Origin of the sequence: Paenibacillus sp. TC-CSREp1, assembly GCF_050171015.1 — a bacterium.
Classification (GTDB): domain Bacteria; phylum Bacillota; class Bacilli; order Paenibacillales; family Paenibacillaceae; genus Paenibacillus; species Paenibacillus silvae.
Window position 1 is genome coordinate 1 of the sequence record NZ_JBNOKM010000022.1, and the last position, 57,671, is coordinate 57,671.

A 57,671-nucleotide genomic window follows, 5' to 3' on the forward strand; every position below is an offset into this window, starting at 1 on the left:
ATTCTTTATTTCACTGTTAAAGAGAATTGCTAAAAATATTAATTTATAATGTTAGGTTATTTGCATGGCTAGTGCTCCTGGAATCGTTAGATTTCAGTACAACTCCAAAAGTGGGAAATAAGGCTCCCTGAAATCGTTAGAATTTTGCAGCTGTAGAGTGCGCGATGTTATTCATCTATTCAAACAAATCGAGACGAAGGCGCTTCAGGCTGGTATGCTTGATGCACCATTGCCCGTCAATTTTGACAAATGTCTCGTGATAATGTCCAAATCCATGGAAGGATTTATTCTCATTGCCTTCCGGAAATGTCACCCAGTCCTCCATCGGAGAGATGACCTTCGCTTCTGTGTCCGATACAAACTCCACCTCTGCACTATGCACATGATGTACCGTTACCGCCGGGTTTACAAGGTCACGAAACACTTGTACAATCGTATCACGACCAGTCAAAACCGGAATTGGATTACCCTCCGTACTGAAGTCCGCAACAGCATCCGGTGCAAAAACCTGACCCAGTTCATCCCAGGCTTTCGTATCAATATAGCGGCAGTAGCGTGCCTTCGTATTTCGAATTTGCTCCAGAGCCAGCAATTGCTCCAGTTCGGTCATCGTTGTTGTTAGACTCATAAATATTTCCCTCCAAAGATGTTAAGAATGCGATCAAGTATGTAGATAAAGTATCTTCCTTATTGTAGCATTCTGTATTCATAAAAAACTAGAGACTTGCCGCTCCTGTCTGTTCTGCTCTTTACCCGGGGGAATCAGATATAATCCTAATGGGAGAAGTAGCAACATCATCACTGCAAATACAATATAAGGCACGTTGGGACCAAATGAATCAAATAGATATCCTCCCAATGCCGCACCGGCCATGCCTCCCAGATTGTTGCTGATCGAGAATTTACCAAATGCATCTCCTACATGAGCTTGCAGTGTGCCCTTAATAAATACCCCATCCAGTGCGTAAGCTTGAATTGAAGAAAACAGGTCCCTTACTGTGCAGATGATCGCAAACAGAAGCAAACTCGGTGAGAAGGCCAGACCAAGTGCACCCATGCTGCATACAGCCATGGCCATTAGAATGGTTTTTCGATATCCTCTTTGATCCCCTACCCTTCCCAATTTCGAACTTACAAGTGGAAAAATAAGCATCGGAACAAGGAATACAATCGTTATCAGTTCGATGCTGGCCCCGTACACCTTCTGCATATACGGGATAAAAATAACTCCCGACATGGCAGATACCACACTAATACTTACGTTAAAACACCAGATTTTACGCTGACTAATAGATAATCGGGTTTTCTCCTTCTTATGATTTGTCATCTCTTTTGGGCGAATTTCAGGCGATTTCAACGTGTAGATACATGCCAGCAGAGAACCTGCCCCACAGATCAGAAACAACACACTCCAGCCTTGGACAAATTCGAAGCTGCTTAATACGAGATAACATATGCCTACTCCCGCCAGACGACCCAATTGTTGCTTGCTGTCGAAGGCTCCCATTTGCTGGCCTAACTTTTGATTACTATCCGAGATTAGCCCGATTAACGCCATCGTAAGCAGAATACCAGCTGCTCCATGAACGACGATCGCAGAAACTAAAATAGATAGCGTGTTGGCTGCAGCATAAATAAAATAAGCCGCTGTATAACATATCAATGCACACAGAATTATACGATGACGGCTGTAGCGATCAGATACTCTACCCAGTACAAGCTTCAATATAATTTGTGTAAAAGATAGAATCGATACGGTTAATGAATATTGAAACGTGCTATAACCAAGCTCTCTGATATAAATCGGGAGTAAAACCCATAGAAATATCCCTGGCAGGGATATCAGCATTAACGGGATTGAAAGCTGTTTGTATTTCATAAGGCACCTCTATACTCATTCATCATTTCAAAACAAGGCCATTCATGTGGAATATAAATACAAATAAAACTCATTATACCACAACCGTTTCCTGCACGTGAATTAGCGTACTGCGTTAACTGTATGGTCTAAGTGTCAGCACGCTGTTTCACGTATGAAAAATCCCCCTCATCTCTGGCGAGAATTGGGGGATTTCAAATCATAATTTGAATACAGAAGACTGATTATCCATCTGTTATAACTGGCTGGCGCTGTCTTGAGGCTTTACAGCGAATGAGCTTTTCTCATCTGAGATGCCAGCTCGGACATCTTTTTATGATGCAGGAAACTCTCCATCTCTTCCTCCGCCTGAACCATCACCTGCTGGATCAAACATTCGGCATTATGATTTTGCGAGCATTCAAACAAGGAGGCCCGGCCTTCGATCGCATGAATAATTTCCAGAAAAGACGGATCAGGATTCTTCCGGCTGAGACGATAACCGCCATTGGCACCAGAAGTGGATTCAATCATCCCTGCCTTTACCAGCTTGGTAAGAATTTTGGATAGGTACGTTGGAGACACTTTCTGAAAATCAGCCAGTTGATGCACGCTGACCAGCTGCTCAGGCGCTGTGCTGACGAGATACAGCATCGTATGCAGCGCATAGTTTGTCGCTTTGGAATATTTCATGAGAGTACACCTCATTATATACGGATTTAATTTATCCATAATAGACCTGATTGGACGCCCTGTCAAACAAACGGCTAAGCAATATACAAACGATATAAGTTGAACTAAAGATTTTACACACGTTCAGTTGTCAGGTTGATTAATACGAATGGGCTAGTGGTGATACAGTCCCCGGTAATCGGTGGGCGTCATGCCCTCATGGGCCATAAACTGGCGGTTAAAGTAGCTGGCATTCGGGTACCCCGCTTCCTCCGCAATCTGCCCGATGTTGTCCGAGGGACGTTCGAGCAGCCACTGCTTCGCCATCTGCAGCCGGGAGCGCGTAATGAACTCCAGTGGAGTCATCTCCACAGCATTTTTAAATATTTTGCAAAAATAATACGTGCTCACCCCTGCTCGATCTGCCCAGTCCTGTAACAAAAACGGTTCACACGCCTCCTGCTGCATCTGCGGCAATAACGCCAGCACCCGGCTTTCCGTTTTGCTTGTTGCCCGTGTATTTTTGAGCGGAACGGCATGCTGAACAAATTCTGCAAGTAAAGCATACGTCAGTGTCGACAGCTGCGCTGGACGAAGCATCTTGTTCTGCTCGGCCTCTTCCAGCAGCGCCAGGTGAGCCTCCTCCCAGGACGCACGCTGCCTTAGCGTCCATAACAGATTGCGATGCAGCCCGCGCTCCAGCATATAATCATGCAGACGTTCTCCGTAAAAATGCACCCAGCGCACGTCCCAAGGCTCGTCTTTACTACTATAATAATGCTGCCGCTGATGCGGAAAATAGAGTACCGCCTGACCCGCCCTAAGCTCATGCACGACACCGTCTGCTTCCACATATCCTTTGCCGGCTGCAACATAATGAATATTGAAATTGTTCAGCACACCTGCCTCTCGCAATACGGAATGCTGTTCATGATCGGTATAATGTCCGACAGACTCCGGGTAACAGAAGTAGGGAATATCCTGCAGGGTCAGCAGCACCGTCTGTCTCATCATAGTGCTTCACTCCATTAAACAATATTGTGTTAACTAACTTCAATATATTATCATTTTAATTCATTCATCTATTCATTATAATCACAATATACATTCAATTACAGGAGGAAACAAGTTATGAATTCTGTTCAAAAGTTACGCTGGGGTATTCTTGGCAGCGCCAACATTGCGATAGGTTCTGTCATTCCTGGCTTACAGCAATCGGAGTTGAACGAGGTTACTGCCATCGCAAGCCGGGACCTTGATAAAGCACAGCAAACTGCTGATAAACTTGGTATTGAAAAGGCTTACGGGAGTTATGAAGCTATTTTAGAGGATGACTCTATTGATGCCGTTTACATTCCGCTACCGAATCATTTGCACCGGGAATGGACGATCCGCGCAGCGCAGGCTGGCAAACATATTTTATGTGAAAAACCACTGGCTCTGACCGAAAAGGAAGCTCTCGAAATGGTTGAAGCTTGTGCAGATGCAGGCGTGCATCTGGCTGAAGCGTTTATGTACCGCCATCACCCGCGTTATGACCAGATTCGTGAAATTATTGCCAGCGGCGAGATCGGTGAGATCCGCGGTATTCACAGTACGTTTTCATTTAACAATTCCGGTTCATCGGGCAACGTGCGTTTCCGTAAAGAATGGGGCGGCGGCGCGCTGTACGATATCGGATGTTATTCCATCAGTGCAGCCCGGCTTCTGTTAGGGCAGGAACCCAAGGCAGTAACGGTCATCGGCATGTTCTCGCCGGAGCATGATCAGGTCGATATGATGGCGTCCGGTCTGCTTGAATTCGATAATCATGTCGGCGTTACCTTTGACAGCAGCATGTGGGCGGCCTTCCGCAATACGCTGGAGGTGCTTGGCTCCGACGGAATTATTGAAGTGCCTTCTGCTTATATTGCTCGCCAGGACAGCAGCTCTAACTTCTTCGTTACATCAGGTGGGGAGCGTCGCGAGGTTGAAGTGCAGCAGGTCAATCACTACGCTTTGCAGGGAGATGATATGGCGCGTGCTGTGCTGCAAGGGAAAGAGCTTCGTTTCGCCCCTTCCGATGCGGCAGCCAATATGAAAGTGCTCGAAGCTTGTCTTCGCTCAGCGGAGGAACGTACACGAATCACGCTGTGAGGCAGCAATCTAATGATGAGTTAACCCATTAAGACAAATTTGTCTTTGATCAGAGAGGATGGATGAATCAATGGAATATATTGAAATCGCTGGTGCAGGCAAACCTGTCTCCCGATTAATCAAAGGAACAGACTATTTTGTGCATGACGCCTATGAGAAAGCCGCGACAAACCTGGATGCATTCCTGGCGATCGGTGGTAACACGGTGGATACAGCACATATCTATTGCGGTGGACAGAGCGAAGAGGTTCTTGGTCGTTATATGAAGGAACGCGGCAATCGCGACCAGATGGTCATTCTGACTAAAGGAGCCCATCACAATCAGCATGGCCCTCGTGTGAATGCAGATGCCATTCGCAGTGACCTGACGGATAGCCTGGAGCGGCTGCAAACGGATCATGTCGAGCTGTATGCGCTCCATCGGGACGATCCCAACATCCCTGTCGCTGTAATCCTGGAAGCACTGAACGAGCATATCGAATCTGGCAAAATCGGCGCCATCGGCGCCTCCAACTGGACCTGGCAGCGGCTGGAGGAAGCTAACGCTTATGCCGCATCCCATGGTCTCAAGGGATTCACGTTCAGCAGCCCGAACCTCAGTCTCGCCAAGGCTAACGAGCCATTCTGGGCAGGCTGTGTATCCGCAGATGCCGAGACGCTCGCATGGCATGAGCAGACACAATTGCCGCTCCTGTCCTGGTCTTCTCAGGCACGCGGTTTCTTCACTGGCCGATTTACGCCTGAAGTACGAGATAATGCTGACCTGGTGCGTGTATTCTACAGCGATGGCAACTGGGAGCGGCTGCGCCGTGCCGGAGAATTGGCTGAATCGAAGAACACAACAGCTATTCAGATTGCTCTGGCATACGTATTGAATCAGTCCTTCCCGACCTGCGCATTGATCGGGGCACAGAATCAGGCAGAGCTGCTCTCCTGCGACGAAGGCTCACGCATTACGCTCACTTCAGAAGAGATTGCCTGGATTGATCTGGCGAGTGAGGTTAAACCGGCAGGCCTGTAAGTTACCGCCTGAAGTTTTAAACTCGCTAAACGTAAAAAACACAAGACGTTAAAAAAGCTGATGCGACCAAACAATAAAGGGATCAAGGCAAAGAACTCTTCGCCTTGATCCCTTTATTGGGATAGCTCGATAATATGTGTTGTCTGTGGAGTAACGCACACTCACACTCACACTCACACTCACACTCACACTCACACTCACACTCACACTCACACTCACACTCACAAAGTATACTTTTTATCGCTCCACTGTAAATCCCTCATTTGTACCTATCTGGAACCATCGGCTGCAGCCCAACAAGCTACGCCAGAACTCTAACGATTCCAGATGACACTATTTACCTCATTTTGGCCCACCCTCACCTGTAACGATTCGTAGAAGCGCTATTTCCACATTTCACACTCAAATCTGCTCATTTTGAGCTATTTCGGAGGAAATAGCGTCTCTGGAGATCGTTACATTTCTCAGGCTGCCAAAATTATGCAAGTAAGCTCATCTGAGATCGTTAGCCTAACCTAACGTTTCGCGCACCTTCGCTCATTTGGTTCTCCTCCACTCACTCACATAAAAAAAGACATCCACCAGCATACTGCACACTGGAGAATGTCCTTTAGTTGAATTCATATTCATTCTACACCATAGGCACACAAGGAATCATCGCTTCATTCGCTTACGGTGGCACACCTAAGAATTACGAACCAAAAGCGGATTCTAGCCTATCCGGCCTACTACAGCTTGATGATTTGACCTGTTTTCTGGGATTCAAATGCAGCCAGGATCACTTGCAGAGAACGCAGGCCCTCTTCACCAGAGATGGTTGGTGGCGTTTTGGTCACAATAGACTCAACAAATGCATCGATCACACCGCTTGGTACTTGCTTTTCATTTGTCGCCATAGCGCCCACTTTGTACGTCTCAACCGTACCGTTGGTAAGCTCAACGATAACCTCGTCGCCATCCACAGTACCAATTTTCATTACGCCGTTCTCACACCATAGCACGGTGCTGTTGTCTCCGCCTCTGTATTGTGTCCAGCTGGCTACGAGTGTGCCAATTGCACCGCTCTTCATGCGAAGCAGACATGTAGCATTGTCATCTACATCCGTGCCTTCTTTGTGCAGCGTGCTGATGAAACCAGCCACTTCGGATACTTCATCGTTCAGCAAATAACGGATAAAGTCAGATTTGTGCACGCCCAGGTCGCCCATTGCGCCCATAATCGCTTCTTCTTTGCGGAAAAACCAGCTGCCTGCTCCATCCAGGCTCCAGCCTTCCGGGCCCGGGTGACCAAAGGATGTGCGGAAATTCAGCACTTTGCCCAGACGGCCGGAATCGAGAATTTCTTTTGCTTTCACGTGCGGCGGCATCAAACGTTGGTTGTGACCTACCATCAGATATACGCCATTTTTCTTAGCCGCCTCAATCATTTGCTCGCCTTCTTCAGTAGAAACCGCCATCGGTTTCTCAACCAGCACATGCTTGCCCGCATTGGCAGCAGCAATCGCCATAGGTGCATGCAGATAGTTCGGTGTACATACGCTCACTGCATCTACTGTTGTTTCATTGGCAAGCAATTCCTCATAGCTGGAATACGCTTTACCGCCGTACAATTCAGCCATTTCCTGCGCACGCTCCACAACCGGATCAGCAAATGCAACAAGTTCTACGTTCTCATTGGCAGCGTACTCTGGAATATGTCTGCGCTGGGCAATCGCTCCGCAGCCGAATACAGCAACTTTAATTTTACTCATGTACAAAATTCTCCTTTGACAATTAGATTCATGTTTGACACGGTCAAATGTTACTTCCTAAACGAATGCAGGTTAACGCTCTTCAAATATGGAACCGCTTAAAACTGGTTCAAATAGTTTTGCTTCAGCCAGTTGTGGCTGTTCTCTACGCTCTCGAGCGGCGGATTCTGGCATACGTCCTGTTCCACGATAAGCCACTCTACACCTGCATTTGTTGCGCTTTCAATTACAGCCGGCAGATCTACTTCGCCTTGTCCAAGCTCCAGTGTTTTCATCTGACCCTGCTCGTCTTTGCTGAAATCTTTCAAGTGAAGCAACGGCAAACGGCCCGCATATTTATTAATATACTCGATCGGATTTTGTCCGGCAAACTGCACCCAGCATACGTCCATTTCTACTTGCACCGCTTCCGGTGTCGTTTGAGCGAACATGGCATCAAACGCATTGGCATCTCCAACCTGACCATGGAATTCAAAGTCATGATTGTGGTAACCAAAGATCAGGCCTTGTTTCGCCGCTTCGGCTCCATACTGCTGTAATTCTTCAAACAGCTTAGTCCAGCCCTCCGCATTGTCCGGGCGATCCTCCGGCATCAGATAAGGGCAGATCATATATTGTGCACCGATCGTTTTCAGGTAATCGATTTGTTTTTGCAAATCCTCGCGCATGGCATGCAATGATACGTGACTGCTGAATCCTTTCAGACCTAGCTCGTCTAGTAGCGCTTTCATTTCCTCTGCTGGAATGTCGCCATATCCGGCAAACTCGACCCCTTCATAACCAAGGGCGGCTACTTTGCGCAGTGTACCACGAAAGTCTGCTGCAGTTTCATCACGAAGTGTAAAAAGTTGCAAACCAATGTTAAGTTTTTTCATGACAGATACTCCTCTGCTCTCGAAATTTGCTTGCATTGCTCTATCTGGTATCATCCTAACGCAAAACAGGCTAGAATGAACATATACAATATAGTCAGAACATGAACTATCTGCTCAAATTTTATTTCCATCCTGAAGTAGTCCAATCCCTTTGGCTATATAACTTCACTCGAACATCACCAGACTCATGGACACAGCAGGATCGAATCAGGGGAGGCGTACATCTTGGACACATTGCACACATCGGACACATCCACATCCGTACTGATCTGTGACTACTCCTATCATTACAAGGCATTCAGTCATAATATGAAAGGCGAGCTATCCACCTATCTGTTCCGTTTGCAGACGGAAGGCTCGTGTAAAGTATACGTGCAGGAGCAGGAATATCGCATGACAAGCGGTGATTTGCTTTTACTCAAACCGGGAGATGATTACCGCCTTGTGGTGGATGAACCGCATAAGGAAGGGCGTTTGTCCAGCGGCGATTACTACCTGTTCTGTGAAGGCAGCTGGATTGAGAAGTGGTGGAAACGCCAGTCCCGCCCTACCGTAAGCCGCATCGGCCTGGATGACAAGCTGATCAGTCTATGGCGCAACATGCTGCTGGAGAAACGGCGCGGGCCGCTGGAGGAAAATGCCGAGCTCAAGGATGCATTGCTGCGGGGACTATGCTTGTACATTGACCGGGCAATTACGGAAAATATTCAGACGGATCGGGCCGTTTCCTCGGCTCTCAAGCTCAAGCGTTTTATTGAAGAACATGCTACCGTGACGTTCAAGCTGGATGAAGCTGCACGTTACGCCGGACTCAGCCTTTCTCGCGCCGTTCGTTTATTCAAGGAACATTACAACCAGACCATGATTCAGTATGCCATCGAAATCCGTCTGAATGCCGCCCTGGAGCGCATGAAATACAGTGAAATGACATTAGAGCACATTGCCGAATCCTGCGGTTTTGCAAGCTATTCCTATTTTCACCGGGTATTCCGTGCACACTTCGGCGTATCTCCGGCAGAGTATCTTAAATCCAGGCAGCATGAACCGACGGATGATCTGGAACATGTGTAACACTGCTTCTCATAGCAAAATAAAAACGCTTTGGGCTTCACACATACAGCGTGTGTCTCTCCCAAAGCGTTTTATATATAACGATACGAGTCGTCAACCTCGTATGTTCGCATGTTATTCAAATCAGATTGAATGCGTTCAGTGCATAAATTTCGTGTCAGGCAAAACTTCAGGAGGAGATCATCCAACCGTACAGCTTCAGTCGCACCTTATGCCCGATGCTCGCCTTTGTTGCGGAAATAATTGTGCAAAAACTCTTTGGCACGTTCCGATTTCGGGTGGTTAAACACTTCATCGGGTGTACCTTCTTCAACAATTTTACCCTTATCCAGAAACAACACCTTGGTTGCCACTTCATAAACAAAGCTCATTTCATGCGAAACGAGAAGCATCGTTTGTCCCGAAGCAGCTGTCTTTTTGATCGTCTGCAGCACTTCACCCACCAGCTCCGGGTCAAGCGCAGAAGTTGGCTCGTCCAGCAGCAGCAGCTTGGGTTTCATCGCAAGTGCACGTGCAATACCCACACGCTGCTGCTGACCACCAGACAGATGTTTCGGATAATAATGTGCACGTTCGGACAAGCCGACCTGCTCCAGCTGCAATTTAGCCAGTTCAGTCGCTTCTTTATCATTCATTTTTTTGACAACCTTCAAGCCTTCTTTTACATTATCCAGAGCCGTACGGTGCTGGAACAGGTTGAAGTGCTGGAATACCATAGCCGTCTGCTTGCGCAGCTCAAGCCGCTGCTTGTTTGTAATAGTACTGAAATCAACTTTGAAGCCTTCCAGATCCAGCTGACCCTGATCGGCTGCTTCCAGACAGTTTAATGCCCGTAGAAAAGTAGATTTCCCTGCACCCGAAGAGCCAATCAGCGCCACGACATCTCCCTTCTGAATATCAACCGAAAGATCATTCAGAATCAGATTGTTATGGAAGGATTTTGACAGATGACTTACCTTGATCATTAAATGCCCCTCCTTCCCCATGAAAACCAGCCGCGATTCATCGTTTGCTGCACTGGATCAGGAATAGAGAAGCGTTTCTCCAGAAAACGAAGAATCTGTTCGATAATAATGGTCATCACCCAATAGATGAGGGCCAGAGCGAGATATACTTCGAAAAAGCGGAAGTTGCTGCCCGAAATAATTTTACCTTGTGCCGTCATCTCAATAACCCCTGCAACAAACGCGAGTGATGTACCTTTTAACAGACCTATAAGGGCATTGCCAAGAGGTGGAATCGCTACAACGAGTGCTTGGGGAACTATAACTCTCTTCAGCACTTGAAGATAGGTCATGCCAAGGGATTCCGCTGCTTCAATCTGCCCTTTGTTTACGGATTGCAGAGCTGCACGAATCGTCTCGGAATTGTAAGCAGCCTCATTAAATGCAAATGTCACCAGTACAAAAAGCATTGCGGGTACCGCATTAATGTTGTAATCGGTGCCGTACTGCTGGTTGATAAACTTTAATAACAGCGGTATCCCGTTATACGTCAGATAAAGCTGTACGATGATCGGTGTCCCCCGGATGAACGAAATAAACAGCGTGACAAGCTGGCTGAGTACTGGTACTTTTTTCATGCGTATCACCGCAAACAGCAAAGCAAAGACCAGACCTACAACCATTGAAATCGCCGTAATCTGCAGACTCACAGGAAGAACCTCTAACAGACGAGGGATGGCTGAAAACACCGCGTTAATATCGAAAATTTCTCCCATGGTTTACATCCTTCCACCTTCATTTTCAAAAAAAAGCAAGAGCGGAATTACTTCCACTCTTTCACAGTTAAACGTTCGCCTTGGCGTATAATTTCAGTGTTGTAGCGCTCTTTGCTCACATGATTGAGCCTTTCAACTAAAGAAGCCGTAGCCTCCTCCGAAGCAAGCACAGGCAAACCTCGTTTGGTCACGCGGGCATGAGTTAATCTGAGATCAATCGGAATCAACTCATATTCAAACTTCTGCTGATCTGCATTCAGGTCAAACGAAATCAGGAAGTTCTCCGAAAATTTCCGGTGACTATAGAAGCCCTGCCAGTTTCCATCGCTATCTTTGGTTCTGTTCTTGTGAAGCGTAGAGGGTGATTCATTTTCTGCATAACCGTAAGCTGTGAACATCTCAGGGGATATAAGGGATTCCCCCGCCTCAAATTCCATAATCAAGCTGCCAATGTTATAGAAAATCGGCTGACCCTGATACAGCTCCACACCTCTTGTAAAATGCGCACCATGTCCGAATACACAATGAGCTCCTGCATCCACAGCACTTCTTGCGAAAGTCTCAATAAATTCCGCCGGATAATCCGAATACCAGTCCTCATTCTCTCCCTCATGCGTATGCAGATTCACGAAAACAAAATCACTGCGTTCCTTGGCATCACGGATCGTTTCCAGAATCTCCTGCTGATCCTGGGCATGCGCTGTTGTTTTAACGCGAGAGTTATCGCCCTTTTCAAAGGTCAGATAACCCTCAAACAATGATCCAAACTCATAGTGATTTTCGGATTTGCTCTTGAATGTCTCAATCCGTTTACCTGTTTCCATACTTGCCGCAATGCCAATCCGTTCGCTAATGCCCTTCAAAGTCTCAAAATCCTGCTCATTAACCACATACGTACGTGACCAGCGAAGTGGATTCAGACCTGGACGGGCGGGAACACCATTCCCCGGATTGGATGCCGCAAATACTTCGCTGCGTGTTACACCAATCGTAATGATGGCAATTCGTCCATCAGCTGTATCGATAAATACCGGCTTACGAGCTTCGTGCAGACTCATTCCAACTCCCAGAGGAATCAGACCGCGCTGTTCCGCTTCAGCAAGCGTATCCGTAATTCCTTCGATGCCGTAATCCCCCGTGTGGTTGTTGGCAAAGCCGACATAGCGAATATTCAAACGTGCGAACTCGTCCAGCGTTTTGGGACGTACACTGGTCTGGTATCCCCGGCCTGCGGCCGGTACTGTATTTTTACGCGGGGTAACAAATTCAGCATTGGTGAAAACCTCATCAGCTTCCTTTAAAAGAGCCAGCAGGTTCGGGTCCATGGTTTTATCTACATGACTGCTGGAAAACAACGCGTCTCCTGTAACGATAAATTTCATATGATCCCCTTCCCTACTCCATCAATTCTTTCTTAGGCAGATAGTCGCCGCCGAGCTGCTCTTCACTGATCTTGAGCAATGTACCGTCATTGTACATTTCTTTAATTCTTTTGTTCACAGCATCCAGCAATGCACTGTCCGCCGACTTGGAGAACAGGATGTAGGAACCCGGGTCACTATTTTCAGTAGAGAATGGAACAACTTTCAGATTAGTGAAGCCATGCTCCTTGATTGCTTTTTCCGCCGAAACACGAGAAATAATCCGAACGTCATATTTTCCGGCTTCAATGCCTTCAAATTGTTTAACAAAGTTTTCTTCGGTGTACATAATATCTGCTTTGGCATCCGGATGCTCTGTATTATAGTTCTCCAGCAGCGTTGCACCTGAGTTGCCTACTTCGGTTACTGCCTTGTATCCTTTCAAATCTTCAATCGATTTAAGGGTGTTATCATCCTTGCGTACCACAAAAACGTTAGCATTTTCGATAATAGGCAAAGAGAAATTATATTTGCTGCGTCGTTCTGGATTGGAACTGAAGTTGTTGGCTCCTAATTGAAAACGTCCATTATCCAGACCTGTCAGAATGCCTTCAAACTCAATCGCTTGTACTTCAAGTTTATACTCAGGGAGCTTCTCGAAAATGGCTTTCATGACTTCGACATCATAACCAGTAAGTGTACCGTCTTTATCGTAGCTGAACGGGTTACTTACGCCGCTTGTTGCCGCAATAATCGTCTTCTGACCAGATTCCGCACCCGCACCTGAACTTGCTTCGTTTTTGTTGCCGCAACCGGCAATCATCAACCCGAGCACTAATAAAAGAATTCCCGGCACAAACTTCTTCTTCATTGTTATATCCCCCTTGTTGTGTTATCTCTCTGTTATTCTAACCATGAATTATAATTCATAGTAAATTAGTATGAAATGTATTATGTCACGGTGTACATGCTCTGTCAAGGTAATTCGACAAAGAAAACTACATATTACGACACCTTTCTACATCTTCCAAACGACACTCTTCTACATGCTCCGCAATAAACTTTCCTGTGACTCTCCTCCGGCAAAAATGTACAATATTAGAAACAGCTTCTTCAAAATCCATGTATCATCTATTCAATCTTTACTAAATTAAACTGGAGCGATCCCATGACCGGCTGGCTTCCAGAGAAATTCGTCAAATGTCACTTCGCATGCTCGCAATTGAATAAACAACAAACAGCCCTTACCTGCTCACTCGATAGGTAAGGGCTGTTTAGCCTATTTCCGTTAATTTCGCCACTTCTTCGCCAGCTCGCTAATCTGATGCGGTGTTGTGCGGCAGCAGCCGCCAATAATCTGGGCGCCCGCAGCAACCCATTGCTCCGATGCGTCCTTCATACTGCCACAGGAGCCTTGACCGCTCCATGTTTTGGTTTCCGCATCGTAAGTCTCGCCTGAATTGGGATATACGATAACCGGTTTATCACTGGCACGGCGCAAGATACCAATCGCTTCCGTAACGACTTCCATGGGAGCGCAGTTCAGACCAATCGCCGCAAGCTGCGGCTCTGAACCAAATGTCTGGGCACATACCTCGAGCGGCGTGCCTTCGCTGATGCTTGTCCCGTCTTTTAACGAGAACGAAAGCCAGGCACTTGTCTCCGGAAATTCCTTGAGCAATTCAACCAGCACCCGAGCCTCCTGCAATGAAGGGATCGTCTCAAGCGCCAGCACATCTGCTCCCGCTTCAACCAGCGCTGCCATACGCGGACGATGGAATGCTGCCAATGTCTCATCCGATACGCCATAATGCCCCACGTACTCTGAACCATCCGCCAGATAAGCACCGTATGGCCCAACGGAGCCAGCGACTATAGGGCGCGGACGCCCCAGCTTCTCGCCACCTGTGTGCTCACCTGTACGATTTTCACTCTGCTCTTTTCCCACGTTCTCGGCATGTCCCGAAGCGACTTCTGCACCTGGTCTCGTTGAACTGCCGCCTTCTACTATGACATCCTGCACTTCTGTCCACACGTCATCTCTCGCCTTTGCGGCCAGCTCTACCGTCTTGCGAATCAGCTCCAGTGCAGCCTGCTCTCCAATGCCACGCTTGCGGAAACCTTCGACAGTGGCCTGATAGCTTGAAGTAATTGCACAATCTGCTCCTGCACGGAAATAATCCGCGTGTACCTGCACAATGACATCCGGGTTCTCCAGCAGCACACGTGCAGACCAGAGCGGGTCATCCAGATTACAACCATGCTGCTCCAGCTCTGTAGCCAGTGCACCGTCCAGAATCATGAGTGGATAGTCGTTCAGAATACGTTGAATTACATTGATATCATTCGTTTGCTCCATTTTAGTCATGGGGTCAACCCTCTTTTCTTCTTCGTACGATCTGTCAGGTAATATACGATATAACACAGAATAATGAATGGAATGCCGCAGTATAAAGCAATTCGCTGTGTCGGATCAAAAGCAATGCCGATGCAGGAGGCCAGGCACAGCAAAAATGAAACGATAGGCACGATTGGATATAGCGGTGTCCGGTAAACCAGATCCTGCACTTTGTTTCCTTCACGCAGATACTGTCTGCGGAACATATATTGAGACACGCTGATGCTCATCCATACCGCCACTACAGCAAGACCCGAGATAGAGACAAGTGTAATATACACGGTTCCAGGTGCAATGATGCTGGACAGCAAAGCCAGTGCACCGCCAGCCATGCTGAGCACCAGCGCGTTGAACGGCACACCGCGTTTGGTCAAGCGGGCAAACCATGGAGAAATGGTCTTTTTATCTGCCAGTGACCATAACATCCGTGAGGAAGCATATAATCCCGAGTTAGCTGCGGACAGAATCGCTGTTAGAATAACAAAATTCATAATGTCTGCCGCATACGGAACACCGATCCGTTCCATCACGGCTACAAATGGACTCTCCAGCACGCTTGCGTCCGACATTGGCAGCAGCGCAGACAGAATGACAATTGTACCGATAAAGAAAATAATCAGACGCCATAATGTCGTATGAATGGCTTTTGGAATGTTTTTTTCCGGGTTTTCCGTCTCGCCAGCAGCAATACCAATCAGCTCTGTTCCCGAAAAGGCAAAGTTCACTGCCAGCATTGTCATTAATATGGCCGTGGCTCCATGCGGAAACCAACCTGATGCTGTAATGTTGGTAAACAGTGGCGCCGGAGACGCATCTGCCATCGGAATAATCCCAAACATGGCAGCACCGCCAATAATAATAAAGAGCACAATCGTCATCACCTTCACCAAGGAAAACCAAAATTCGGATTCGGCAAACAGTTTGACCGTGAACGCATTAAACAGAAAAATCATCAGAGCAAACAGACCGCTCCAGATCCAGACATTTATGGACGGGAACCAGCGCTGCATCAGCAGCCCGGCTGCCGTAAATTCAGAGCCCAACGCGACTGTCCAGGTCAGCCAGTATAGCCAAGCAACGGTATAACCTGTAGCTGGGCCGATATATTTGGCTGCGTAGCTGTGGAATGCACCCGTCTCTGGCATATATACTGATAATTCGCCCAGACAGAGCATAACCAGATACACAACAAGTGCCCCGATGAGATAGGATAAAATGGTACCGAGCGGTCCCGCCTGCTGAATCGTGTACCCCGAGCTGAGGAACAATCCCGTTCCGATGACGCCGCCAAGCGAAAGCATGACCACATGTCTCGTTTGCATCTTGCGCTGAAAATGACCTTTATCGCTGTTATTCTCCATATGACATACTCCCTGCTTCTTCATCCAGAACAAACAAAAAAGACCCACTCTTCCCGAAGAGTGCGCCTCTACTGACAAATAAAAACAACTGCTCCTATCTATCAGGCTTTCACCCGCTGGAATTAGCACAGTATCCTTCAGATCTGTTGCTGAGGTTTCTAAGGGCCAGTCCCTCCACCTCTCTGGATAAGAAAATGATTTTTTATAACTATATCGACTGCCACCTGATGTGTCAACATTTAAATAGAATTACACCTGAGTCGTATTCCATTACCATGCTCCCCTACATTATTCCAACAAGCTACTCTGTAGAAGACCCCGGATTCACAATTCTGGTCTTGATCTCATATGTGATGGGCACCTTCGCAAATATCTCATCCCAGTGATCCTTCACCCTCTTCCACGTCTTCGGATATTTAATTCGAATCGTGTCCCGAAAATCGGCAACATCCACCTGATACGTATGCTGGAGTTTATACAGCATCTGCTTAATCTGCTGCTCGACCAATTTTGCAAAATCCTTTTCCAGTTCATCCCGATACGCTCCCTTCTCCTCCTTCTCCGGGGATCGCCAATCCTCCATCATCCATCCCTCGGATTCGGCTTTAATGTGGAATGAAATGTTGTCACCATCCACTTTCGGAATAATCTTTGTTCTTTTCTTTTTGATCTCATAGACCACCGTAAATCCTTCTTTGCTGTAGGTCTTGATGACTCCGCCCTTTTGATTAGGTCTGAGCCAGGAAAGGGCCTCCAGATCCGTTTGACTAAGCTCACCAATAAATTTCTTGTCTTTAGCATCAAAAATGCTGCCGCCCGAGAACTTGTCCTCCCCGTTGTAGTTCAGTACATTCTGCAATAGAAAACTCGACCCGGATTGCATCTGGGCATCAAGCTTCGCGAGCGATACAGGCTCCAGAATTTTGTTGGAGACGTTAGAATTATTCGTAATCCCGGTGAGATAGAACGCCGGAATGCGTGATGGATCGTTAGAGGTTAGCACATCCACTGCCCGGTGATGGCTGATCAGTACCAGACAGTTCGGGCGAATATCGTTATCCCGCAGGATGAAATCCAGCAGCTGGTCCAACCCATACTTTTTGGCAATATCCTTGGAAATCACAATAACCTTGAGGTGATGTCCAATGAGCGGGCGATCACGGCGCAAGGCAAACTGACGGAAAATCTGCAGCAAGGAATCACCGGTAAGTCGTTCATTCAAATAGGACGTTTTACCGGATGCAGGTGAACCGGGCTGTTCACTTTTTTGGCTACTGGAGTACCCTGGGGCGATCTGAACGGTTGCTGTTACATTGTCCAGCTTGGGATAACGTCCTCCCTGCTCCGCAATTTTTTTCTCAAACTCGGTTTCTTGACCCACGTCAATACCCAGCGCAACGTACAAGCTCAAATCCTCGATCTCTCTACTGCTCCAGCAGCCTGAGAGTAGACTCAGGATGGTCACAACGCAAGCGATCCGTCCCAGCAGGCGAAAGAAAATCATGCGTGCTTGCCTCCTTTTTTACGTATCATGCTTATGATCAACAGGATCAAAGGCAAGATGGCGAACAACAGAACAGAAGCGTTACCCAGCATATCGCCAAGTGCGAAAGTTTCATCTACATTTTTCGGCATCATCGCCGCTATATATATAACAGGCAGCAGAACATACATAATCTTGCCCATTTTTTTGGTCTTGAATAAGTCACGAATGCCTACTGATGCACAATAATGGGTAATTGCAAACGTGGAAAAAATCTGCATAATCCAGATGACCAGCAGGAGCGATTCAAAGCGCTCAAAGATCAAGCCTTGTATTTCAAAGCTTCGCACCAAATCCAGCGTCGGCCATGTTCTCGTTTTGATTCCGTCAAGTGAAAGGCTTCCTACAACCATAACAACTGTAATGAGGTATATAGCAGTGGAGACAGCTATGCCCCATGTTATCGCTTTATTGCTTTTTTTCGGATTCTGCATATATGCCGTAATGACTAGCATAACCTCGTAACCTGTATAAGACAGCAGCGATGGCTTCAAGCCCTTAATGACCGGCAAGAGTCCTTCACCCAAAACAGGCCTTAAATTGCTGATCTCGAACAATTGATTGCTAAGCAGAATTTCCATAACAAAGATGACCAGTGTAATGGGCAGAATGATCTCAAATACACGCAGGATCACAGATAATCCGCCAGAGATGAGATAGATGCCAATCCACATAAACACCATCACAATCACCCACGTAGGAGTACGCTCAAGCAAATACATGCCGGTTACATCAGCCATTACTCTGATCTCGAAGGCAGCAATTATCATAAAATACAAGATCATCGCACATCCCAGAATGTACGCGATCCAGCGCCCGGTAATTTCCCTTGTGAATTGAAAAACTGTTTTTTCGGGAAATCTGCGGCATAAGGTCACAAGAATGATACCCACTCCTATGATGATCAGCCCGGACAGAATGATGGAGATCCAGACGTCAGGTGTTCCCACCGCTTTGCTCATCGTTCGTGGCAGCGTTAATATCCCTGCACCCAGCATATAATTGACGATAATCACAACCGCCTGTGTAGTACTTATTTTCCCCTGAGCGTCTTTCACTTCACTACACCTCCACGCTTACAATTGATTCAAGCGCAATGCCTGCCTACTTCTTCCGATCCTCATCCACTGTATTCATCATCTCGGGACGTCTTCTCATCATAGAAAGCGGTGCTCGCATGATGAAATCTTTCCAGTCACTCATACGATATGGGACAGCTGGTGCCACATATGGAACACCAAAGCTTGTTAACCTCGCTAGATGTGTACATATCAGCAGAAAGAACATGACTACGCCATACAATCCGAGCACTGCAGCACTGAACATGGCAGCGAACCGCAAAATCCGTAGTGTTAATCCTGCGCTGTACACCGGAATCGTAAAAGAAGAGATTGCCGTAACGGCCACCACGATGACCAGAAACTGACTGATAATGCCTGCTTGTACCGCTGCTTGACCAATAATGAGACCCCCAACGATTCCCATCGCAGGTCCAATGGGCTTAGGGAGACGAATCCCCGCTTCCCTCAGAATTTCAATAGACAGCTCCATAATTAATACTTCAATAAGGGATGGGAAAGGCACTCCTGTCCTCGTCTCAATGATAGTCAACACTAGCTTGGTGGGAATCAGACCTGGATGAAATGAGATAAACGAGATATACAGGGCGGGCGCAAGCAAAGCCAGCATGGCAGATAGAAAGCGCAGCATACGTAGAAAAGTACCAGGTATCCAGCGCTCATAATAATCCTCGGGAGATTGCAGCAGCATGCTGAAAGTCACGGGTACAACAAGTACAAATGGCGTCCCGTCCAGTAAAATCGCCACCCGTCCTTCCAGCAGGGCACCAATCACCCGGTCAGGCCTCTCCGTATTTAATATTTGCTGGAACGGACTCAGCGTATTGTCTTCAATCAATTGCTCGACATAACCCGATTCAAGGAAATTGTCCATATCCATCTCACGAATGCGCTTCTCGACTTCTGCCACCAGTTTCGGGTCAGCAATGTCCTGAATGTAAGCGATGGCGAGGTCTTTTTTAATGCGCGAGCCTACCTCAATCTTTTCAATGAACAAGCTCTGATCGCTGCCATACCGACGCAGAATGCCTGTATTGTCACTCAATTGCTCCGTAAATCCAATTCGCGGTCCCCGCAGCAATGCTTCGGATAACGGCTCATCAATGCTTCGCGTCTTGCCCTTCGACGTGCCAATCAGCATACCGCCCGGCATACCGTCCACCAGCAGCCCATTTTTCCCAACCAGTACACCGAGTGCAAACTCCTGCAGCGAACCTGTCTCCTGAATCTGGCTGACAGGCAGTAGTTGGTTCTGGAGATAGCTGGACAGCGCCTGACGATTCTCCGGATGCACAAAACCCTCCTGTTTCAGTTCAGGCACACCATCCGTCATTAACGGTGTAATCAAATGCTCATCAACTAATTCCTGATCCACCAATCCTTCGGTATACATCACAGCAGCCCTTGTGTTTGTACCTCTGATCGTAAACTCGCGAATATGTACATCTGCATTTTTGGCAAAAGTTTCTTTCACACTTGTCATATCTGTTGCATATTCGCCTGTTAATTTGATGTTTGCATAATGTCCTGTCTCTGTACCCGGTCCTGTGCCTGTCTCTGCGGGCGAAATATCTCTGGAGGAGATGGAAGGCTTGGTGGAACGAGAAAAGCTGCCTCTCTTTACAGCCGTATTCAACCATCTCCAGATCAGCGTAATAATCACGGGTACAATGAATACCAGCATAGCCTGAACCCATATCGGCCATTCAGGAATATACGATATAATTTTAGACCACATGTCCTCCGCCTCCCTCTCTGCAAAAATCAAGCTACAGGTATTCCGGAATTATTGTGTCCTGTTTACCCGCAAAAATTCCGTGTTTTTGGCATTACATCCAATAGAACGCTTTCTTTTATTTTCTTGAACAACAAAAAAAACGACCCTGCACGGAGCAGAATCGTTTTGATATTCAACTTACACTATTCGAGTCACATGCTGTGCCTTGTCATCAAGCAGGCGAGCTGCGTCTGCGATTGTTTTGAAATCCTGTAACGCAATCTCAATTCTCTCATTGCTATGCTGCACGTACTGCTCCACCTTTTTGGTGCCGTTGGTGATATTCGTAATTTCCTTGGTTATACCCATGACACTATCCCGAATCTCATTAATGGAATTTTCCACCATCGCAGACAACTTGCGCACTTCCTTCGCTACAATATCGAAGCCTCTTCCAAACTCTCCTGCATGTGCAGCTTCAATCGCTGCATTCAGTGCCAGCAGCTGTGTCTGGGATGATATTTCCCGAATCGTGCGTACCACACCTTGAATCGAGCCAGCCTGTTCCTGAAGATGAGTAAGTGTAGACTGATTTGTTGCCGACACCTCCGAGATATAAGCAACGCTGGACAACAGCTCATGGCTTCGACCGATGCCCGCATCGGCCTGCTCGTTTAATTCCTGGGAGAGTGCCTTCAGCTCCTGCACAACAGTTGTTATATTATTCTGACGATTTGTAATATTCGTTGCCATCTTGCAGACTCCAACAATTTTTTGATTATTCTCATCATATACCGGCATGTATGTAGCTTCGAGCCATACGGGCTGCCCTCCGGCATCCATTCGCTCCACCTTGTCCTGAAAACTTTTCCCGTTCAAAATACTTCTCCAAAACTCCTCATACGCCGGACTGTCTGTAAATTTGCCAAAACATAATTGACGATGATGCATGCCATACATCTCTTCCTTGGTATACCCCATCGTTGAAGCAAACACTTCATTCACGTATGTAACCTTGCGATTTACATCAAAACGGATAATGGCCAAGCTTTTCTCCAGCGCTTTGATCACCAGTGCGTCCGTAACCTCATCCTGCTCCATAGTCCCCAATAAAGTCATCTAAATCCCCCACAATCCGTCCCGTAGTCAATAACGTTATATATTGTCACTGCTTGCCTGATGCAGATGGATGACAAGTGCAAATCACTGTTTTCCCTTTAACGCACCTTCATTCCTGCATTTGACTCTAGGTATTGATACCCCGATTCGGGACTTTTGGATCACTGAATTGCATGAATCTCAAAATATATTTTTTTCACGCATATACAGCCTTCTACGAATTAAACGTTACGGGCCAGATCATATACCAAATTGTATCTGCTTTCCAGGACAAAACTCACATGCTGCACCATATATATTAAAAAAGAAGAGTAGCTGGAGATTCATATCCCCATCTACTCTTCTTTAGCATGATAAATCTGAAAACAGTTGTTAAGTGAAAATGATAATGATCAAAAATCATGCACTGTAACACACAGCTGTATGACAACACCAAACGGATCACGAACGATGCCATAGCCGGGGCTGAATTCATTCCGTTTATATGGCACAAGCACCTTTACCCCTGGATACTGCGATAATTCCTCATATAATCGGTCGATCTGCTCTTGATCTCGAGACTGAATGCACATTGAAATACTGTTCCCCGATTCCCAAGGCCTTTCCGCATCCATCGCTTCTTCCGCAATCATTAATTTGTTTACCCCAACCTGCAATACAGAATGTGTGACAAACTCATCCTGGCCTTCGGGATACGTGAACTCAGGACTCATCTCTTTCATTTCCTTGTAGCTCTTGCGAAAAAGCACCTTCGCACCTAACGTTTTCTCATAAAATGCAATGGCCTTCGCCGCATCACCGTTCATGGACAGGAATGGAATAACTTCATACTTCATCTGAATTGCCTCCTCTATTCGTTTGCCTTACACTTAGGACTATAACGAATAAAGGTGCCAATTCACGGCACCATTGAAAGGATAGGGTACAGCCTGGTGAAAAAAACAGAACGCTTACACCACATGCTTCGCTTCATTAATCAAAAACAACACTTCACCCTGCCTGAGCTGATGCAGGAGTTCCACATCTCCAAACGCACGGCTCTGCGAGATATTGCGTCTTTGGAAGAGATGGGTGCGCCCATCTATGTTGAATATGGACGTTACGGCGGCTATCGGCTGCTCCAGCAGATGCAGCTGCCTCCGATCTCTTTTAACACCGATGAGCTTCATGCCCTGTATTTTGCCATGCAGGCGCTTCGCAGCTTCTCCAGCCTGCCATTCCAGACGACATTTGATTCCGTTCATCAGAAGTTTATGGCGGCACTATCTGACAAGCAGCGGGACAATATTCACAATATGCAGCAGCGTGTCATCTTCAAACATACCGAACAAATCAAGGACAGCTCCCACCTGGAGCTTCTATTAATGGCAGCTGTGCAGCAGCAGGTCATTCAGATGACGTATTCGGATAACGGTCCCCGTATCATTCAGCCCATTGCACTGTACGCCAGTAAAGGCTACTGGTACTGTCAGGCGTATGACCTGAAAAAGAAAGCTTACCGTGTATTTCGCTGTGATCGCATTATAACGGCATTCTTAACTGATATTGAGCCTGTTAAGCAGGTTGCCGATCTACATGCAGAGCATCTTCATGCCTTATGGAAACCGTCGGACCAGGCGATTTCGTTTCAATGCAGGATTAATGAGACAGGAATGGAGTTATTTCGTCAGAACCACTTTCCATCTATGCACATTGAAGAACATCACGGTATGCAAATGCTCGTCGGGACCTATGAACCCCATGAACTGGATTTCATCGTGAGCTATCTCGCAGGTTACGGCACTTCTATTCAGATTGTTGCACCTGATTCGTTAAAGGAATCACTGAGACAGCATTATTTGCATTTGTTGAGTCATATAACTGAATGAGTCATTGTTGAATTCAAAGTGTTTAAATCTAGACCTGCGGCCTTTATTGTTAAATTCTCCTTTTCTAAACTTAAAACACCCGGCAGGATGCATACCGAGGAACATACGGTATACACCCAAACCGGGTAAAGGATTAGAACATAATATCGATCGTCTCTAACTCATCTTGCTCCTGTTCGGATGGCCCTTTCAGAGAAACATCCTTGAGCAGCATTGAAGGCTGTTCGCCAATTTGTTCAATGATCACAAGCAGGTCCTGAGCAAAATTGTCGATCAGATTGCGTGTAAACAACTTCGTGGCATATTCGAATTGCCCGTTCATGCCCTCATCCAGCATCGAAATGATCAAGGTCAGATCAAATTGGGAAACTGTATGTTTTTCCGGATAAGATTCGATCTGGATATCTCCAAAGCTTTGAACGTTATCTTCCTTCGTTTCCAGAGCAAACATGACATCAAACACTGGATTGCGGCTTTGATCGCGCGGTACTTGCAGCTTCGTCACAAGCTCCTCAAACGGATAATCCTGGTGGTCATAGGCGCCCAGCATCGTTTCTTTGACTTCGTTCAAGTAAGCAAGGAACGTCTTCTCACCTGAAGGATAATGGCGAATCGCCAATGTGTTAACAAACATTCCGATTAGCGGCTCCAGGTCGGCATGGGTGCGACCCGACACCGGCGTCCCTACAATGAAGTCTTCTTGTCCCGAATATTTGCTGAGCAGGACGGAATAGACAGCCGATAACACCATATACAGGGTAGCACCGTTCTCATCTGCAATGCGCTGCAAGCTTTCGGTCATCTGCTTGTTAATACTGAAAGGCAGCACATCTCCCTCAAAACTGCGAACAGCAGGTCTGGCAAAGTCCGTAGGCAGTTCAAGCGTTGGCAGATCACCATTCAGCATTCCCAGCCAGTAGGCTTCCTGACGTTTCAACCGATCTTTCACATGTTCAGATTGCTGCCAAGCGGCAAACTCCTTGTACTGAATCCGAAGTGGCTCCAGCGTCTCACCGTTATACAGACGCAGCAGTTCTTCGACGAAGATGCCCATTGACATGCCATCCGTGACGATATGATGAATGTCCAGCATAAGCAGATGGCGCTCCGCTTCCCATTCAACCAAGCCCACGCGCAGCAGTGGTGGCAAATGCAAATCGAAGACACGTACAAAGGCATCTGCTATGCATTTCGTTTCACTTTCTGTTGCTTTTGTATACTCTACGGCAAACTCCAAGTCCGCATAAATGCGTTGCACCGGTTCCCCGTCAACCATGTCGAAGCCGGTTCGCAAGATTTCGTGACGCGCGATTAAGCCCTTGAGCGCTGCCTCGAATCGTTCCCGTTCCAAGCCCCCGACGAGCACCGTCATGCCAGACATATTGTAACTTAGCTCGGCACCTTGCATCTGCTGCTGGATATAAAGCCGTTTTTGCACGGAGGAAAGTGGGTAGCAATCCTGCTTATCCAGCACCGGAATAGAGAGAAATTCCTGCTGCTCCAATCGACTGATTGCTTCAGCCATCGCCTCAACGGTCGAATGCCGGAACACATCGCGCAAAGGCAGATCTACGCTCAACGTTTTATGCACCTTGCTAACCAACGTTGTTGCTCGCAGGGAGTGACCGCCGAGATCGAAGAAGTTGTCGTGAACACCAATTTCCTTCGCTAGCCCCAACACGTCCTTCCAGATTGCCGCCAGCTTTGTTTCCAACTCGTTACGCGGTGCCACGTATTCACGGTCTGCACTTATTGCCTCTTCCGGCGTCGGCAGCGCCTTTCGGTCGATTTTTCCGTTTGGTGTCAGAGGTAAATGCTCCAGTTCGATAAAATAAGACGGGATCATGTAACCTGGCAGCTCGCTGGAGATCGCCCGTTTTATGTCAATCGCCAGCAGTTCGCTATCCGTTGTATAGTAAGCACACAGCGCCTTCTGCCCGTTTGCATCACTTCGAACCAGCACCACCGCTTCACGCACACCTGCCACCTGCAGCAGCTGCGACTCAATCTCACCCGTTTCGATCCGGTAGCCCCGGATTTTCGCCTGGTTGTCGATTCGACCGATGAAGTCTACATTGCCGTCCTCCATCCACCGCGCCAGATCTCCTGTGCGGTACAGCCGCTCCCCGGCGACGAATGGACTGTCCACAAACTTCTCTGCCGTCAGCTCCGCACGGTTCAAGTAACCACGTGCCACACCGATGCCGCCAATCACCAACTCGCCCGGCACGCCAACAGGTACCGGATTCAGATGTTCATCCACAATGTAGAATTTCGCATTCAGCCATGCTTTGCCAATCGGCACATGGCCCGTCTGCGGCAGCTGGGTCAGCGGCTCGTCGTAGAAGCTGGAGTCGATGGCCGCTTCCGTCACGCCGTAAGCGTTAATAATGCGGATCGATGCGCCGAACCGCTCCTGCAAGGTGCGATAATCTGCAACGCTGCAGCTATCCGAGCTTGTGATCAGCAGCTCCATCGAACGGATATCCAGCCTCTGCTCATACACGTACTGCATGAACGGTACGATCAATGCAGGCGTCGATTCGAAAATAGTCACCTGCTCCCGCTCTATCCAGTGGTGCAGACGGGATGGATCAATCCGGTCGTCCTTAGGCACAATTACCATCGTGCCGCCGTTGTACAGCGTGCGCGCAATATCGCCCACGAACACGTCAAACGAGAAGCTCGCAAGCTGCATCAGCCGCACCGGGAACTGATCCAATCGGTACTCCCGTCGGTAGCCTGCCGCTGTATTGACCAGGCTCCGATGCTCAATCATCACACCCTTCGGCTTGCCGGTTGTTCCCGACGTGTAGATCACATACGCCAAGTCCTCCGGACGAGCTTCATGGAAGTGATCCATGCCAGAGACTACGCCGGAAGCTATGCTGGAGCCTTGTTCTAAGCCCATCATCGGCGCATTCGCTTGCTGCTCGCTGTAGGCCGTTTCGTCGTCCAGGTACAGCACCTTCGCCAGTGCCAGCTGCGCTTCACCCAGCCAGGCTTCGGCACGCTCGCGCAGTGGTGTTTGCGTCAGCAATACTTTCGTACCGCTGTCTTCCAGCATAAAACGTACGCGGTCTGCCGGATAATCCGGGTCCAGTGGCACATACGCCCCGCCTGCTTTCCAGACAGCCAGCACAGCCACCAGCAGGTCTACCGAACGCTCGGCGAGAATGCCGACGATGGACTCCCGGCCGATACCGCTTGTGCGCAGTGTCGCCGCAAGACGGTTCGCCCGCACATTCAGCTCCGCATAGGTCAGGCGGTCGTGCTCATACACAACAGCTTTTGCCTCCGGCGTGCGTTCGGCCTGTTTCTCGAACAACCTGTGGAATGCTGCCACAGGGGCTGCTTCCGGCTGCGCCGGGTTAAACCCGCTGATGATTTCTTCTTTTTCCGCTCCCGTCAACATATCCAATTCGGCAATTGTTGCTGACGGGTTGCAGAGAATGGATTCAAGCACCTGCAAGTAGTGGGCAGCCAATTGCTCCACCGTTTTCGTTTTATATAGAGCCGTGGCGTATTCAAACAGAACTTCCAAGCCATCCTCAATCTCTGTGACATCCAGACTCAAGTCGAATTTGGAAACCATTTCTTCGCTGGCAAACGTCGATAAATGAAGTCCTGGAAGCTGGATTTCCACATTCTCTGTATTCTGCAAAGCAAACATCGTATCGAACAGCGGATGACGGCGTAAATCGCGAGCCACATTCACCTGTTCCACCAGTTCTTCAAACGGATAATTCTGATGTTCAAAAGCACCCAGCGTTGTCTCCTTGATCTCTTGCAAGTAGTCAAGGAACGTCTTCCCGGCAGCCGGATAACTGCGAATCGCCAAAGTATTAACGAACATCCCGATCAAAGGCTGAACATCGCTATGATTTCTGCCCGCAATCGGCGTACCCACTACCACGTCTTCTTGCCCTGAATATTTGTGTAAAAGCACGTTATATGCTGCAAGCAGCACCATATACAGCGTTGCTCCATTCTCGGCTGCAAGTCGTTTCAGGCCTTCCGTTTTTTCACGATTCATACACAGCTGCAACGAATGACCCTCGTAGCTCTGCATAGCTGGACGTGGATAATCCGTTGGCATTTCCAAAACCGGCAGCTCTCCGCTGAACGTATCGAGCCAGTAGGCCTCTTGCTTGGCAAGCTGCAATTTTTGCTCGTCCGATTGCTGCCATACGGCATAATCCTTGTACTGAATGCGGAGCGGCTCAAGCGATTGCCCACTGTATAAATGCACGAACTCCTCAATCATGACGTCCATTGAAACGCCATCAGATACGATATGATGTGTATCGAACATCAGAATGTGCCGATCCGGTGCCAGTTTGGCAAGACCTACTCGCAGAAGTGGCGGCTTCGCCAGATCAAAAGCACGAACAAATTGACGCACCGTTTCTTCTGCCTGCTCTTCACTAATCTGCACATATTCAACCTGGAAGGCAGCATCTTCATATATCCGCTGAACGGGTTCACCATGTACCATCTCAAAACCGGTTCGCAGCGTTTCATGACGCGCTACAAGCCCGCGGAACGCTTCTTCAAACCGTTGACGGTCAAGCTGTCCTTCAAGCAGCATCGCTCCCGGGATATTGTAGCTCAGCTCGCCTCCTTCCAGCTGATTCAAAATATAAAGACGCTTCTGGGCGGAAGAGAGCGGATAATATTCGCCAGGTTCCGCAACCGGAATAGAACTAAACGCGCTGGGATCCAGCCGTTCCGTCGCTGCGGCCATTTCCTCGACTGTCGAGTAGAGGAATACGTCGCGAAGCGGGAATTCAATACCCAGTTCTTTATGCATTTTGCTGACAAGGGTTGTCGCTCGCAGAGAGTGTCCCCCGAGGTCGAAGAAGTTGTCTGTTACGCCCACCAACTGCTCCCGAAGAAGCACCTCCTGCCAGATGGCAGCCAGCTTCTGCTCCAGTTCGGTGCGAGGCGCCACGTATTCGTGGCCGCCCCCTTTCGGTGCTGGCAGCGCCTTACGGTCGATTTTCCCATTCGGCGTTAGCGGTAATTTCTCCAGTTCAACGAAATACGACGGGATCATGTAACCCGGCAGTTCGCTGGAGATCATGCTTTTCAAATCTGCGGCCGACAAACCTTCTTCCACCGTATAATATGCACACAACGCCTTCTGCCCTTCCTGATCTTCCATGACAACAACGACGGCTTCCTTCACACCAGCTGCACTCAGCAGCTTCGCTTCGACTTCCCCCGTTTCAATCCGGTAGCCCCGGATTTTCGCCTGATTGTCGATTCGACCGATGAAGTCTACATTGCCGTCCTCCATCCACCGCGCTAAATCTCCTGTGCGATACAGCCGCTCCCCGGCGACGAATGGACTATCCACAAACTTCTCTGCCGTCAGCTCCGCACGGTTCAAGTAACCACGTGCCACACCGACGCCGCCAATCACCAGCTCGCCCAGCACGCCAACAGGCACCGGATTCAGATGTGCATCCACGATGTAGAATTTCGCATTCAACCACGCTTTGCCAATCGGCACATGGCCCGTCTGCGGCAGCTGGCTCAGCGGCTCGTCATAGAAGCTGGAATCAATCGCAGCTTCCGTCACGCCGTACGCATTGATGATGCGGAATGTTGAGCCGAACCGCTCCTGCAAGGTGCGATAATCTGCAACGCTGCAGCTATCCGAGCTTGTGATCAGCAGCTCCATCGAGCGGATATCCGGCTTCTGCTCGTACACGTACTGCATGAACGGCACGATCAATGCTGGTGTCGATTCGAAAATAGTTACCTGCTCCCGCTCTATCCAGTGGTGCAGACGGGATGGATCAATCCGGTCGTCCTTAGGCACGATCACCATCGTGCCGCCGTTGTACAGCGTGCGTGCAATATCGCCCACAAACACGTCAAACGAGAAGCTCGCGAGCTGCATCAGCCGCACCGGGAACTGATCCAATCGGTACTCCCGTCGGTAGCCTGCCGCTGTATTGACCAGGCTCCGATGCTCAATCATCACACCCTTCGGCTTGCCGGTTGTTCCCGACGTGTAGATCACATACGCCAAGTCCTCCGGACGAGCTTCATGGAAGTGATCCATGCCAGAGACTACGCCGGAAGCTATGCTGGAGCCTTGTTCTAAGCCCATCATCGGCGCATTCGCTTGCTGCTCGCTGTAGGCCGTTTCGTCGTCCAGGTACAGCACCTTCGCCAGTGCCAGCTGCGCTTCACCCAGCCAGGCTTCGGCACGCTCGCGCAGTGGTGTTTGCGTCAGCAATACTTTCGCACCGCTGTCTTCCAGCATAAAACGTACGCGGTCTGCCGGATAGTCCGGATCCAATGGTACATACGCCCCGCCTGCTTTCCAGACAGCCAGCACAGCCACCAGCAAGTCCACCGAACGCTCGGCGAGAATTCCAACGATGGACTCCCGGCCGATGCCGCTGGTGCGCAATGTCGCCGCCAGACGGTTCGCCCTCACGTTCAGCTCCGCATACGTCAGGCGGTCGTGCTCATACACAACAGCTTCTGCCTCCGGCGTGTATTCCGCCTGTTTCTCAAACAGCCTGTGGAATGCTGCCACATGGGCTACTTCCGGCTGCGCCGGGTTAAACCCGCTGGCCACTTCTTCTTTTTCCGCTGCTGTCAAAAGCTGCAGCTCATTTATTCGCATATTCGGGTTAACCGCAGCTTGCTCCAGTGCCCTAACAAAATGGCCACAAAGCTGTCTGATGCCATCCGCTTCAAATGTCAACGCATTGTACGTAAACCGCAGCAAAATTTGCTCTTCTGGAATGACGGTAATGTCCAGATCGTAGTTCGTTTGCTCCGGCGATTGGATGTTGGCAATTTTCAACGCGTTCTGGTCACCCCCGACGACCTGCTCGATCTGTTCTTCCATCGGATAATTTTCAAAGACCATAATATGATTGATCAAGTCGCGTTTTTGCTCGCTCAGCGACTGAATTTCGAACAGTGGATACGTCTCGTATGCTCTCGATGCCAGTGCTTGGTCCTGAGTTGTTCTCAGAATATCTGCTACTGTGTGCTCCGCTTTGCCTTGAATACGAACAGGAATCGTATTAATAAACAGACCAATCATGCTTTCGATGCCCGGAATTTCCGCTGGACGCCCTGACACAACGGAGCCAAAAACGACATCCTCGCTGTTGTTGTATATCTGCAGCACCAGTCCCCATATGGTCTGCATGAACGTATTAAGTGTCACCTGCTGCTGGCGCGCTACACGCTCAATTTGCCCAGTCAGTCCTTTACCAAGCTCTACATCCATTTCGGCCATCTCAAAAGCATGCTGTCTCAGCTGCGTTTTCTCCTGTGGCAGTCTGGTTTGCTGATCGTAACCGGCCAAATACTCAGACCAGTACTGCGAAGCTTTCGCAGCATCTTGAGCTTCCAGCCATTCGATATACCGGGAGTACGAGGTAACTGGAGGAAGCTCCGGTGCCCGCTTCTCCTGAAACGCGAAATAAGTGTCAAATACTTCCTTGATCATGAAAGACATACACCAGCCGTCCATCAAAATATGATGATGGCTCCAGATCACATGATAGGACTCTTCACCTGTACGGAGGACAGTCACACGCATCAGAGAGCCTTGGGCCAGATCGAACTTGTTCGCTTTATCCGCACTGACAAACTCGGCTATCGTCTTCTCCGGGTCTTCATGGTATGACGGGCGTATATCTTCAAAATACACTTCACACTTCCGCTCACGGAATACTACCTGAATCGGCTCGTCCCTCCAGCCCGTCACAAAATTGGTTCGCAGCGCTTCATTGCGCTGCACCAGCATGTCCAGACCTTGAGTGAAGGCCTCGATATTCAGGCTTCCGTGCAGATCGAAGGTCACCTGTTCAAAATAGGCCTCCGAATCAGCATCCAGCAGGCTGTGGAACAACATCCCTTTTTGCAGCGGCGTCAAGGTGTATACATTCTCCAGTTCGCCAAGCGCCGCTGTATGGTCCGTAAGCTGCTCGAGTTCCTCCACCGTCATATCTTGAAGCAGTACATCGCTAGGCGTAAGCTCCGGCTTCTCTTTTGAAATACAATGGTTGATGATTTCACGCAGGCTCGATTGGAGCAGGGTTCCCAAGCGCTCTACCGTTTCCCGTTTATACTGGGTTTTCCCATATCGAATGTTGAGCTCCAGCACTCCCTCTGACACCATACCGTTAATATCGAGCACAAAATCCATCACTGCATTCGGGCTCGAATCAGAACCCGGACTGAACGGAGACGGTTGTGAGCCGCTACTATCGTAATCCTGATCGAACTGACCCAGATAGTTGAAGCTGATCTCCGGCTCTAAAACAAACCTCTCGTCACCACGTGTCTCCGCCAAATAACGTAGGATGCCGTAACCGATTCCTTTGTTCGGAATGCGGCGCAGGCCTTCTTTCGCCCTTTTCACCTGATGACCAAGAGTCTCTGCGTGACCTGGCTCCAAAACAACAGGGAATTGGCTTGTAAACCAGCCTACCGTGCGTGTAATATCTACATTTGGAAAAAGTTCTTCACGACCGTGGCCTTCGAGATTCACCAGCACTCGTTCATGACCACTCCAGGCGTGTACTGCAAGGCCCAGCGCGGCAAGCAGAAGATCATTCATCTCTGTATGGTAAGCAAGGTGTGCCTGCTTCAGCAGCTGCTCCGTTTCCTCCGCCGTCCAGCGTACAGACACAATCCCGCTGTCCTTCAGCATGGAACGATCTTGTTCAAAATCTCTCGGAAGTGGCTCATAGGCCAATTGCTCGATATACTGCCAATGCTCTCTTTCACTTTCGATTGCCGAACCATTAGCATAATCAGCGAGCTGTTTCGCCCACAGCTGGAAGGAATCCGTTTTGAGCGGCAGACGGATCGGCTGCCCTTGCCGTGTCTGCTCATATCCGGTAGCCAAATCCTCAAGCAGAATTCGCCAGGACACACCGTCTACTACCAAATGATGGATCACAATGAGCAGGTGGTCACCATCGTCGCAGCGGAACAAACCAAGCTTCACCAGCGGGCCATGCTCCAGATCAATGCTTGCTTGAATCTCACTCGCCTTAGCCTCCACCGCTTTCTGTACATCCAGCGTGCCCCTGAAATCAATAATCTCCATCTCAAACAGTGCTTCGTTCTCCTCCGCGCCTCGATTCCAGGCTGCATAACCATGCTCGGTTGCACGGTAAACCGTACGGAGAGCATCGTGATGCACGATAAGCTGGCGCACGGCCTGACGCAGAGCTTCTTCATCAAACCTTTGCTTGGAAAACTGCATGAACGCCTGGTTGCTGTGATGTATATCGGCCGGATTTTGCTCAAAGAACCAGCGTTGAATCGGGGTCAAAACTACCTCACCCGCCACTTCGGCCTGGCTTGCCGTTCTCTCCACCGTTTGCAGTCGCATACTCAGGGCGGAGATCGTCGGGTAATGGAACAAATCCTTCATGACCAGCTTGTAGCCCGTTTGCAAAAGGCGAGAAGATACCTGCAAAGCTTTAATGGAATCCCCGCCAAGGGCAAAGAAATTATCCATAGTGCCAACCCGTTCCATGCCTAAAACGGACTGCCAGACCGATGCGAGTGCTTGCTCGGCAGGAGTACGCGGCGCCGTGTATGCAGCCTCGGAACGCATGCTTCCTTCCGGCACAGGCAGCGCTTTACGGTCGATCTTGCCATTTGGCGTAAGTGGCATATGATCCAGACGCATCATGCGCAAAGGCACCATATGAGAAGGCAGCGCCGCATCCAGATGAGCCACAAGCTCATCCAGATCGAAGTCCGAATTCGCTACGACATAACCGCACAAATATTTCTGTCCCCGCTCGTCCATGCGGTCGATGACAAGTGCTTGTCCTACGTCAGTAACATTTTTCATGGCTGCTTCAATCTCACCCAGCTCGATCCGATAACCGCGAATTTTCACCTGATTGTCGATTCGTCCGATGAAATCCACGTTACCGTCAGGCATCCAGCGTGCCAGATCTCCCGTCCTGTAAAGCCGCTCTCCAGCCACAAACGGGCTGTCTACGAACTTCTCCTCCGTCAAATCCGGGCGATTCAAATATCCGCGGGCGACTCCTGCTCCGCCGATAACCAGCTCGCCCAGTACCCCGATCGGCACCGGCTTCATATTTGCATCCACGATGTAGAACTTCGCATTCAGCCACGCTTTTCCGATTGGCACGCTTCCCGTTTTCGGCAGCTTATTCAGCGGCTCGTCATAAAAACTCGAATCAATCGTTGCTTCTGTGACGCCATAGCTGTTAATGATACGAAACTGCGAGCCAAAACGCTCCTGCAAGGTGCGGTAGTCCGCCACATTGCATGCATCCGAGCTTGTAATAAGCAGCTGCATTGAGCTAAGGTCCAAACCTTCTGCATATACATGCTCCATAAACGGTATGATCAACGCTGGAGTCGATTCAAACACCGTTATGGCGTAGTCGCGAATCCAGCCATAGAGACGGGTTGCATCAATCCGATCTTCCTTAGGCACGATCACCATCGTCCCTCCGTTGTACAACGTCCGTGCAATGTCGCCCACAAAAACATCGAACGAGAAGCTCGCGAGTTGTAACAGCCGGATCGGAAATTGATCCAGTCGATAGCCCCGCCGATAACCTGCTGCCGTGTTTACCAGACTGCGGTGTTCCACCGCCACGCCCTTCGGCCGGCCTGTTGTACCGGAGGTGTAGATGACGTAAGCCAAGTCATGTGGCTTGTTCACATTCGCCGGATTGCATGCAGGAACTGCCGTTAGTCTGTGGATCTTTGCTTCTGCGGTGGCAGACGTTTCCGCAGCAGATGGTTCCGCTGGTGCCAAAACCTTCTCCTCGGCGCCTGACTGGCACAGCCTTTGCAAGCCGGCAGCGGTTTCTATCGCTTCGAGGTTGTATGTCGCAGCGTCGTCAAGTGCAAGCACCGTTTGCAGTACCAGAGCTCCATTGCTTTTCCAAGCTTCTGCCTGCTCCAGCAGACAGGTCTGTGTAAGCAACACGGCTGCCCCGCTGTCTGCTAGCATATATTCGATCCGTTCCGCCGGATAATCCGGGTCGAGAGGCACATAAGCGCCACCCGCTTTCCATACAGCGAGTACGCCGATCAGCAGCTCCACCGAACGCCCGGCCAGAATGCCGACCACCTGCTCCGGTCTCACCCCGTGTGCCCGCAGTGCATACGCCAGGCTATTCGCTCTGGAATTCAGTTCTGCATATGTCAGCTTGTTGTCTTCACAGACAACGGCCAGCGCTTCTGGAGTACGCTCCGCCTGCTGCTCGAACAACTCGTGGAACGTTCTCTCTCTCCACGACTCACACAACTCATCCGCTTCCAAGCCTGCCCTCTCTGTGTTGTACTGCTTCGAAAGAGCCGGGCACGACACGTCAAACCGGACCAGTAAATCATGCATTTCGCTACTCGTTAAAATATTCAAATCCGCAATTTGTGCATCCGGCTCAGCCAGAATCGAGGACAAAAGCTGCTCGTAATGGTTTGCCAGCCGTACGATCGTCTCCGGTCTAAACAAAGAGGTAGCATACTCGATCTTGCAAAGCAGTTCGTTACCCGTTTCCACGATATCCAAGCTAAGATCAAACTTTGCCGTCTTTTCCTCAATGTCAAACAGCGACCAGTTTAATCCTTCCATGGTTAGATCCAGACTTTCGTGCTTTTGCAGAGAAAACATCGTATCAAACAGCGGGTTACGACTTAAATCCCGGCTTACCTGAAGGGCTTCCACCAGCTCCTCAAACGGATAGTCCTGGTGTTCATAGGCACCAAGTGTCGTCTCCTTCACTTCCTGCAAGTAATTCAGGAACGTCCGCTCTGCCGTTGGTTCCAAAAGAAGGGCTAGCGTATTGACGAACATGCCGATAATCGGCTGCAAGTCGGCGTGAGAACGGGCAGCAATCGGCGTGCCGACCACAATATCCTCCTGCCCCGTGTATTTATGAAGCAATATGGAGTACGCAGCCAGCAAAAGCATGTACAGCGTTGCACCTGAGTCACCTGCCAGCCGTTTGAGCGCTTCACTTTTCTCCGCATCCAGCGCAAACGTGAGAGTCTGTCCGTCAAACTGCTGTATGAACGGACGAGGGAAATCAAGCGGCAGCTCAAGAACCGGGGGCTCAGAGCTGAATACCCCGCGCCAGTATTGCTCCTGCTGCTGGATGGATTGACGTTGCTCCTCCGATTGCTGCCATACAGCATAATCCTTGTATTGAATTCGCAGCTCAGGCAAAGTCTCCCCGTTGTATAGCTGCACGAATTCGCGCAGCAGAATGTCCATGGAAAGGCCATCAGTACCAATATGATGCATATCCAGCACAAGCAGAAATTTTTCTTGTTCCAGCTCGATCAGCATAGCACGCAGTAAAGGCGGCCGAGTCAAGTCAAAAGGCTGAATGAAGCTTTCAAGCAGTGCCGCAATCTGATCTTCGCTTGCCTGAAGCTTCTCGATCTTGAACGCTACGAACGGATGAATGTGCTGAACCGGCTCTCCATTCACGATTTCAAAACCGGTGCGCAGCATATCATGCCGTGCCACTAAAGCAGCCAGCGCCGCTTCCACTCTGGTTTCGTTCAACGCCCCTTCCAGTTGCAAGGCACTTGGAAGATTGTAATTTAGCTCCAGCTCATCGAGCTGGTGCAGGACGAACAGCCTTTTTTGCGCGGAGGAAACCGGGTAGTAGACTCTCTCTTCTGCTTTTGGGATTGAACTGTGCAATGTTTCCTCCAAGCTGGAAATAGCCTCGGCCATGGATTCCACCGTTGTAAGGCGGAACACGTCACGCAAAGGAACCTCAACATTCATTTGCTTCCTGATTTTGCTGACAAGGCTTGTCGCCCGCAAGGAGTGACCACCGAGCTCAAAGAAATTATCCAGAACTCCAATGCCAGAGTAACCCAGTACATCCTCCCAGATGTTCACAAGCTTGGACTCCGTTCGATTCCGCGGCGCTACGTATTCAACGCCCGTTTGCATGCTGCCTTGCAGCTCAGGCAGCGCTTTGCGGTCCACTTTTCCATTAGACGTCAGCGGCATGCGCTCCAGCTGTACAAAGTAAGACGGAATCATATACCCCGGCATTCCCTGGGCTAGAGTGGCTCTAATATCACTAACTGTCAACGTTCGCTCCGCGACAAAGTAGGCAACAAGCGCATTTTCACCTCCGTTGTCCTGACGGGCGAGCACCACGGCTTCTTCCACACCCCGGACGTTCATCAGCTGCGTCTCGATCTCGTCCAGCTCAATTCGATATCCGCGAATTTTTACTTGGTGGTCGATTCGGCCCAGGTATTCGATATTGCCGTCCGGCAGCCACGTCGCCAGGTCACCTGAGCGGTACAGCTTCTCCCCCTCTGCAAACGGGGAATCCACAAACTTCTCCGCCGTCAGATCAGGGCGGTTCAGATATCCTCTCGCCAGCCCTTCCCCGGCTACATACATTTCTCCGGCTACGCCGATTGGCACAGGGCGACGGTTTTCATCCAGTATATACACACGCAGCGTTGGAATGGGTTTGCCGATATTACTCTTCGCTGCTTCGATCTCGGTCCATGTAATTTCCTTATATGTCACGTGAACCGTCGTCTCCGTAATGCCGTACATATTGATCAGCTTTGTTTCCGGGTACTTCGTCTTGAATCCCTTGAGCAGCAGCGGACTCAGCGCTTCCCCCCCGAAGATGACATTGCATATCCGCAAATTATACGGGTGCTCTGCCAGAACCTCACGTAATAGCTGATAGAAGTACGTTGGGGTCTGGTTCAAAATCGTGACCTGTTCCCGGCTCAGCAGCGCCAGGAAATCGGCTGGATTTTTCGCTGTGAGCGGCGGTACAATCACCAGCTTGCCTCCGTACAGCAGTGCCCCGTACATCTCCCAGACGGAGAAATCAAAACAGAACGAGTGGAACAACGTCCACGTATCGGACGGGCCGAAGTCAAACATATTTTTATCGTTAAACAGAAGACGCACGACATTTTTATGCTCAATCAACGTTCCCTTTGGTTTGCCCGTGGTTCCCGACGTATAGATCACATAGGCCAGGTTGTCCGGCCCGGAAATCGGCTCCAGATTCGAAGCATCCCTGGCATCTGCCGAGTGGTTTGTCCAGCTATCCTCCCTAACAAAATCATTTAATTCGAGACGCGGTCCTGCGAAGTTTGTTTTCCCGTGCAAATGCTTTTGGATGAGCAGCAGCGGTGCGCCCGAATCCTCGATCATGAAGCGGATACGCTCCTGCGGGTAGTCGGGATCGACAGGCACGTAGGCACCGCCCGCTTTCAGAATCGCCAGAATGCCAACAATCATATCCAGTGAGCGCTCAGCGAGAATGGCTACCAGTTGATCCGCTTGAACGCCCGTCTCCCGCAACTTTCGTGCCAGACGATTGGAACGTTCGTTCAGTTCGCGGTAGGTCAGCTGCCGCTCATTCATGACCACGGCAACGTTATTTGGATAAAGCTCCGCTTGCTCTTCAAACAAACCGTGAATCGTCTGCTGCCGCGGGTAGTCCGCCTCCAAATCGTTGAAATCATGCACCAACTCGTGGATTTCTTCCTGCGTGAGCATTCCAAGCGATGCAATATCCCCGTCCGGCGCCGTTGCGATGGTATGTAACAGTTTGTCATAATGTCTGGCAAACCGCTCAGCGGTCTCCTGTTTATACAAAGCTGTAGCATACTCCAATCGGCATTCGAGCTGACCATGCAGCTCCGAAATGTCCAGAAGCAGCTCGAACTTGGAGGTCAGGTTTTCCAACGGATAAAAGGATTGCTCCAGTCCCTCAATGACTATTTGCTCGTTCTCTGTATTTTGCAGAGAGAAGAACGTATCAAAGAGTGGATTCCGACCCGTTGCGCGAGGGATCTGCAGACTTTCCACCAAATCCTCAAACAAATAATTTTGGTGTTCAAATGCCCCTAGTGTAATGTTTTTGATTTCTTCCAAGTAAGAAAGATATGGCTTGGAACGCTCAGGACGACTGCGAATGGCCAGCGTATTGATAAACATGCCTACGATGGGCTGCACTTCCTCCTGCGTTCTTCCGGCAATCGGCGTTCCAATGATCAAATCCTCTTGGCCCGAATATTTGTGCATCAGGATGGAATAAGCCGACAAAAGCACCATGTACAGCGTTGTGCCTGTTCGTGCTGCCAGCTCTTTCAGCTTCTCTGTCCGCTCTTTCCCGATGTAAAACTTCACGGTACGTCCGTCAAAGTTCTGCACCGCTGGCCGCGGGAAATCGGCGGGCAGGTCCAGAATCGGCAGCTCGCCGGATAACTGCTCCAGCCAGTACGCCTTCTGCGGCTGAAGCAATTGATCATAAGCTTCGGAATGCTGCCAAACGGCATAATCTTTATATTGGATTTGCAGCGGAGCCAGCTGCTCTCCCCGATACAAGCGACTGAACTCGTCAAAGAGCAGTGCTGTCGAGATGCCATCCGAGACAATATGATGCATATCGAACAACAGAATGTGACGGTTTCCGGCAACTTTGATCAGACCAATCCGCAGAAGTGGTGGCTTTGTCAGATCAAACGGGCGATAATAAGCTTCTACCACTCGATGCACTTCCTGCCCACTCGCCTCATAATAATCGACTGCAAACTCCACCTCGTTATAGATACGCTGCACAAGCTCGCCTTGAACCTGCTCGATCCCGGTACGTAGCGTCTCATGACGCTGAATCAATTCCTGAAACGCGTGCTCGACACGCGTACGATCCAGCTTGCCTTCAAGATGAAGCGCAGCGGACATATTGTAGCTGCGGTCGGCTCCTTCAAGCTGGCTCAGGACATACAGACGCTTTTGCTCGGATGAAACCGGATAGTACTCAGCCTCAGCTGCCTTTGTTATCTCATACGTCTCCTGATGCTTTAAACCGCCGATTCTTAGAGCCAGCTGCTCGATCGTGGTATAGCGGAAAACATCACGGAGCGGAACCTCGACTTGCAGCTCTTTTCGAATTTTGGAAACGAGCGAAGAAGCGCGCAAGGAATGACCACCAAGGTCGAAGAAGTCATCCTGCACCCCTACCCTGGCTATACCCAGCACTTGCTGCCACATGAGAGCAAGTCTGGTTTCCAGTGTTGTGCGAGGGGCCACATACTCGCGGCCTGCTTCCATCTCTCCCGTCGGTTCAGGCAGGGCCTTGCGATCAATTTTGCCATTCGGGGTGAGAGGAAGCTGATCAAGAGATAACAGCCGGGCCGGGACCATATGTGCAGGCAGCTCTTGCTTTAATTGAAACAGCAGATCACTCAACTGCAAGGATGCATCCGCTACTACATAGCCGCACAAATACTTGTGCCCCTGATCATCCGTGCGGTCTATGACTACAGCATGTTTGACGTCCGGAAAACGCAACAGGGCCGTTTCTACTTCACCAAGTTCGATTCGGAACCCGCGAATTTTGACCTGATAGTCGATCCGGCCGATAAAATCAACGTTGCCATCCTCCAGCCAGCGGGCTACATCACCTGTCCGGTACAGACGTTCTCCAGGCACAAACGGGCTGTTCGCAAACTTCTCCGCAGTTAAGTCGGGACGATTCCAATACCCGCGTGCTACCCCGGGACCGCCGATAACAAGCTCACCCGGAACCCCTACAGGAACTGGATTCAATGCAGCATCGACAATATAAAATCGGGCGTTCAGCCAAGCCTTGCCAATCGGCACATGCCCCGATGATGGCAATCTCTCCAGCGGCTCATCGTAAAAGCTGCTATCAATCGCCGCTTCGGTAACGCCATAGCTGTTGATGATGCGGAATTGTTCGCCGAATCGTTCCTGCAGCCAACGGTAATCGGTAACACTGCAAGCATCCGAGCTGGTAATCAGCAGCTGCATCGAGCTAACGTGCAGCCCTTCTTCATCAATATGCTGCATGAACGGCAGAATGAGTGCAGGCGTCGATTCGAATACCGTAATGTTTTGCTCCCGAATCCAGCCGTATAAACGGTTCGGATCAATTCGGTCATCCTTGGGTACAATCACCATCGTACCGCCGTTATACAACGTACGCGCAATGTCCCCGACGAACACGTCAAACGAGAAACTGGCCAGCTGCAGCAGCCGTACCGGGAACTGATCCAGACGGTACTCTCGCCGGTATGCGTCTGCCGTATTCATAAGACTGCCGTGTTCAATCATAACGCCTTTCGGTTGTCCCGTTGTACCCGAGGTGTAAATGACATAAGCCAGATCTTGAGGGGCGCTATGCGCAGATTCAAACTCCACGGCCAAGGCATCCCGCTTATACATCTGTTCATCGTCCAGCGCATAGACCGCTTGAAGCTTCAACTGCTCATCAGCCAACCAGCCTTCGGCACGCTCGAGCAGATGACGCTGTGTAAGCAGCACCGATGCTTCGCTATCGCTGAGCATATATTCAATTCTCTCCGCTGGATAATCGGGGTCCAGTGGAACATAAGCTCCGCCGGCTTTCCAGACGGCAAGCACACCGACCAGCAGCTCCACCGAACGCTCCGCCCAGATGCCTGTAATTGTCTCCCTTCCCACACCCTGTTCACGAAGGAGAGAAGCCAGGCAATCGGCACGTTCATTCAATTCGCCGTAGGTCAGCTGTTGATCCATGTAAACAACTGCCGGATGATCCGGGATGTCCCTGGCCAACCTTTCAACAACCCGATGAAACACTTCTCCCTCGCTCAGCCCTGCCACCGGCGGATTAAACACGTTAAGTATACGTCGTCTCTCCTCATCGCTCAGCAGAGAAATCTCCCGTATAGGCAGCTCGGGAAACTGAAGAAACTGATCCAGGACGGTTACATACTGCTCCATGATCCGATCAATCTCGGCCTTCTCGAACAAACCGGTACGGTAGGACGCATGAAGAGTAATATAGTCATCATTCAGCATATGGTCGAAGCGCAGCAGCAAGTCGTCCATCTCATGTCTGGCAAAGTGCGCCTCCAGGCGTACCTTGATTTCTTCGTATTCCTCAATTTTCAAAGGAAGATATTCCAGCGATGTGCGGAACAGCTCCGAAAGATCATTGCGTCCATGTTGCTCGCGTAAATCCTGGATCAATTGATTATACGGATATTTCTGATACCGCAGATCGGCTGTATTTTCCTTGGAGACCGTTTGAAGCAAGGAAAGCACATGCTCGTCCGGATTCATCTGAATGCGCGTAGCTACGGTGCTGACAAACATGCCGATCGTTTCTTTTTCCTTCTTGCTGGTGCGATTGGCGAAAACTGTACCGACTGGAACATCGGTGTTATCGGTCAACTTGTATAACAAAACGTACATGGCAGACATAAATAACGTATATAAACTGACCTGATATTGTTCGCTGAAGGCCAGAATGCGTTCATAACGGGAACCCTCCAAAGTAATGAAACGTGTATTGGATTCACTGCCAATCGAGAATGGCGGAACCGATTTAATGCCGGTCGTTTCTGGCAATGTGCTGTATTTGTTCAGCCAGTATTGCCTGCCTTTTTGATAACGCGGCGACTGCTCATATTCTTGTTCTGCTGAAATATAGTCCTGATAGGAGGGGGCTTGATAACTTTCGGAAATGCCTTTTCCTTTGCGCAGTTCCAGATATTTTTCCATCACCGCATGAAGCAGCGCATTAACAGACAAGCCGTCAGCGATAATATGATTGATCGTCAAATTCAGCCATACCTGACCATTCGCAAAATGAATAATCGTAAATTGGTAGAGATGTTCATCGAACACGCTGGCCGGCTTTTCGCTTACTTCTTTAATCCAATCATAATATTGTTCAGCTGTGCCTACGACGAGACGACTTATCCTGGCTTGAACATTCTCCGGCTCCTCGAACCACTGCGTTGGATTCTGCACATCCCCGCTAATGCGGATTCGGAAAGCATCATATGTTTTGACAATTTCAGTCGCCGCACGCTCCAATAGCTGTGTGTCGATCTCGCCCGTAATCTGGTAGGTCGCGGAAAGTGTCGTGATAGACGTTCCCGGATTCATCATTTCCATGAACCATATTCGGCGCTGCGCTTGCGTCAATCCATATTGCGTATTGCTCTTCTCTCTCACATCGACACACTCCCCGTTAATAGAGATTTATATAGATCGGTTTCGTCTTCGTACATAGAGATCAGCCTGAAGCTACCCGCCGCCAAGTCAGTTTAGCCATACAACCTAGCATAGTACCCCCCAAGCGCCAGCAAATCCTGATGACGGCCACGCTCGACTACCTTGCCCTGATTCATAACAGTAATCCAATCCGCCTGTTCTACAGTGCTGAGACGGTGAGCAATCAGAATTGTGGTGCGCCCCTTCATCAATCGGTTCAGGGCCTGCTGTACCCAATGCTGGGATTCGTTATCCAATGCAGAGGTTGCTTCGTCCAGCAGCAGAATCGGAGCATCCTTGAGTATCGCCCGGGCGATGGCAATTCGCTGCCTTTGTCCCCCTGATAATGAAGCTCCCCTCTCTCCCACTGGCGTTTTATACTGTTCAGGAAGCTCCTGAATAAAATGATGAGCATACGCTGCTTTGGCCGCTTCGATCACTTCTTCATCCGTTGCTCCCGGCTTGCCGTAACGAATATTTTCCTCAATCGTACCCGTAAACAAAAATGACTCCTGCGGAACGTATGCAATCTGCCTGCGAATGTCATTCAGCGTGTAATGGCCAAACGGTTTACCTTGCAGCAGAATCTCCCCGCTTTCCACAGGATAAAAGCCGAGCAGCAGCTTGATCAGCGTACTTTTACCGCTGCCGCTGGCCCCCACAATCGCAGCAACCTGACCAGGAAACACCTGCATGGACAGGTCAACGAGCACCTTTTGATCCGCCTGATAGGAAAATTGCACCTCCCGAAACTCCACCGCAGCCTTCGACTCATGCTCGCTATGAATGGAACCCAGACGCTCGGGCTCTTCTTCCTGTTCCAGTACTTCTTGTATCCGGTGAGCGCCAGCGAGCGAATTTTGGGTCATGGACAGCACCAGGCCCAGGTTCAACAAAGCATGCGTTAGATTCACTTGCAGCACTGCCAGTGCCGCGACACTTCCCATCCCCATGAGCCCGTAAGCATATAGAAGACTGCCGATGACAATGATTCCACAAAACGTGACGTAGCTTATAAAATGGTTCACTGCGGCTTGCAGACCATTCTTCTGCGCCGTTTTCCTAAGCGTCTGCGTCATCTGTTCGTTCAACGTCTCGTACTGGCTATATATCGCGCGTATGCGGAACAGCTTCACCAATTGAATGCCACCCATAAAATCCTTGAATTTCTCGGTCATTTTACCGAGCGTTTGCAAGCCTTGTTCTGACAAGGTACGAATATCCCGCGCAAATTTCAGGCTAACCGCAGAGGACAGCAGCAAAATGAGGAAGGACACCCCTGCAAACCGCCAATCAATTAACACCATGGAAACAATGGAGCCGATGCAAAAGACAATTTGAAGCAGCAAAACAAAGTAGACCTGCGAAAATGTAAACTCAACGGTAGTTACATCATTGTTCACTCGCGACAATAAATCACCATGATGTGTCTGCTCCAAAAACCTCGGCCGCACCCGGCACAGCTTGTCATAAAGACGTTGACGAATGTGTAACACCGTTAGCTCGACACTGCGTTGATATAAGTAAATGAACCAGGGGGATATGATATTTTCCAGAAACAGGGCCACCCCCAAAATAACAAAGGCTTGCACCATGAGGGACGTATCACGGGATACGGCAAAATCAACCAGGTTATGTACGACCAGACTGAAGGCAATCAGGAACAAGGTCTGGGTGAGCGCCGTTACAGCCAGGCCAATGGCGTACTGGGTTTTGTGCTTGCGATTCATAAACGTCAACAAGTAGCCTAGTTCTTTCACTTGCGAAAGCCATCTGCCCTTTCTCATCTGTACGCCACCTCCCTGTGTTCGGCAGATTCGGTAAATTCCTGATAATAGGACTGGGCATACAGTCCCTTCAGTTCCAGCAATTGTTCATGCGTTCCTTGTTCCACAATATGTCCTTGTTCCATCACCCAAATTTCGTCAGCATGCTGCACTGTAGAAAGCCGATGGGCAATAACCATGGTTGTTCTCTGTCTCATCAATACGTTAAGTGCCTTCTGAACTGCACTTTCCGATTCTGGATCAAGAGCCGATGTTGGCTCGTCCAGCAGCAGAACGGCTGCATCCTTCAGAAAAGCCCGAGCCATTGCTATACGCTGACGCTGCCCGCCGGATAAGAAACCTCCACGCTCTCCGACATACGTCTGGTAGCCGTCCGCAAGCTGCATAATGAAGGAATGCGCCTGAGCTGCCTTCGCGGCTTCGATAATCTCGTTCATAGACGCTTCTTCCCGCCCATAACCGATATTTTCGGCTATCGTACCGCTAAACAAATAGGAATCCTGGGTTACGACGGAAAAGTGTGACCGCAGCTGCTCCGGATCAGCTCCTTCAATCAGGCTGCCAAACACGCGGATATTTCCCTGTCCCTTCGCAAGTGGATAAAAACCGCATACAAGCTTAAACACCGTGCTCTTTCCCCCGCCGCTGGCTCCAACAAGCGCGATGGTCTTTCCTTCCGGCACCGAGAAGCTGACATTTCGCAGGATCGGGGAGCCCTCATCGTACCCGAAGGTTACATTCTGAAACTCGATTGGCGCAGCGTTTTCTTTCAGAAGCAAACGGCCATTCTCCGTTTCAGTTGGCTGCTCCACAATTTCGGATACCCTTCTCAGAGCACCCGCCATTTCGAACGTACGTGTAATCAGTTCCGGAATATGCTCCAACGGCTCCAGACACAGATTCAGCAAATAGAGGAAGGCGACCAGTTCTCCCGCGCCCAGCTGCCCCTGGTAGATCAAATAACTCCCGTAACTAACAGCAAAAATGATCGGACTGATCATCAGCGTGGAAAGCAGCGGGTTAACCCAGGCTTCCCGTTTTTTCACAGCCAGCTTTTTTTGAGCCGTCAATTGCAGCAGCACTTGGTAGGAACGAGATAACATGCCTGATAACAGATAGCTTTTTACAATAGGCATTCCACCAAGCGTATCCTGAAGATTGACATTCATTCTGCCCATATTTGCCTGCGCTTCCTCCGTCAAACGCTCCAGCTGCTTGCCAATCCATTGCGAAACCAGCAGTGCTAACGGAAACAGCAGTAGGCTGTACAGCATCAGCTCCCACTGGAGATAGATCAAATAAGTGAAACAGCCGATAAACAATAATGGATGATAGAACCACTGGGCGAGATCCCGAATCATAAACTGCTGGATGAGCTGCAGATCGTTATTAATCCGGGACAACACGTCACCGGAGTGCTGCTTTTCCAAATAAGAGACCGGAAGCTTGCCGATGTGGCGCATGACATCGTTGCGAATATCCTGCACCGCCGAGGCACTGCTTCGCTCCACACCGAAGCTCATCAGAAACTTCGCTGGCACGCCGATCAGGATGACCACAAAAACCGTGTAAACGATTTGCTGAACAACTGGGCCCGCTCCCTTCTCGGCCTGGGTAGTCAGCTGCTCGATCAGACTTCCCGTCCATATCTCAATGATGGCCGCGGCAATTGCGGATAAAGTGCCAACGATCATCAAACCTTTGTGACGGCCTACATAGGAAATTAACCAGCGAAGCGCTTTCCAGGTAGCGTAAGCCGTTTGGCGGTTGGAGGGCGCTCCCGCCCCTTGATCTTGAACAGACAGCTGCCGATCAGCTTCCATGCAGCACCCCGATAGCCGCCTCGTTCTGCTGTTTGATTCGCTGCAAAATGTCCCGGATGACCAGAGCCGTTTCATCTACATGTGTGAGTTCAAGCAATTCCTCATGCGCACCCTCCAGCCGGTAATCGGTGTAAGCTTCTGTTGTAGCCCTCTGCCATGATGGCAGTTGGTGCTCCCGGCGGAACGCCTCACTGTCCTTTGCAATCAACTCGTAAATACGGGCTGTAATGGTCCCTGTATTTTTCAGTTGTGCTTCGTACGCCAAGGTTGCTTTGACCTTGCGGTGAACGCGTTCCCGTACAAGCGGGTTGCTCATCAATTCCTTCTCTTCTTCGTCGAAATCGGCCAGCATCTCTTCGAGCTCTTTCTTCGACGTTTCCGGAGGTGTCAGAGTATCCTTAATCCATGAATCCACCATGAGCACATCTGATACACAATACCCTCTCTCCTCCATCGTTTTGGCTACCTCAAACGTCAGGTTGCCTCCGAAGCAGTAGCCGAGCAGCACGTAGGGGCCCGCAGGCTGGATGTGAATCATCTCATCCACATAACGGTTCAGCATTGCCGTGTAATCGGTGGTATCGTCCATAAAATCAATGCCATAGAGCAAGAACTGTCCGTCAAGTCTGCTGGCGAGTTCTCGGTAACCGATACCAAAACCGCTGCCCGGAGGGAAACAGAACACGTTCAGATCCCCTGTTTTATTCAGCTTCATAAAAGAATCTCCACCCTTGTTCAGACCGAGGTCCCCCTTTCCGTAGGCCATAGCTTCAACAGTTACATGATGGAGATGACGGTTAAGCGGTATCTCGATGCCGGTTTCATCGTAAACGGCTTGAACAAGCCTCATCAGACTTAATGAATTGCCACCTAGCTCAAAAAAGTTATCCTTTACGCCGACCTGGGGGACGCCAAGGGTATCCTGCCAGACTCGGGCAATCTTCATTTCGAGCAGTGTTCTCGGTGCAACATGTTCTGTTCCTCCAGTCGCGGCTTCCTCAGGCGCAGGCAATGCTTGGCGGTCGATTTTCCCATTCGGGGTCAGCGGCATTTCCAAAAGCTGAACAAGGTGGGAAGGAATCATATATCCGGGAAGCTGCCTGGTAAGCTGCTCCTTGAGTTCATGCGCCATCAGCCTTGTCTCCGCCACATAATAAGCAACAAGTTGTTTATTCCCGTTCGCATCGTCACGATCGAGCACCTTCGCTTCCTGTACATTCGCAATTTTGAGCAGCTGCGTCTCAATTTCATCCAGCTCAATTCGATATCCGCGAATTTTCACCTGATGGTCGATTCGGCCCAGGTATTCGATATTGCCATCCGGTAGCCATGCCGCCAGGTCACCTGAGCGGTACAGCTTCTCCCCCTCCACAAACGGGGAATCCACAAACTTCTCCGCCGTCAGATCCTGTCGGTTCAGATATCCTCTCGCCAGCCCTTCCCCGGCTACGTACATTTCTCCGGCTACGCCGATCGGCACAGGGCGGCGCTTTTCGTCCAGCACATACACACGCAGTGTTGGAATGGGCTTGCCGATATTACTCTTCGCTGCTTCGATCTCGGTCCATGTAATTTCCTTATACGTTACGTGAACCGTCGTCTCCGTAATACCATACATATTGATCAGCTTTGTTTCCGGATACTTCGTCTTGAATCCCTTGAGCAGCAGCGGACTGAGTGCTTCACCCCCGAAGATGACGTTCCGAATTGTCAGATTGTGCGGATGGTCCACCAGGAGCTTACGGAGCAACTGATAGAAGTATGTTGGGGTCTGGTTCAAAATCGTGACCTGTTCCCGACTCAGCAGCGCCAGGAAATCGGCTGGATTTTTCGCTGTGAGCGGCGGTACGATCACCAGCTTGCCTCCGTACAGCAGTGCCCCGTACATCTCCCAGACGGAGAAATCAAAACAGAACGAGTGGAACAACGTCCACGTATCGGACGGGCCGAAGTCAAACATATTTTTATCGTTAAACAGAAGACGCACGACATTTTTATGCTCAATCAACGTTCCCTTTGGTTTGCCCGTGGTTCCCGACGTATAGATCACATAGGCCAGGTTGTCCGGCCCGGAAATCGGCTCCAGATTCGAAGCATCCCTGGCATCTTCCGAGTGATTCGTCCAGCTATCCTCCCGAACAAAATCATTTAATTCGAGACGCGGTCCTGCGAAGTCTGTTTTCTCGTGCAAATGCTTTTGGATGAGCAGCAGCGGTGCGCCCGAATCCTCGATCATGAAGCGGATACGCTCCTGCGGGTAATCAGGATCGACAGGCACGTAGGCACCGCCCGCTTTCAGAATCGCCAGAATGCCAACAATCATATCCAGTGAGCGCTCAGCGAGAATGGCTACCAGTTGATCCGCTTGAACGCCCGTCTCCCGCAGCTTTCGTGCCAGACGATTGGAACGTTCGTTCAGTTCGCGGTAGGTCAGCTGCCGCTCATTCATGACCACGGCGACGCTGTTTGGATAAAGCTCCGCTTGCTCTTCGAACAAACCGTGAATGGTTTGGCCCCGATCAAACCCGGTTTCGGTATCATTAAAAATGTTGAGCAATGTCTGCATCTCTTGAGGGGAAAGTACATCGACTTGTCCAAGCTCCAGATCCGGCTGAGATAGAAGCCTGGACAGGAGCCGAACAAAATGAGCTGCCACCTGTTCTACAAATGCCCGTTCATAACGTTGCTCATTGAAGCTTATTTCCAACTCAATGGAGTCGTTTTGTCGGTTGAAGCGAAAAACCGTGTCAGCCGACACCCATTGATGGAACGACTCGGAATGGATCGGGGCGAAGGATACAAGCGTGTTAATCATTGGAAGACCTGCTTCGGTGTAATCCAGATGGAGCGGCTCCACCATTTTTCGAAAGGGCAGATGCTGATACTCCAGCGCCTCACCGATGGAGGCCTTGATGTCACCCAGCAGCATTTTCAGCGTCGTCTGGTTGTTTACGGACGTTTTGATGATCAGGATATCATGCGACGGTGCAGTCCCGTCGGAGTCCGGGCTATAAGATGGCATGCCGACTAACAGCTGCTTCTGCCCGGTATATTTAAACAGCAGACCTTTAACTCCTGCCAAAACAATCATGTACATCGCCATATCCGAATCGTTACCGAGGCGAATGATTCTCTCTGAGAGCTCACCCGGCAGAGTAAGGTGAAGCAAGGCTGGTTCAGTTGCTGCTTCAGCACCTGCGGATATATTGGAGGCGGGACTGAAGGGAAGAAAGCTCAGGCTGTCCTCAGTATCAAATTTGCGGCTCCAGTACTGCTCTTCCTTTTCAAATAAAGATTTCATTCGTACCTCCCCTAAAAATGAAGTGACCGCATGCCCTGACGCAGGTCCGAAGAAGATTACCTTCGGCCTGCGCGTTTACGGGCTGGATTTACGGGCTTGCACGTGGTTTTCCGTTTTCCTTGGAAGACGCGTCGCCTTTGCTTGACGCAGCAGAGCGCGCTTCCGCTGGAAGCATTAGAAAGCGAATTCGATCGTGTCGACGACACGCTTTGCGCCTTCTGACGGTTTGTGGCATTCGATGCGGTTCAGCTCAAGTTGCGGATTCTCCGCAATTTGAGTCAGAATTCGCAGGTAATCCTCGGTCAGGGTGCGGATCATCGTTTCTTTGAACAGCTTGGTGGCGTAGAAGAATCCCCCGCTTAATGACCCGTTATTTTCATAAATAAAGAGAGTCAGATCAAACTTCGCTTCTTCCAATTGGTCAAGCTCGTAATTTTTCAGACGGATTCCTTCCAGTTCGGCGTCTCGTTCTTCAATATTTTGCATGTCAAAAACAGCATCAAACAACGGGAAACGGCCAGGCTCTCGCTTCACATTCAAACGCTCCACAAGTTCCTCGAATGGATAATCCTGATTTTCGAAGGCTCCAAGTGCCGTTTCCTTGACTTCATCCAGGTAGGACAAGAACGTTTTGTTACCTGACGGACGATTGCGAAGTGCCAGCGTATTTACAAACATACCGATGATCGGCTCCAAGTCAGTATTGGTTCTTGCTGCCACCGGCGTGCCTACAATTAAGTCCTCATGACCGCTATATTTGGACAGCAGCACCGTATAAGCCGCAAGCAATACCATGAACAGCGTGCTTTCGCGCTGGGCCGCCAGTTCGCGCAGCCGTGCAGAGAGAGAAGCTTCGACGTCGAAATCCAGATGCGCGCCTTGGTAGCTACGAACTGCAGACCGTTCATAATCCGTCGGCAGGTCCGCCGTTGGCAGCTCACCTTCGAAGGTTTGCAGCCAGTACGCTTCCTGCTGCCCGATTCGCTCCAGATGAGCTTTTGACTGTTGCCAAACAGCATAGTCCTTGTATTGAATGCGCAGTGGTGGCAGCTCTTCTCCTGCATAAAAACTTGAGAATTCATGCATTACAATTGCCATGGATACTCCGTCGGACACGATATGGTGCATGTCGAAAAGGAGAATATGCAGGTCCGGCCCCAGTTCGATGACTCCGGTTCGCAGCAGTGGCGGCTTGTCGAGCTCAAACGGACGAACGAAGCTGCGAATGATCTGCTCAATCTGAGCCGCATCCTCTGGATCTGCCTGATGATGCTCGACAGCAAAATCCACCTGTGAATAAATCCGCTGAACCGCTTCACCCTTCACGATCTCAAAACCGGTGCGCAGCGACTCATGCCTTATGATCAATTTCCGCATCGCGGCTTCAAAGCGCTCTACATCAAAATGACCTTCCATCTGCACCAGCTCCGGCATGTTGTACAGCTGATCCGCTCCATCCAGCGTATGTTGAATGAACAGGCGTTTCTGCGCAGAAGACAGAGGGTAGCATTCTCTCTCCTCCGCTTGAGGTATGACCTCATGCTCCTGCCGCTCCATCCGGGCCATCACCTCCGCCATCGACGCAATCGTCGAATGACGGAATACATCACGCAGCGGCAGATTGACGTTGAATTCCTTAAATACCTTGCCTGCCAGCGTCGTCGCCCGCAGCGAATGCCCGCCGATGTCGAAGAAGTTGTCGTACACGCCGATCTGCTTCGCATGCCCCAGCACATCCTGCCAGATCGCAGCCAGCTTCGCTTCCAGCTTATTGCGCGGTGCAACGTACTCCGTTCCACTTCCTGCTTCTCCTTCCGTCGCTGGCAGTGCCTTTCGATCCACCTTTCCGTTTGGTGTCAAAGGCAGATGCTCCAGCTCCACGAAGTAGGACGGGATCATGTAACCTGGAAGCTCCTGTGCTAGCGCACTGCGCAGATCGTTCACTGCCAGTTCCGTTTCGGCATCCGGCGTATAATACGCGCACAGCGCCTTCTGCCCGTTCGCATCACTTCGAACCAGCACCACCGCTTCACGAACACCTGCCACCTGCAGCAGCTGCGACTCGATCTCACCCGTCTCAATCCGGTAGCCCCGGATTTTCGCCTGGTTGTCGATTCGACCGATGAAGTCCACATTGCCGTCCTCCATCCACCGCGCTAAATCTCCTGTGCGATACAGCCGCTCCCCGGCGACGTGTGGACTATCCACAAACTTCTCTGCCGTCGGCTCCGCACGGTTCAAGTAACCACGTGCCACACCGGCGCCGCCAATCACCAGCTCGCCCAGCACCCCAACGGGCACTGGATTCAGATGTGCATCCACAATGTAGAATTTCGCATTCAACCACGCTTTGCCAATCGGCACATGGCCCGTCTGCGGCAGCTGGGTCAGCGGCTCGTCATAGAAGCTGGAATCAATCGCGGCTTCCGTCACGCCGTACGCATTGATGATACGGAATGTTGAGCCGAACCGCTCCTGCAAGGTGCGATAATCTGCAACGCTGCAGCTATCCGAGCTTGTGATCAGTAGCTCCATCGAGCAGATATCCAGCTTCTGCTCGTACACGTACTGCATGAACGGCACAATCAATGCAGGTGTCGATTCGAAAATAGTCACCTGCTCCCGCTCTATCCAGTGGTGCAGACGGGATGGATCAATCCGGTCGTCCTTAGGCACAATTACCATCGTGCCGCCGTTGTACAGCGTGCGCGCAATATCGCCCACGAACACGTCAAACGAGAAGCTCGCAAGCTGCATCAGCCGCACCGGGAACTGATCCAATCGGTACTCCCGTCGGTAGCCTGCCGCTGTATTGACCAGGCTCCGATGCTCGATCATCACACCTTTCGGCTTGCCGGTGGTTCCCGATGTGTAGATCACATACGCCAAGTCCTCTGGACGAGCTTCATGGAAGTGATCCATGCCAGAGACCAAGCTGGAGCCTTGGTCAAAGCCCAGCATCGGCGCATTCGTTTGCTGCTCGCTGTACGCTGCTTCATCGTCGAGGTACAGCACCTTCGCCAGTGCCAGCTGCTCTTCACCCAGCCAGGCTTCGGCACGCTCGCGCAGTGACTTTTGCGTCAGCAGCACCTTCGTCCCGCTGTCCTCCAGCATGAAACGCACGCGGTCTGCCGGATAGTCCGGGTCCAGCGGAACATACGCCCCGCCTGCTTTCCAGACAGCCAGCACCGCCACCAGCAGGTCTACCGAACGCTCGGCGAGAATGCCAACGATGGACTCCCGACCGATGCCGCTTGTGCGCAGTGTCACCGCCAGACGGTTCGCCCGCGCATTCAGCTCCGCATAGGTCAAGCGGTCGTTCTCATACACAACAGCTTCTGCCTCCGGCGTGCGTTCCGCCTGTTTCTCGAACAGCCTGTGGAATGCTACCACAGGAGCTGCTTCCGGCTGCGCCGGGTTAAACGCGCTGATCACCTCTTCTTTTTCCGCCGCCGTCAGCAGGCTAAGCTCAGCAACTTTAGCATCTGGACGGCTTACGATCGTCACGAGCAACTGCTCATAATGTTTCGCCAGCCGTTCAATCGTCTCCCTTTTATATAGAGCCGTTGCATATTCGAAGCTGTAATCCAAACCGCCATTTTCCTCGCCCACATCCAGGCTGATATCAAATTTCGCTGTATCCAGCAGGCCCGGGTAAGGCGTCATGCGAAGCCCTTCCAGCTCAAAAGCCTCGTTCTCTGTATTCTGCATCGTAAACATCGTATCGAAGAGTGGATTGCGGCTTAAATCACGGGTCACCTGCACCTTGTCCACCAATTGTTCAAACGGATAGTTTTGATGCTCGAAGGCATGCAGAGTTGTTTCCTTGACTTCATTCAGGTAGGACAGGAAGGTCTTCTCCGATGCCGGATAACTGCGGATTGCCAGTGTATTCAAGAACATTCCGATCAATGGCTGCACATCTTCATGGTTCCTTCCGGCAATCGGCGTACCCACGATTACATCCTCCTGACCGGAATATTTGTGCAGAAGAACGTTATACGCTGCAAGCAGCACCATAAACAGTGTCGTGCCTGTTTCCGAAGCCAGCTGCTTCAGACCTTCTGTTTTAGAAGCATCAAAGAAAAACTCCAGCGTCTGACCTTCATAGCTCTGAACAGCAGGACGCGGATAGTCGGTCGGCATTTCCAGCACTGGAAGCTCGCCTTCAAACCTGCTCAGCCAATACGTCTCCTGCTGCTGAAGCCGTTCCTGCTGCTCCGGTGAATGCTGCCAAACGGTATAGTCTTTATACTGAATGCGCAACGGCTCCAATGGCTCTCCACCATACAAACGAACGAATTCCTCGACGAAGATTTCCATCGAAACGCCATCGGAAATAATATGATGCATGTCATACATCAGAATATGGCGTTCCGGGGCAAGCTGGGCAAGACCCACCCTTATCAGCGGAGGCTTCGCCATGTCAAACGGACGAATGAAACCACGAACTGTCTCTTCGACCTCTTGCTCTTCGACTTGATAGAACTCCACCGCAAAATTCACGTTCTGGTAAACCCGTTGTGATGCTTCGCCATCCACCATTTCAAACCCGGTGCGCAACATTTCATGCCGCGCCACAAGCTTACGGAACGTTTCTTCGAACCTTGATTTGTCCAAAGCACCCTCCAGCAGCATCGCCTCCGGCATGTTGTAGCTAAGCTCCGCACCCTCCAGCTGATTCAGGATAAAGAGACGTTTCTGGGCAAAAGATTGCGGGTACACCTCCCGGTCTTCTGCCACCGGAATCGAAACAAATTGCTGTTGATCCAGACGGGCAATGGCCGCCGCCATACTCTCGATCGTGGAATGGCGGAACACGTCACGCAGAGGTAAATCCACGTTTAACGTTTTATGAATCTTGCTGACCAGCGTCGTTGCCCGCAGGGAATGCCCGCCGATGTCGAAGAAGTTGTCGTACACCCCGATCTGCTTCACATGCCCCAGCACATCCTGCCAGATCGCAGCCAGCTTCGCTTCCAGCTTATTGCGCGGCGCAACGTACTCTGTTCCACTTCCTGCTTCTCCTTCCGGTGCTGGCAGTGCCTTTCGATCTACCTTTCCGTTCGGTGTCAAAGGCAAATGCTCAAGCTCCACGAAGTAGGACGGGATCATGTAACCTGGCAGCTCCTGTGCTAGCGCACTGCGCAGATCATTCACTGCCAGTTCCGTTTCGGCATCCGGCGTATAATACGCGCACAGCGCCTTCTGCCCGTTCGCATCACTTCGAACCAGCACCACTGCTTCACGCACACCTGCCACCTGCAGCAGCTTCACTTCGACTTCCCCCGTTTCGATCCGGTAGCCCCGGATTTTCGCCTGGTTGTCGATTCGACTGATGAAGTCCACATTGCCGTCCTCCATCCACCGTGCCAGGTCTCCTGTGCGGTACAGCCGCTCCCCGGCGACGAATGGACTGTCTACAAACTTCTCTGCCGTCAGCTCCGCACGGTTCAAGTAACCGCGCGCCACACCGACGCCGCCAATCACCAGCTCGCCCAGCACCCCAACGGGCACCGGATTCAAATAGGCATCTACGATGTAAAATGTCGCATTCAGCCACGCTTTGCCAATCGGCACATGGCCCGTCTGCGGCAACTGGCTCAGCGGCTCGTCATAGAAGCTAGAATCGATGGCGGCTTCCGTCACGCCGTAGGCATTGATGATGCGAAATGTTGAGCCGAACCGCTCCTGCAAGGTGCGATAATCTGCAACGCTGCAGCTATCCGAGCTTGTGATCAGCAGCTCCATCGAGCGGATATCCAGCTTCTGCTCGTACACGTACTGCATGAACGGCACAATCAATGCAGGCGTCGATTCGAAAATAGTTACCTGCTCCCGCTCCATCCAGTGGTGCAGACGGGATGGATCAATCCGGTCGTCCTTAGGCACAATTACCATCGTGCCGCCGTTGTACAGCGTGCGCGCAATATCGCCCACGAACACGTCAAACGAGAAGCTCGCAAGCTGCATCAGCCGCACCGGGAACTGATCCAATCGGTACTCCCGTCGGTAGCCTGCCGCTGTATTGACCAGGCTCCGATGCTCGATCATCACACCCTTCGGCTTGCCGGTGGTTCCCGACGTGTAGATCACATACGCCAAGTCCTCTGGACGAGCTTCATGGAAGCTGTCCATGTCAGAGACCAGGCTGGACCCTTGGTCAAAGCCCAACATCGGCGCATTCGTTTGCTGCTCGCTGTACGCCGCTTCATCGTCGAGGTACAGCACGGTAGCCAGTGCCAGCTGCTCTTCGCTGATCCAGGCTTCGGCACGCTCGCTCAGCGGTGTTTGCGTCAGCAGCACCTTCGCCCCGCTGTCCTCCAGCATGAAGCGTATGCGGTCTGCCGGATAATCCGGGTCCAGTGGAACATACGCCCCGCCTGCTTTCCAGACAGCCAGCACCGCTATTAGCAGATCCACCGAGCGCTCGGCAAGAATGCCAACGATCGACTCCCGGCCGATGCCGCTGGTGCGCAGTGTCGCCGCCAGACGGTTCGCCCGCACATTCAGCTCCGCATACGTCAGGCGGTCATTCTCATACACAACAGCTTCTGCCTCCGGCGTGCGTTCCGCCTGTATCTCGAACAGCCTGTGGAATGCTGCCACAGGAGCTGCTTCCGCCTGCGCCGGGTTAAATGCGCTGATCACCTCTTCTTTTTCCGCTTCCGTCAGCAGGTTCAGCTCAGCAATTTTCTCACCGGGATGACTTACAATCGCTTTGAGCAATTGCCCAAAATGACTCGCCAGCCGCCGGATCGTACTTCCTTTATAAAGAGCTGTTGCATATTCAAAGCTGCACTCCAGGCCGCCATCTTCTTCCGCCACATCTATACTCAGGTCGAATTTTGCCATGCCGTATTCGCTAGGGTACGGGGACCATTTCAGCCCCTCCAGCTCCAATGCTGTCTCCTCCAGATTCTGCAGGGAGAACATCGTGTCAAATAGCGGATTTCGGCTCAAATCCCGGCTAACCTGTACCTGATCAACAAGCTCTTCAAACGGATAATTCTGATGCTCATAGGCGCCTAAGGTTGTTTCCTTCACTTCTTCCAGATACGACAGGAACGTTTTCTCCGAAGAAAGGTTATTACGAAGCGCCAGCGTATTAACAAACATTCCGATTAAAGGCTGTGTTTCAACATGTGTTCTGCCCGCAATGGATGTGCCTACAATTAGATCATCCTGACCTGTGTATTTATGCAAAAGCACGGTATATGCGGCAAGCAGCACCATATACAGCGTTGTTCCTGTTTGATTCGCCAACTGCTTCAGTCCTTCATTCGTTGCTTCATCTACGAAGAACGTCAGCGTCTGTCCCTCAAAACTCTGCACGGCAGGACGTGAATAATCCGTAGGCATCTCCAGAACCGGAAGTTCACCCCGGTAACGGTCCAGCCAGTACGTTTCCTCGCGTTTCAACTGTGACTTCTGCTCATCCGACTGCTGCCACACCGCATAATCCTTGTATTGAATACGCAACGGTTCTAATAACTCCCCGCCGTATAGACGAACAAGTTCATTGACGAACACATCCATCGAAACCCCATCAGACACGATATGGTGCATGTCGAACATCAGCAAGTAACGTTCGGCTGCAAGCTCCACGAGCTCTGCACGCAAGAGCGGAGGCTTTGCCAAGTCGAAAGGCCGAATAAACGCTGCTATAATCTCAGACTCTTCTCCTTCGTTTGCATGACGGCACTCGATTGCAAAATCAACGTCTTCGTATATGCGCTGCATAGCCTCGCCTTGTACAATCTCAAAGCCCGTCCGCAGCGTTTCATGCCTTGAGATCAGTCCCCGGAAAGCATTTTCCAGTAAACTATGGTCAATCGTTCCTTCCAGCAGCAGCACACCCGGCATGTTATAGCTCTGATCGGCTCCTTCCAGCTGATTCAGAATAAACAGTCGCTTCTGTGCTGAAGAAAGCGGATAATGCTGCCTCTCACCTGCCAGCGGAATCGACGAGAAGGATTGCTTCCCGATCCGGGAGACAGCAATAGCCATATCTTCAATCGTAGAGTAACGGAACACATCGCGCAGAGGCAGCTCAACATTCAATTCCTGATGCACCTTGCTCACCAGTGTCGTCGCCCTCAGAGAATGACCGCCCAGGTCAAAGAAGTTGTCAT

26 protein-coding genes and 1 riboswitch (1 of these 27 running past the window's edge) are annotated in these 57,671 nt (G+C 50.2%); of the genes, 4 read left to right on the top strand and 22 right to left on the bottom strand.

What is annotated here, in order from left to right; genetic code table 11:
• Window positions 1–175: 175 nt before the first annotated feature.
• The 4 genes from ACQSGY_RS26035 to ACQSGY_RS26050 form a co-directional block, all read right to left on the bottom strand.
• A complete protein-coding gene (locus tag ACQSGY_RS26035) occupies window positions 176–628 on the bottom strand; it encodes a nuclear transport factor 2 family protein (protein WP_427181535.1) in 453 nt (150 codons plus the stop codon).
• A gap of 78 nt (window positions 629–706) precedes the next feature.
• Window positions 707–1,879 (bottom strand): MFS transporter, encoded by a 1,173-nt coding sequence (locus ACQSGY_RS26040; protein ID WP_427181536.1) that lies wholly within the window; start codon window positions 1,877–1,879, stop codon window positions 707–709.
• Between the two features lie 264 nt (window positions 1,880–2,143).
• Window positions 2,144–2,551, bottom strand: coding sequence for an Rrf2 family transcriptional regulator (locus ACQSGY_RS26045; RefSeq protein ID WP_427181537.1), 408 nt, complete (start codon window positions 2,549–2,551; stop codon window positions 2,144–2,146).
• 153 nt (window positions 2,552–2,704) lie between these two features.
• The gene (locus ACQSGY_RS26050) at window positions 2,705–3,544 is read right to left on the bottom strand and encodes an AraC family transcriptional regulator (RefSeq protein ID WP_427181538.1); all 840 of its coding nucleotides are present in this window, start codon (window positions 3,542–3,544) and stop codon (window positions 2,705–2,707) included.
• A 117-nt stretch (window positions 3,545–3,661) separates the two neighbouring features.
• Here ACQSGY_RS26050 and ACQSGY_RS26055 point away from each other — a divergent pair, with 117 nt between their 5' ends.
• A complete protein-coding gene (locus ACQSGY_RS26055) occupies window positions 3,662–4,666 on the top strand; it encodes a Gfo/Idh/MocA family protein (RefSeq protein WP_145406624.1) in 1,005 nt (334 codons plus the stop codon).
• A 70-nt stretch (window positions 4,667–4,736) separates the two neighbouring features.
• A complete protein-coding gene (locus ACQSGY_RS26060) occupies window positions 4,737–5,687 on the top strand; it encodes an aldo/keto reductase (protein ID WP_145406623.1) in 951 nt (316 codons plus the stop codon).
• Window positions 5,688–6,415: 728 nt separating this feature from the next.
• Here ACQSGY_RS26060 and ACQSGY_RS26065 read toward each other — a convergent pair.
• Entirely contained in the window at window positions 6,416–7,438 is a 1,023-nt protein-coding gene (locus ACQSGY_RS26065) for a Gfo/Idh/MocA family protein (RefSeq protein ID WP_145406622.1), read from the bottom strand.
• A gap of 98 nt (window positions 7,439–7,536) precedes the next feature.
• A complete protein-coding gene (locus tag ACQSGY_RS26070) occupies window positions 7,537–8,313 on the bottom strand; it encodes a sugar phosphate isomerase/epimerase family protein (RefSeq protein WP_145334688.1) in 777 nt (258 codons plus the stop codon).
• 225 nt (window positions 8,314–8,538) lie between these two features.
• On the opposite strand from ACQSGY_RS26070, the gene ACQSGY_RS26075 reads away from it, so the two are divergent.
• Window positions 8,539–9,384, top strand: coding sequence for a helix-turn-helix domain-containing protein (locus tag ACQSGY_RS26075; protein WP_282446408.1), 846 nt, complete (start codon window positions 8,539–8,541; stop codon window positions 9,382–9,384).
• A 209-nt stretch (window positions 9,385–9,593) separates the two neighbouring features.
• Here ACQSGY_RS26075 and ACQSGY_RS26080 read toward each other — a convergent pair whose 3' ends face one another.
• The 11 genes from ACQSGY_RS26080 to ACQSGY_RS26130 all read right to left on the bottom strand — a co-directional run bounded on the left by ACQSGY_RS26080 (window position 9,594) and on the right by ACQSGY_RS26130 (window position 22,518).
• Complete coding sequence (locus ACQSGY_RS26080) at window positions 9,594–10,349, bottom strand: amino acid ABC transporter ATP-binding protein (protein WP_184183255.1); 756 nt, start codon at window positions 10,347–10,349, stop codon at window positions 9,594–9,596.
• The gene (locus ACQSGY_RS26085; RefSeq protein WP_184183252.1) at window positions 10,349–11,104 is read right to left on the bottom strand and encodes an amino acid ABC transporter permease; all 756 of its coding nucleotides are present in this window, start codon (window positions 11,102–11,104) and stop codon (window positions 10,349–10,351) included. Before ACQSGY_RS26085 ends, ACQSGY_RS26080 begins: the two co-directional genes overlap by 1 nt.
• A 47-nt stretch (window positions 11,105–11,151) precedes the next feature.
• Window positions 11,152–12,486 carry a CapA family protein gene (locus tag ACQSGY_RS26090; RefSeq protein WP_427181539.1) on the bottom strand — a complete coding sequence of 445 codons (1,335 nt, stop codon included), beginning with the start codon at window positions 12,484–12,486 and terminating at the stop codon, window positions 11,152–11,154.
• Window positions 12,487–12,499: 13 nt separating this feature from the next.
• Window positions 12,500–13,336: a transporter substrate-binding domain-containing protein gene (locus ACQSGY_RS26095; protein ID WP_111272682.1), complete on the bottom strand. Its 837-nt coding sequence runs from the start codon at window positions 13,334–13,336 to the stop codon at window positions 12,500–12,502.
• A gap of 417 nt (window positions 13,337–13,753) precedes the next feature.
• Window positions 13,754–14,824, bottom strand: a complete 1,071-nt coding sequence (mmuM, locus tag ACQSGY_RS26100; protein ID WP_427181556.1) for a homocysteine S-methyltransferase — start codon at window positions 14,822–14,824, stop codon at window positions 13,754–13,756.
• A 5-nt stretch (window positions 14,825–14,829) separates the two neighbouring features.
• Entirely contained in the window at window positions 14,830–16,224 is a 1,395-nt protein-coding gene (gene mmuP, locus ACQSGY_RS26105; RefSeq protein ID WP_427181540.1) for an S-methylmethionine permease, read from the bottom strand.
• Window positions 16,225–16,315: 91 nt separating this feature from the next.
• Window positions 16,316–16,417, bottom strand: a riboswitch (SAM riboswitch).
• A gap of 108 nt (window positions 16,418–16,525) precedes the next feature.
• Window positions 16,526–17,728, bottom strand: a complete 1,203-nt coding sequence (locus tag ACQSGY_RS26110; RefSeq protein ID WP_427181541.1) for a Ger(x)C family spore germination protein — start codon at window positions 17,726–17,728, stop codon at window positions 16,526–16,528.
• Entirely contained in the window at window positions 17,725–18,825 is a 1,101-nt protein-coding gene (locus tag ACQSGY_RS26115; RefSeq protein ID WP_427181542.1) for a spore germination protein, read from the bottom strand. Before ACQSGY_RS26115 ends, ACQSGY_RS26110 begins: the two co-directional genes overlap by 4 nt.
• A 46-nt stretch (window positions 18,826–18,871) precedes the next feature.
• On the bottom strand, window positions 18,872–20,584 hold the full coding sequence (locus ACQSGY_RS26120) for a spore germination protein (RefSeq protein ID WP_427181543.1): 1,713 nt from the start codon (window positions 20,582–20,584) through the stop codon (window positions 18,872–18,874).
• A 177-nt stretch (window positions 20,585–20,761) separates the two neighbouring features.
• Window positions 20,762–21,682: a methyl-accepting chemotaxis protein gene (locus tag ACQSGY_RS26125; protein ID WP_427181544.1), complete on the bottom strand. Its 921-nt coding sequence runs from the start codon at window positions 21,680–21,682 to the stop codon at window positions 20,762–20,764.
• Between the two features lie 392 nt (window positions 21,683–22,074).
• Complete coding sequence (locus ACQSGY_RS26130) at window positions 22,075–22,518, bottom strand: VOC family protein (RefSeq protein ID WP_427181545.1); 444 nt, start codon at window positions 22,516–22,518, stop codon at window positions 22,075–22,077.
• A 96-nt stretch (window positions 22,519–22,614) separates the two neighbouring features.
• Here ACQSGY_RS26130 and ACQSGY_RS26135 point away from each other — a divergent pair, with 96 nt between their 5' ends.
• A complete protein-coding gene (locus ACQSGY_RS26135; protein WP_427181546.1) occupies window positions 22,615–23,550 on the top strand; it encodes a helix-turn-helix transcriptional regulator in 936 nt (311 codons plus the stop codon).
• A 133-nt stretch (window positions 23,551–23,683) separates the two neighbouring features.
• Here ACQSGY_RS26135 and ACQSGY_RS26140 read toward each other — a convergent pair whose 3' ends face one another.
• The 5 genes from ACQSGY_RS26140 to ACQSGY_RS26160 form a co-directional block, all read right to left on the bottom strand.
• Window positions 23,684–42,526 carry a non-ribosomal peptide synthase/polyketide synthase gene (locus ACQSGY_RS26140; RefSeq protein ID WP_427181557.1) on the bottom strand — a complete coding sequence of 6,281 codons (18,843 nt, stop codon included), beginning with the start codon at window positions 42,524–42,526 and terminating at the stop codon, window positions 23,684–23,686.
• A gap of 152 nt (window positions 42,527–42,678) precedes the next feature.
• Window positions 42,679–44,412, bottom strand: a complete 1,734-nt coding sequence (locus ACQSGY_RS26145) for an ABC transporter ATP-binding protein (protein WP_427181547.1) — start codon at window positions 44,410–44,412, stop codon at window positions 42,679–42,681.
• A complete protein-coding gene (locus ACQSGY_RS26150; protein WP_427181548.1) occupies window positions 44,409–46,235 on the bottom strand; it encodes an ABC transporter ATP-binding protein in 1,827 nt (608 codons plus the stop codon). The genes ACQSGY_RS26145 and ACQSGY_RS26150 overlap by 4 nt, the downstream gene beginning before the upstream one ends.
• Entirely contained in the window at window positions 46,225–49,536 is a 3,312-nt protein-coding gene (locus ACQSGY_RS26155) for a non-ribosomal peptide synthetase (RefSeq protein WP_427181549.1), read from the bottom strand. The genes ACQSGY_RS26150 and ACQSGY_RS26155 overlap by 11 nt, the downstream gene beginning before the upstream one ends.
• A 174-nt stretch (window positions 49,537–49,710) precedes the next feature.
• Window positions 49,711–57,671, bottom strand: partial view of an amino acid adenylation domain-containing protein gene (locus ACQSGY_RS26160; RefSeq protein WP_427181550.1) — the 3' portion only. Its footprint extends 6,931 nt past the window's final position; 7,961 of the gene's 14,892 nt are visible here — the last part of the coding sequence; its start codon lies beyond the right edge, outside the window; its stop codon occupies window positions 49,711–49,713.

Bases quoted from the DNA above. Each gene is read 5' to 3' on its own strand.
- ACQSGY_RS26035 (WP_427181535.1), bottom strand. From the start codon at position 628: ATGAGTCTAACAACAACGATGACCGAACTGGAGCAATTGCTGGCTCTG.
- ACQSGY_RS26040 (WP_427181536.1), bottom strand. From the start codon at position 1,879: ATGAAATACAAACAGCTTTCAATCCCGTTAATGCTGATATCCCTGCCA.
- ACQSGY_RS26045 (WP_427181537.1), bottom strand. From the start codon at position 2,551: ATGAAATATTCCAAAGCGACAAACTATGCGCTGCATACGATGCTGTAT.
- ACQSGY_RS26050 (WP_427181538.1), bottom strand. From the start codon at position 3,544: ATGATGAGACAGACGGTGCTGCTGACCCTGCAGGATATTCCCTACTTC.
- ACQSGY_RS26055 (WP_145406624.1), top strand. From the start codon at position 3,662: ATGAATTCTGTTCAAAAGTTACGCTGGGGTATTCTTGGCAGCGCCAAC.
- ACQSGY_RS26060 (WP_145406623.1), top strand. From the start codon at position 4,737: ATGGAATATATTGAAATCGCTGGTGCAGGCAAACCTGTCTCCCGATTA.
- ACQSGY_RS26065 (WP_145406622.1), bottom strand. From the start codon at position 7,438: ATGAGTAAAATTAAAGTTGCTGTATTCGGCTGCGGAGCGATTGCCCAG.
- ACQSGY_RS26070 (WP_145334688.1), bottom strand. From the start codon at position 8,313: ATGAAAAAACTTAACATTGGTTTGCAACTTTTTACACTTCGTGATGAA.
- ACQSGY_RS26080 (WP_184183255.1), bottom strand. From the start codon at position 10,349: ATGATCAAGGTAAGTCATCTGTCAAAATCCTTCCATAACAATCTGATT.
- ACQSGY_RS26085 (WP_184183252.1), bottom strand. From the start codon at position 11,104: ATGGGAGAAATTTTCGATATTAACGCGGTGTTTTCAGCCATCCCTCGT.
- ACQSGY_RS26090 (WP_427181539.1), bottom strand. From the start codon at position 12,486: ATGAAATTTATCGTTACAGGAGACGCGTTGTTTTCCAGCAGTCATGTA.
- ACQSGY_RS26095 (WP_111272682.1), bottom strand. From the start codon at position 13,336: ATGAAGAAGAAGTTTGTGCCGGGAATTCTTTTATTAGTGCTCGGGTTG.
- mmuM (WP_427181556.1), bottom strand. From the start codon at position 14,824: ATGGAGCAAACGAATGATATCAATGTAATTCAACGTATTCTGAACGAC.
- mmuP (WP_427181540.1), bottom strand. From the start codon at position 16,224: ATGGAGAATAACAGCGATAAAGGTCATTTTCAGCGCAAGATGCAAACG.
- ACQSGY_RS26110 (WP_427181541.1), bottom strand. From the start codon at position 17,728: ATGATTTTCTTTCGCCTGCTGGGACGGATCGCTTGCGTTGTGACCATC.
- ACQSGY_RS26120 (WP_427181543.1), bottom strand. From the start codon at position 20,584: ATGTGGTCTAAAATTATATCGTATATTCCTGAATGGCCGATATGGGTT.
- ACQSGY_RS26125 (WP_427181544.1), bottom strand. From the start codon at position 21,682: ATGACTTTATTGGGGACTATGGAGCAGGATGAGGTTACGGACGCACTG.
- ACQSGY_RS26130 (WP_427181545.1), bottom strand. From the start codon at position 22,518: ATGAAGTATGAAGTTATTCCATTCCTGTCCATGAACGGTGATGCGGCG.
- ACQSGY_RS26140 (WP_427181557.1), bottom strand. From the start codon at position 42,526: ATGGAAATGATGAATCCGGGAACGTCTATCACGACACTTTCCGCGACC.
- ACQSGY_RS26145 (WP_427181547.1), bottom strand. From the start codon at position 44,412: ATGAGAAAGGGCAGATGGCTTTCGCAAGTGAAAGAACTAGGCTACTTG.
- ACQSGY_RS26150 (WP_427181548.1), bottom strand. From the start codon at position 46,235: ATGGAAGCTGATCGGCAGCTGTCTGTTCAAGATCAAGGGGCGGGAGCG.
- ACQSGY_RS26155 (WP_427181549.1), bottom strand. From the start codon at position 49,536: ATGAAATCTTTATTTGAAAAGGAAGAGCAGTACTGGAGCCGCAAATTT.